Annotated in this window: 49 protein-coding genes and 1 pseudogene (2 of these 50 only partly in view); 28 read left to right on the top strand and 22 right to left on the bottom strand. The window is 71.7% G+C overall.

Features of this window, described 5'->3' with window-relative positions; genetic code table 11:
* Positions 1-630 carry the start of an NAD(P)/FAD-dependent oxidoreductase gene (locus ABZ848_RS09650; RefSeq protein ID WP_360828001.1) on the bottom strand. It extends 1,011 nt beyond the left edge of the window, so the window shows 630 of its 1,641 coding nt (coding positions 1-630); it begins with the start codon at positions 628-630; its stop codon lies beyond the left edge, outside the window.
* 179 nt (positions 631-809) lie between these two features.
* Here ABZ848_RS09650 and ABZ848_RS09645 point away from each other — a divergent pair, with 179 nt between their 5' ends.
* The 6 genes from ABZ848_RS09645 (at position 810) to ABZ848_RS09620 (ending at position 5,822) form a co-directional block, all read left to right on the top strand.
* Entirely contained in the window at positions 810-1,205 is a 396-nt protein-coding gene (locus tag ABZ848_RS09645) for a carboxymuconolactone decarboxylase family protein (RefSeq protein WP_360827999.1), read from the top strand.
* 81 nt (positions 1,206-1,286) lie between these two features.
* On the top strand, positions 1,287-2,027 hold the full coding sequence (locus ABZ848_RS09640; protein ID WP_360827996.1) for an SDR family NAD(P)-dependent oxidoreductase: 741 nt from the start codon (positions 1,287-1,289) through the stop codon (positions 2,025-2,027).
* A gap of 54 nt (positions 2,028-2,081) precedes the next feature.
* The gene (locus ABZ848_RS09635; RefSeq protein ID WP_360827994.1) at positions 2,082-3,287 is read left to right on the top strand and encodes an FAD-dependent oxidoreductase; all 1,206 of its coding nucleotides are present in this window, start codon (positions 2,082-2,084) and stop codon (positions 3,285-3,287) included.
* Positions 3,288-3,306: 19 nt separating this feature from the next.
* Positions 3,307-3,501, top strand: a complete 195-nt coding sequence (locus ABZ848_RS09630; protein ID WP_242767751.1) for a ferredoxin — start codon at positions 3,307-3,309, stop codon at positions 3,499-3,501.
* A 61-nt stretch (positions 3,502-3,562) separates the two neighbouring features.
* A complete protein-coding gene (locus tag ABZ848_RS09625; RefSeq protein ID WP_360827990.1) occupies positions 3,563-4,798 on the top strand; it encodes a cytochrome P450 in 1,236 nt (411 codons plus the stop codon).
* Positions 4,799-4,880: 82 nt separating this feature from the next.
* Positions 4,881-5,822 (top strand): SDR family NAD(P)-dependent oxidoreductase, encoded by a 942-nt coding sequence (locus tag ABZ848_RS09620; RefSeq protein WP_360827987.1) that lies wholly within the window; start codon positions 4,881-4,883, stop codon positions 5,820-5,822.
* Positions 5,823-5,950: 128 nt separating this feature from the next.
* Here ABZ848_RS09620 and ABZ848_RS09615 read toward each other — a convergent pair whose 3' ends face one another.
* The gene (locus ABZ848_RS09615; RefSeq protein WP_360827984.1) at positions 5,951-7,408 is read right to left on the bottom strand and encodes an MFS transporter; all 1,458 of its coding nucleotides are present in this window, start codon (positions 7,406-7,408) and stop codon (positions 5,951-5,953) included.
* 253 nt (positions 7,409-7,661) lie between these two features.
* Between ABZ848_RS09615 and ABZ848_RS09610 the strand changes: the two genes are divergently transcribed.
* From ABZ848_RS09610 to ABZ848_RS09580, 7 genes are all read left to right on the top strand, one after another.
* A complete protein-coding gene (locus ABZ848_RS09610; RefSeq protein ID WP_360827980.1) occupies positions 7,662-8,744 on the top strand; it encodes a substrate-binding domain-containing protein in 1,083 nt (360 codons plus the stop codon).
* Between the two features lie 129 nt (positions 8,745-8,873).
* Positions 8,874-10,202 carry a sugar ABC transporter substrate-binding protein gene (locus ABZ848_RS09605; RefSeq protein ID WP_360827977.1) on the top strand — a complete coding sequence of 443 codons (1,329 nt, stop codon included), beginning with the start codon at positions 8,874-8,876 and terminating at the stop codon, positions 10,200-10,202.
* A gap of 26 nt (positions 10,203-10,228) precedes the next feature.
* Positions 10,229-11,209, top strand: a complete 981-nt coding sequence (locus tag ABZ848_RS09600) for a sugar ABC transporter permease (RefSeq protein ID WP_360827974.1) — start codon at positions 10,229-10,231, stop codon at positions 11,207-11,209.
* Complete coding sequence (locus tag ABZ848_RS09595) at positions 11,206-12,069, top strand: carbohydrate ABC transporter permease (RefSeq protein WP_360827971.1); 864 nt, start codon at positions 11,206-11,208, stop codon at positions 12,067-12,069. Before ABZ848_RS09600 ends, ABZ848_RS09595 begins: the two co-directional genes overlap by 4 nt.
* Positions 12,070-12,098: 29 nt before the next feature.
* On the top strand, positions 12,099-13,118 hold the full coding sequence (locus ABZ848_RS09590; protein ID WP_360827969.1) for a hydroxyacid dehydrogenase: 1,020 nt from the start codon (positions 12,099-12,101) through the stop codon (positions 13,116-13,118).
* Positions 13,115-14,992, top strand: coding sequence for a DUF2264 domain-containing protein (locus ABZ848_RS09585; protein ID WP_360827966.1), 1,878 nt, complete (start codon positions 13,115-13,117; stop codon positions 14,990-14,992). Before ABZ848_RS09590 ends, ABZ848_RS09585 begins: the two co-directional genes overlap by 4 nt.
* Before the next feature lie 49 nt (positions 14,993-15,041).
* A complete protein-coding gene (locus tag ABZ848_RS09580) occupies positions 15,042-15,968 on the top strand; it encodes a GNAT family N-acetyltransferase (protein ID WP_360827963.1) in 927 nt (308 codons plus the stop codon).
* Here ABZ848_RS09580 and ABZ848_RS09575 read toward each other — a convergent pair.
* On the bottom strand, positions 15,955-17,124 hold the full coding sequence (locus tag ABZ848_RS09575; protein ID WP_360827960.1) for a PP2C family protein-serine/threonine phosphatase: 1,170 nt from the start codon (positions 17,122-17,124) through the stop codon (positions 15,955-15,957). The genes ABZ848_RS09580 and ABZ848_RS09575 overlap by 14 nt on opposite strands.
* A gap of 236 nt (positions 17,125-17,360) precedes the next feature.
* On the opposite strand from ABZ848_RS09575, the gene ABZ848_RS09570 reads away from it, so the two are divergent.
* From ABZ848_RS09570 to ABZ848_RS09560, 3 genes are all read left to right on the top strand, one after another.
* Positions 17,361-18,734 (top strand): ABC transporter substrate-binding protein, encoded by a 1,374-nt coding sequence (locus ABZ848_RS09570; protein WP_360827958.1) that lies wholly within the window; start codon positions 17,361-17,363, stop codon positions 18,732-18,734.
* A gap of 215 nt (positions 18,735-18,949) precedes the next feature.
* Entirely contained in the window at positions 18,950-20,227 is a 1,278-nt protein-coding gene (locus ABZ848_RS09565; protein WP_360827955.1) for a methyltransferase domain-containing protein, read from the top strand.
* 35 nt (positions 20,228-20,262) lie between these two features.
* Entirely contained in the window at positions 20,263-20,952 is a 690-nt protein-coding gene (locus ABZ848_RS09560; protein ID WP_360827952.1) for a M24 family metallopeptidase, read from the top strand.
* Between the two features lie 18 nt (positions 20,953-20,970).
* Here the strand turns inward: ABZ848_RS09560 and ABZ848_RS09555 are convergent, their stop codons facing one another.
* The 3 genes from ABZ848_RS09555 to ABZ848_RS09545 form a co-directional block, all read right to left on the bottom strand.
* Positions 20,971-21,990, bottom strand: a complete 1,020-nt coding sequence (locus tag ABZ848_RS09555; protein ID WP_360827950.1) for a dihydrodipicolinate synthase family protein — start codon at positions 21,988-21,990, stop codon at positions 20,971-20,973.
* The gene (locus ABZ848_RS09550) at positions 21,894-22,400 is read right to left on the bottom strand and encodes an aldehyde dehydrogenase family protein (RefSeq protein WP_360828619.1); all 507 of its coding nucleotides are present in this window, start codon (positions 22,398-22,400) and stop codon (positions 21,894-21,896) included. The genes ABZ848_RS09555 and ABZ848_RS09550 overlap by 97 nt, the downstream gene beginning before the upstream one ends.
* A gap of 81 nt (positions 22,401-22,481) precedes the next feature.
* Positions 22,482-23,462 (bottom strand): ornithine cyclodeaminase family protein, encoded by a 981-nt coding sequence (locus ABZ848_RS09545; protein WP_360827947.1) that lies wholly within the window; start codon positions 23,460-23,462, stop codon positions 22,482-22,484.
* 152 nt (positions 23,463-23,614) lie between these two features.
* On the opposite strand from ABZ848_RS09545, the gene ABZ848_RS09540 reads away from it, so the two are divergent.
* Positions 23,615-24,313 carry a GntR family transcriptional regulator gene (locus ABZ848_RS09540; protein ID WP_360827944.1) on the top strand — a complete coding sequence of 233 codons (699 nt, stop codon included), beginning with the start codon at positions 23,615-23,617 and terminating at the stop codon, positions 24,311-24,313.
* Between the two features lie 7 nt (positions 24,314-24,320).
* Here ABZ848_RS09540 and ABZ848_RS09535 read toward each other — a convergent pair whose 3' ends face one another.
* From ABZ848_RS09535 to ABZ848_RS09520, 4 genes are all read right to left on the bottom strand, one after another.
* Positions 24,321-25,856, bottom strand: coding sequence for an AMP-binding protein (locus tag ABZ848_RS09535; RefSeq protein WP_360827941.1), 1,536 nt, complete (start codon positions 25,854-25,856; stop codon positions 24,321-24,323).
* Between the two features lie 124 nt (positions 25,857-25,980).
* The gene (locus ABZ848_RS09530) at positions 25,981-27,858 is read right to left on the bottom strand and encodes an alkaline phosphatase family protein (protein WP_360827938.1); all 1,878 of its coding nucleotides are present in this window, start codon (positions 27,856-27,858) and stop codon (positions 25,981-25,983) included.
* A gap of 211 nt (positions 27,859-28,069) precedes the next feature.
* The gene (gene efeB / locus ABZ848_RS09525; protein WP_360827936.1) at positions 28,070-29,287 is read right to left on the bottom strand and encodes an iron uptake transporter deferrochelatase/peroxidase subunit; all 1,218 of its coding nucleotides are present in this window, start codon (positions 29,285-29,287) and stop codon (positions 28,070-28,072) included.
* The gene (locus ABZ848_RS09520) at positions 29,284-30,522 is read right to left on the bottom strand and encodes an EfeM/EfeO family lipoprotein (RefSeq protein WP_360827933.1); all 1,239 of its coding nucleotides are present in this window, start codon (positions 30,520-30,522) and stop codon (positions 29,284-29,286) included. Before ABZ848_RS09520 ends, efeB begins: the two co-directional genes overlap by 4 nt.
* 177 nt (positions 30,523-30,699) lie before the next feature.
* On the opposite strand from ABZ848_RS09520, the gene ABZ848_RS09515 reads away from it, so the two are divergent.
* A complete protein-coding gene (locus tag ABZ848_RS09515) occupies positions 30,700-31,647 on the top strand; it encodes an MIP/aquaporin family protein (protein ID WP_360827930.1) in 948 nt (315 codons plus the stop codon).
* 6 nt (positions 31,648-31,653) lie between these two features.
* Here ABZ848_RS09515 and meaB read toward each other — a convergent pair whose 3' ends face one another.
* Genes meaB through ABZ848_RS09500 form a run of 3 tightly spaced genes read right to left on the bottom strand, consistent with a single transcriptional unit; the run spans position 31,654 to position 36,637 of the window.
* Entirely contained in the window at positions 31,654-32,640 is a 987-nt protein-coding gene (gene meaB / locus ABZ848_RS09510) for a methylmalonyl Co-A mutase-associated GTPase MeaB (RefSeq protein WP_360827927.1), read from the bottom strand.
* Positions 32,637-34,829 (bottom strand): methylmalonyl-CoA mutase, encoded by a 2,193-nt coding sequence (gene scpA / locus ABZ848_RS09505; RefSeq protein WP_360827924.1) that lies wholly within the window; start codon positions 34,827-34,829, stop codon positions 32,637-32,639. The genes meaB and scpA overlap by 4 nt, the downstream gene beginning before the upstream one ends.
* Complete coding sequence (locus ABZ848_RS09500; protein WP_360827921.1) at positions 34,829-36,637, bottom strand: methylmalonyl-CoA mutase family protein; 1,809 nt, start codon at positions 36,635-36,637, stop codon at positions 34,829-34,831. The genes scpA and ABZ848_RS09500 overlap by 1 nt, the downstream gene beginning before the upstream one ends.
* A 133-nt stretch (positions 36,638-36,770) precedes the next feature.
* Between ABZ848_RS09500 and ABZ848_RS09495 the strand changes: the two genes are divergently transcribed.
* Positions 36,771-37,193: an OsmC family protein gene (locus tag ABZ848_RS09495; RefSeq protein ID WP_360827919.1), complete on the top strand. Its 423-nt coding sequence runs from the start codon at positions 36,771-36,773 to the stop codon at positions 37,191-37,193.
* Positions 37,194-37,210: 17 nt separating this feature from the next.
* Here ABZ848_RS09495 and ABZ848_RS09490 read toward each other — a convergent pair whose 3' ends face one another.
* The 3 genes from ABZ848_RS09490 to ABZ848_RS09480 form a co-directional block, all read right to left on the bottom strand.
* Complete coding sequence (locus ABZ848_RS09490) at positions 37,211-38,062, bottom strand: RNA polymerase sigma-70 factor (RefSeq protein ID WP_360827916.1); 852 nt, start codon at positions 38,060-38,062, stop codon at positions 37,211-37,213.
* Positions 38,059-38,637, bottom strand: a complete 579-nt coding sequence (locus tag ABZ848_RS09485; RefSeq protein WP_360827913.1) for a carboxymuconolactone decarboxylase family protein — start codon at positions 38,635-38,637, stop codon at positions 38,059-38,061. Before ABZ848_RS09485 ends, ABZ848_RS09490 begins: the two co-directional genes overlap by 4 nt.
* Before the next feature lie 95 nt (positions 38,638-38,732).
* Positions 38,733-39,944, bottom strand: coding sequence for a glycosyltransferase (locus ABZ848_RS09480; RefSeq protein ID WP_360827910.1), 1,212 nt, complete (start codon positions 39,942-39,944; stop codon positions 38,733-38,735).
* Positions 39,945-40,128: 184 nt separating this feature from the next.
* Between ABZ848_RS09480 and ABZ848_RS09475 the strand changes: the two genes are divergently transcribed.
* Together ABZ848_RS09475 and ABZ848_RS09470 are read left to right on the top strand one after the other, a co-directional pair.
* A complete protein-coding gene (locus ABZ848_RS09475) occupies positions 40,129-41,601 on the top strand; it encodes an FAD-binding protein (RefSeq protein WP_360827907.1) in 1,473 nt (490 codons plus the stop codon).
* Positions 41,602-41,614: 13 nt separating this feature from the next.
* On the top strand, positions 41,615-42,568 hold the full coding sequence (locus ABZ848_RS09470; RefSeq protein WP_360827905.1) for a hypothetical protein: 954 nt from the start codon (positions 41,615-41,617) through the stop codon (positions 42,566-42,568).
* Position 42,569: 1 nt separating this feature from the next.
* Here ABZ848_RS09470 and ABZ848_RS09465 read toward each other — a convergent pair whose 3' ends face one another.
* On the bottom strand, positions 42,570-44,870 hold the full coding sequence (locus ABZ848_RS09465; protein WP_360827902.1) for an FdhF/YdeP family oxidoreductase: 2,301 nt from the start codon (positions 44,868-44,870) through the stop codon (positions 42,570-42,572).
* 168 nt (positions 44,871-45,038) lie between these two features.
* Here ABZ848_RS09465 and ABZ848_RS09460 point away from each other — a divergent pair, with 168 nt between their 5' ends.
* Together ABZ848_RS09460 and ABZ848_RS09455 are read left to right on the top strand one after the other, a co-directional pair.
* Positions 45,039-45,992 carry a LysR family transcriptional regulator gene (locus tag ABZ848_RS09460; protein WP_360827899.1) on the top strand — a complete coding sequence of 318 codons (954 nt, stop codon included), beginning with the start codon at positions 45,039-45,041 and terminating at the stop codon, positions 45,990-45,992.
* A gap of 97 nt (positions 45,993-46,089) precedes the next feature.
* Complete coding sequence (locus tag ABZ848_RS09455) at positions 46,090-47,268, top strand: FAD-dependent monooxygenase (RefSeq protein WP_360827896.1); 1,179 nt, start codon at positions 46,090-46,092, stop codon at positions 47,266-47,268.
* Positions 47,269-47,284: 16 nt separating this feature from the next.
* Here ABZ848_RS09455 and ABZ848_RS09450 read toward each other — a convergent pair whose 3' ends face one another.
* A complete protein-coding gene (locus tag ABZ848_RS09450; RefSeq protein ID WP_360827894.1) occupies positions 47,285-48,289 on the bottom strand; it encodes a LacI family DNA-binding transcriptional regulator in 1,005 nt (334 codons plus the stop codon).
* A 163-nt stretch (positions 48,290-48,452) separates the two neighbouring features.
* Between ABZ848_RS09450 and ABZ848_RS09445 the strand changes: the two genes are divergently transcribed.
* The 5 genes and pseudogenes from ABZ848_RS09445 (at position 48,453) to ABZ848_RS09425 (ending at position 53,421) form a co-directional block, all read left to right on the top strand.
* Positions 48,453-49,343 carry an amidohydrolase gene (locus ABZ848_RS09445; RefSeq protein WP_360827891.1) on the top strand — a complete coding sequence of 297 codons (891 nt, stop codon included), beginning with the start codon at positions 48,453-48,455 and terminating at the stop codon, positions 49,341-49,343.
* A gap of 41 nt (positions 49,344-49,384) precedes the next feature.
* The gene (locus ABZ848_RS09440; protein WP_360827888.1) at positions 49,385-49,885 is read left to right on the top strand and encodes a cysteine dioxygenase family protein; all 501 of its coding nucleotides are present in this window, start codon (positions 49,385-49,387) and stop codon (positions 49,883-49,885) included.
* Between the two features lie 113 nt (positions 49,886-49,998).
* Positions 49,999-50,766, top strand: a complete 768-nt coding sequence (locus ABZ848_RS09435; RefSeq protein WP_360827885.1) for a sulfite exporter TauE/SafE family protein — start codon at positions 49,999-50,001, stop codon at positions 50,764-50,766.
* A 96-nt stretch (positions 50,767-50,862) separates the two neighbouring features.
* Positions 50,863-52,054 (top strand): annotated as a pseudogene (locus ABZ848_RS09430) (SLC13 family permease).
* Positions 52,055-52,092: 38 nt separating this feature from the next.
* Entirely contained in the window at positions 52,093-53,421 is a 1,329-nt protein-coding gene (locus tag ABZ848_RS09425; RefSeq protein WP_360827883.1) for an enolase C-terminal domain-like protein, read from the top strand.
* Positions 53,422-53,428: 7 nt separating this feature from the next.
* Here the strand turns inward: ABZ848_RS09425 and ABZ848_RS09420 are convergent, their stop codons facing one another.
* The 4 genes in view from ABZ848_RS09420 to ABZ848_RS09405 are tightly spaced (at most 27 nt apart) and all read right to left on the bottom strand, a layout consistent with a single transcriptional unit that may run on beyond the window.
* Positions 53,429-54,097 (bottom strand): response regulator transcription factor, encoded by a 669-nt coding sequence (locus ABZ848_RS09420; RefSeq protein ID WP_360827880.1) that lies wholly within the window; start codon positions 54,095-54,097, stop codon positions 53,429-53,431.
* Positions 54,094-55,422 (bottom strand): histidine kinase, encoded by a 1,329-nt coding sequence (locus ABZ848_RS09415; RefSeq protein WP_360827877.1) that lies wholly within the window; start codon positions 55,420-55,422, stop codon positions 54,094-54,096. The genes ABZ848_RS09420 and ABZ848_RS09415 overlap by 4 nt, the downstream gene beginning before the upstream one ends.
* Positions 55,423-55,449: 27 nt before the next feature.
* Positions 55,450-56,283 carry an ABC transporter permease gene (locus tag ABZ848_RS09410; protein WP_360827874.1) on the bottom strand — a complete coding sequence of 278 codons (834 nt, stop codon included), beginning with the start codon at positions 56,281-56,283 and terminating at the stop codon, positions 55,450-55,452.
* Positions 56,283-56,577 carry the end of an ATP-binding cassette domain-containing protein gene (locus ABZ848_RS09405; RefSeq protein ID WP_360827871.1) on the bottom strand. Its footprint extends 635 nt past the window's final position, so only the last 295 of its 930 coding nucleotides appear in the window; its start codon lies off the right edge, out of view; its stop codon occupies positions 56,283-56,285. Before ABZ848_RS09405 ends, ABZ848_RS09410 begins: the two co-directional genes overlap by 1 nt.

The raw sequence follows: 56,577 nt of genomic DNA, 5'->3' as shown, positions 1-56,577 counted from the left end.
CAGGTGCGCCACGTCGTCGGCGATCGCGGGCACGATCTGCACACCGCTGGAGCCGGTGCCGATCTGGGCCACGCGCTTGCCGGTGAAGTCCACCGGGGTCTTGGGCCAGCGGCCGGTGTGGTGCTGCTCGCCGCGGAAGTCCGCGCGGCCGGGGATCTCCGGGATGAACGGCACGGAGAGGATGCCGGTCGCCGCGACGACGTGGCGGGCGCGGTACTCGGTGCCGGACTCGGTGGTCACGGTCCAGGCGGCGGTCGTCTCGTCCCACACCGCCGAGGACACCTTCGCGCCGAAGTCGATGAGCCGGCGCAGGTCGAAGCGGTCGACGACGTAGTTGAAGTACCGCTCGATCTCCGGCTGGCCGGCGAAGTGCTCCGACCACTCCCACTCCTCCCACAGCTCCTTGGAGAACAGGTAGCCGTAGGTGTAGCTCTCGGAGTCGAAGCGGGCCTGGGGGTAGCGGTTCCAGTACCAGGTGCCGCCCACGCCGCTGCCGGCCTCGAGGAGCTTCGCCGAGAAGCCCTCCTCCTGGGCCCGGTACAGCTGGTAGATGCCGGTGACACCGGCGCCGATGACCAGTATGTCCACGAGGCCCTGGTCCGCCGGGCCCGTCTTCGTCGTTTCGCTCATGTGCTCTCCCGCGTGAGCCTGGTTTGATGTTTCGACCGGTCAGTCGAATAATGAGGCCGAGAGTAGAGGAGGGGTCGGATTCATTCAATGGATGTGAATCTCGCTTGAGAGATTGATTGTACCGACCGTCTGGTCTAACTTTCGCGTAGGGACGCGAAGAAGCGCGACGGGAGTCTGACATGAGCGAGAAGAACGGCGTTGCGGAAACCGCCGATCTGCGGGCCGCCGGCTGGAAGGCGATGCGGGCCCTGATGCCCGGTGTGTTCCCCGAGGGCGATGTCGACCTGAGGGACGGGCGCCTGGGCGAGGATCTCGTCGACATCGGTCTGACCAGCGTCTTCGGTGCGCTGTGGAGCCGCGAGGGGCTCGCCCCGCGCGATCGCAGCCTGGTCACGATCGCGTTGCTCATCGCCCTGGGGGCCGAGACCGAGCTCAAGACGCATGTCCGTATCGGCATCACGAACGGACTGACCCAGGACGAGATCGCCGAAGTCATCTACCACTCCGCCGGTTACGCGGGCTTCCCCCGGGCGGTCGCCGCCCGTACCGCCGCCCGTGAGGCGCTGGAGCCCTAGGCCGGTGGTCCCGAAGTCCCGCCGACGGTGCGCTCAGCCCGTCGCCGGCATCCCCCTCCAGCACGTACACAAGGAGCACGTATGTCACTTCAGGGAAAGGTCGCTGTCGTCACCGGCGGCGCGCGGGGCATCGGACGCGGGATCGCCACCGTCCTGGCCGCCAAGGGCGCCTCCGTGGCGGTCTGGGACCTGAACGCCGAGGGCGCCGAGAAGACCGCCGCCGAGATCCAGGCAGCCGGCGGCACGGCCATCGCGGTGGGCGGTGACGCAGCCGACGCCGAGGCCGTCGCCCGCTCCGCGGCACGCACCCGCGAGGAGCTCGGGCCGGTCACCATCCTGGTCAACAACGCCGGTACGACCGCCTACGAGCCGTTCACCAGCATCAGCGAGGCCTCCTGGGACCGCATGATCGCGATCAACCTCAAGGGCCCGTTCCTGGTCACCCAGCAGCTGATCCCCGACATGGTGGAGGCGGGCTGGGGCCGGATCGTGAACATCTCCTCCTCGTCCGCCCAGACCGGTGCGCCGGCCATGGCGCACTACGCCTCCTCCAAGGGCGGAGTGATCGCCCTGACCCGGGCGCTCGCGGTCGAGTACATCGAGAAGGGGATCACCGTCAACCACGTCCCGCCGGGGTTCATCGACACCCCGCTGGTCCGCCAGGGCCCCATCGACGTGGAGGCGGCCGCGGCGACGATGCCGATGAAGCGGGCCGGCAGCCCCGAGGACGTGGCCCACGCGGTCGCCTACCTCGTCTCGGAGGAGGCGGGTTACGTGACCGGCCAGACCTTCGGGGTCAACGGCGGGCGCTACGTCTACTGACCGTCCCCGCCTCTCGCACCGAACATCGCACGAAACGCCGCACTGGAGCCACGCATGAGTATCGACGACGACGCCGGGACCCCCGCCCGCGTCCTGGTAGTGGGCGCCTCCGCGTCCGGACTGACCACCGTGGAGGCGCTGCGCCGCAAGGGCCACGCGGGCCCGATCACGGTGCTCGGCGACGAACCGCACGCCCCCTACGACCGGCCGCCCCTGTCCAAGCAGGTGCTCTCCGGAGCCTGGGAACCGGAGCGGGCCGCCCTGCGCACCCAGGACGTACTGGCGGCGCTGGACGCGGAGTTCGTGTACGGCGACCCGGCCGTCGCACTGGACACGGCCGCCCGCAGCGTCCGTACCCAGTCCGGCCGGGAGCTGCCCGCGGACGCCGTCGTCATCGCCACCGGGGTGCGCGCCCGGCAGCTGCCCGGACAGCAGGACCTGGCCGGCGTGCACGTGCTGCGCTCGCTGGACGACTGTCTGGCCCTGCGCGAGGACCTGCTGGCCGGCTCACGGCTGGTCGTCGTCGGCGAGGGCGTGCTCGGCTCCGAGATCGCGGCCACCGCCCGCACGCTCGGCCTGGACGTCACCCTGACCGGACCGCTGGCCGCGCCGATGGCGCTGCAGGTGGGCCCGCTGGTCTCCGGCGTCCTGGCCGAACTGCACACCGAGCGCGGCGTCAGGCTCAGGCTCGGCACCGGTGTCGTGGGTCTCACCGGCGAGGGCGGCCGGGTCACCGGCGTCCGGCTGGCCACGGACGAGGTGCTGCCGGCCGACGTGGTGGTCGTGGCGATCGGCGCGGCCCCGGCGACGGAGTGGCTCGCGGACAGCGGACTGGAGCTCGACAACGGCGTGGTGTGCGACTCGCGTTGCCGGGCGGGGGAGGGGATCTACGCCGTCGGCGACGTGGCCCGCTGGCACCACGAGGGCCTCGGCCGGCTGATCCGCCTGGAGAACCGCACCAACGCCACCGAGCAGGCCATGGCGGTCGCCGGGGAGATCCTCGGCGAGGGACGGCCGTACGCGCCGGTGCCGTACTTCTGGACCGACCAGTACGACGCCAAGCTCCAGGTCCACGGATTCCTGCCGGCCGACGCCGAAGTCGACGTCGTGGAAGGCGATCTGACGGCTCGTCGGTTCGTCGCCCGGTACCGCAGCGAGGGCCGGGTCACCGGCGTTCTCGGCTGGAACATGCCCAAGCAGGCCCGCCTGCGCCGACAGGAGATCGTCGACTCCCTCGACGCTCCCGCCCCCACCCACTGAACGATCAGGAGAGATCCCCATGAAGGTTGTCGTCGACGAGGAGAAATGCGTCGCCGCCGGACAGTGCGTGAACGCCGCCATGGACGTGTTCGACCAGCGTGAGGAGGACGGCATCGTCGTCCTGCTCGACGAGAACCCGTCGGACGACCTGGCCGACGACGTGCGGACCGCCGCCGCGGTGTGCCCCGCGCTGGCCATCCGCATCGAGGAATAGCCCCCGAACCCCCTGAACCTTTCGTCGTTTCCCCCCACCCCCCATCACCGGAGGAACCACCATGGCCGAGGCAGTCACCCTCGCCCCCGACGAGCAGGTCTACCACTACCAGGACGACCGGGACGCCAAGTGCCCGTTCGCCCCGCCGCCCAAGCTGCGCGCCCTGAACGAGACGGCCCCGGTGTCCCGGGCCCGGATCTGGGACGGCAGCGAGCACTGGCTGGTCACGGGCCATGCCGCACAGCGTGCGATCCTGTCCGACCCCCGGGTCAGCTCCGACGACAAGCAGCCGGGCTTCCCGTATCCGAACAAGCCCATGGCGGAGACCGCCCATCTCCACCCGCTGACCATCTTCAACGCCGACGGCGCCGATCACACGCGGATCCGCCGCATGATGACCCGGCCCTTCACCCGCCCCCGGATGGAGGCGCTGCGGCCGAAGATCCAGGCGTTCACCGACGAGCTCATCGACAAGATGCTGGCGGGCCCCAACCCCGCCGACCTGGTCACCTCGCTGTCGCTGCCGCTTCCCTCGCTGATGATCTGCGCGCTGCTCGGAGTGCCGTACGAGGACCACGAGTTCTTCCAGGAGCACGCCGGTCTGGCCACTCGGAGCGACAAGACGACCGAGGAGCAGAACGCGGCGAACGAGGCACTGGGCGGCTATCTCGCCAGGCTTCTCCAGAAGAAGATGGAGGAGCCGCAGGAGGACGTGCTCTCGGACTTCGCCGCCCGGATCAAGGACGGCGACCTCACCCTCCCCGAGGCCACCCTGCTGTCCATGATCCTGCTGATCGCCGGTCACGAGACCAGCGCCAGCATGATCACCATGGGCACCGCGCTGCTGCTGGAGCACCCCGGTGAGCTGGCGCGGCTGCGCGAGCTCGACGACACGAAGGGCGCCCAGAACGCGGTCGAGGAGATCCTGCGGTATCTGACCATCGCGCAGTTCGGTCAGCGTCGTATCGCCGCCGAGGACTTCGAGTTCGAGGGCGTGCAGATCAAGGCGGGCGACGGCATCATCGTCCCGCTGCCCGCCGGCAACTGGGACCCGGAGGCGTTCCCGGAGCCGGAGAAGCTCGACCTCACCCGTAAGGCGACCCACCACCACGCCTTCGGCTGGGGCATCCACCAGTGCCTCGGCCAGCAGCTCGCCCGGATCGAGCTGCAGGTCGTCTACGGCACCCTCTACCGGCGCATCCCCACCCTGCGCCTCGCCGTCGACCGGGACGAACTCGAGTTCCGCCCGGCCGACGCGCTCGCCTTCGCCATCCCCGAGCTGCCGGTCACCTGGTAGTCGGGCAAGCACCTCTCCACCGCCGGCCCCGCCCACCAGGGCGGGGCCGGCACCCGCAACCGCAGTACAACAGGAGTCAGGCATGAGCGAGTTCAGCTTCGAAGGACGCGTCGCGGTCGTCACCGGCGCGGGCCGCGGTATCGGCCGGGCCCATGCCCGCCTCCTGGCGGAGCGGGGGGCGAAGGTCGTCGTCAACGACCTGGGCGGATCCATGGAGGGCGACGGCTCGGACGCCGGCCCCGCGCAGAAGGCCGTCGACCAGATCGTCGCGGCGGGCGGTACGGCCGTCGCCGACACCCACGACGTCTCGACCCCGGCCGGCGGCCAGGCCATCGTCGACACCGCGATCGAGAACTTCGGCCGCATCGACATCCTCGTCAACAACGCCGGGATCATCCGGTACGCGGGCCTGCCCGACATCGACGCGGAGAACCTGGAGCGCCACCTCGCGGTGCACCTGCTCGGCTCCTTCAACACGATGCGCGCGGCCTGGCCGCACTTCGTCGAGCAGCGGTACGGGCGGATCGTGCACACCACCTCCAGCGGCATGTTCGGCATGGACAACAACCTGTCGTACGCGGCGGCCAAGGCCGGCACGGTCGGCATGGCGCGCAGCGCGAAGCTGGCCGGTGCCCCGCACAACATCAAGGTCAACCTGATCGCGCCGGCCGCCATGACCCGGATGGGCGGCGGCCCCGAGGAGGAGCCCGCCGAGACCGCCCCCGGCATGCCGTACATGCCCTCCGACGCGGTGGCGCCGATGGTGGCCTACCTCGCCCACGAGAGCTGCCCGGTCAGCGGCGAGATCTACACGGCCGGCGCGGGCCGCTTCGCGCGCCTCTTCATCGCCTCGACCGAGGGTTACGCCCACGAGGGCGGCGCCGCCACCGTCGAGGACGTGGCCGCCAACTGGGACGCCATCAACGACGAGAAGGGCTACTACGTGCCCGCGGACCTGATGGCCTGGTCGGGCGCGTTCCTGCAGCACCAGCTGACCGCGCTCGGCGGTGCCGAGAACGCGTAGGCGGACGGCGGCGACACGCGTAGGGCGTGTGTCGCCGCCGTCGTACCACAGTCGTCGCCCTCGTATCACAGACGACGAGAAGGGCCGGGCGTGATGCCCGGCCCTTCGTGCTGTGCCGGCCCCCGCGGTCAGACTGCCTGGCCGACCTCCGCCTCCGCGAGGCGCTTGGGCCGGGGAATCAGCGGGACGAGCAGCGCGCCGAACGCGACGCAACCGACCACCAGCCACAGGCCGTTGGTGAAGCCCTGGTCGAGGTAGAACTGGGTGCCCTTCAGGATCGCGCCGTGCTGTGCCATCACCACGAAGGCCAGCTGGGACACGATGATCTGGGCGACGCCCTGGCCCAGGGTCTGGGCGCCGTTGGCCAGTGCCTGCTCCTCGGGGGTGACCACCTCGATGATCATGATGGGGGCGATCGCGACGACCATGCCCGTGCCGAGACCGGCGATCAGACCCATCTCGACGATCTGGGCCGCGCTGTGGTGCAGATGGGTGCCGATCGCGTAACCGATGACGGCGCAAGCGGCGCCGATGCCCAGCAGGATCCGGGCGTCGATACGGCGGGCGAGCCAGCCGGTGCCGATCGCGCCGACGATGATCATGGCGCTGATCGGGCTGGTGACGATGGCGTTGTGCTCGCCGGACCAGCCGAGGCCGTCGGAGATGGTGGGGATGGCCGGCATCAGCACCAGCAACTGGACGACCACACCGACCGCGTTGAGCGAGCCGGCCGCCACGGAGGTGGCCAGCAGCACGGTCCACACCGGCCGGCGCCGGGTCATGGAGGGCGGGAACAGCGGCTCGGCGACTCTGCGCTGGACGAGGACGAAGACGACCAGGGCGATCGCCGAGGCGACGATGTAGGCCAGGAACTTGCCGCTGCTCCAGCCCCACTGCGATCCCTCGCCGACCGCGTAGACGACGGCGGTGACGCCGCCGCCGAGCAGCAGGCCGCCGATCCAGTCCATGCGCCCGCCGCCCCCGGTGACCGGGCTCTCGGGCACGCAGAGGGCCACCAGGACGAAGCTCACGCAGGTGCTGATGGCCATGAACCAGAGCACACCGCGGAAGCCGTAGTCGTCCAGCAGCCAGCCGGCCAGGAACGGCCCGCCGAAGGCGACGAGTCCGACGCCGCCGGCCATGATGCCGCTGGCGAGGCCGACCCAGCGGCGCGGGAAGATGTCACGGGTGATGGCGTAGGCGATCGGCGCGGTGGCCGCGTAGATGCCCGCGATGCCGCGGCCGATCAGCAGCGTCCGGTAGTCGGTGGCGAGGGCGGCCACCAGGTCGCCGACGAAGCCGAGCCCGGTGGCGACGAGCAGGACCTTCTTCTTGCCGAACAGCGCCGCGGCCTTGACCGCGAACGGCAGGAAGAAGGTGCCGGTCAGCAGGGTCATCAGGGTGAACCACGCGATCTGCGTGGTCCGGAAGTGGATGGCGACCTCGGCCTGCGAGATGCCGGACAGCGCGGCCACCAGAGCGACCAGCTGGACGGTCCACAGCAGCGCGACGACCACGAGGACGTTGCGCGAGGTGGACAGGGAGGACTCTTCAGCCGGTGGGGCGGCGGTACGGGTCTGGGACATCACGGGCCTTCCATGGGTGAGCGGAACCGGAGAGCGGCTCTGGTCCGGGATGAGATGCGGGAAAGATAGACCCAACGGTCGGTACAATCAATGAGATGGGCAGAAATGCGGATGGATCCCGCTCAGCGGGACGTCCGCGCACGTCGACGGCGTGTCTGTGCCTCGCCGAAGCCCTGGGGATGTCCGCCGGGAGCGGGCGATCGTATGATGGCGGCCCGATCGCTCAAACGAACATTCCGGGGGCGGTGGCCACATGCGGGAGCCGGTCGATCTCAGACGGCGGCGGATCCTTGCCGCGGTGCAGGCACGTGGCACGGCACGCGTGCGCGACCTCGCCGCCGAGCTCCAGGTGTCCGTGGTGACGGTGCGCCGGGACGTCGAGGAGCTGATGCGGGAGGGCAAGCTGCGCCGTGGGCACGGGGTCGTGCGCTCGACCCTGCCCGCACAGGAGCTGCCCGAGCACGCCACCGGCGAGGGGGACCCGGTGGCCGTGGTGGTGCCCGAGCGGCACTCGTATCTCTACGAGGCCCTGCACGGCGCCCGCACGGTCCTCGACGCGGCCGGCCTGCGCGTCGCCCTGCACATCGCACCCCAGGTGCCGGGCGCCGAACGCCCGCAGGTGGAGCGGGCGTTGGCCGACGGCGCCAGAGGCGTACTGCTCGCGCCGCGCTGGCGTGACCCCGCCGCCGAGGAGGCCGACTACCGCTGGCTCGCCGAGCTGGACGTGCCGACCGTGCTGATGGAGCGCCGGCCGCCGAAGGGCAGCGCGCTGCACGCCATGGACTCGGTCTGCTCCGACCACTGGTACGGCGCCCATCTCGCCGTCGAGCACCTGGTCGGCCTCGGCCACCGGCGGCTGGTGTTCGCGACCCGCGACGACAGCCCCACCGCCCGCACCCTGCGCGCCGCCTTCACCGAGATCGCCGGCGCCCATCCGCTCGTCGAGGAGTGGACCTGGGCGCTCAGCTCGTCGCGCGGCGGCCTCGACCACGAGCCCACCGACGTGCCGGACCTCGCCGCGCTGCTGCGCAAGGTGGGCGCCACCGCCGCCGTCCTGCACGGCGACGTGGACGCGCTGATGCTGGTGCAGCAGCTCGCCGAGCAGGGGGTGCGGGTGCCCGAGGACTGCTCGGTGGTCGCCTACGACGACGTGGTGGCCGGGCTCGCCAGTCCGCCGCTGACCGCCGTCTCGCCGCCCAAGGGCGAGGTCGGCCGGGTGGCCGCGGAGCTGATGCTGCGCCGGCTCGACGGGACGCGGGGCGAGGGGACGGCTTCGGTGCAGCGCGTGGAGCTGCTGCCGACGCTGAAGGTGCGCGGCTCGACCAAGCCCCTGTAGCGCGATGAGCGTTTGACCGCTTTATTTTCTTCTGATCGCTCTATTGACCGTTTCTTGTCGGCCACGGAGGATTCCCGTGACTCGAACAGGTCGTGCCCAACCGGGCACGCGGGAGCCTCGGGAGGCGCCATGCCTGGTCGACAGAGCCGTCGATCCGTGCTCGCCGCGATGGCCGCCCTGCCGCTCGCGGGCGCCGTGAGCGCCTGCAGCAAGGGCGCGTCCACCGCGAGCAGCACCAGTGGAACCACGCGCATCACCTTCTGGTCCGCCCTGCGCGGCAGCCAGGAAGTGGTGGACGAGTTCAACCGCACACACGACCGCATCCAGGTCGACTTCCAGCAGATCCCGTCCGGCAACCAGGGCGGCTACGCCAAACTCAGCAACGCGGCCCGGGCCGGCAACGCACCCGACGTCGCGACCATCGAGTACCCGCAGGTACCGGGCTTCGCCATCGACGGCGTCGCCCGCGACATCACCGACATGGTCAGCGACACCCTCAAGGCCAAGACCCTGCCCCAGGCCCTCGGCCTGACCACCTTCCAGGGCCGCACCTACAGCGTCCCGCTCGACGTCGAACCGATGGTCATGCACTACCGCACCGACCTGTTCGACCAGTACGGCCTCCAAGTGCCGCGCACCTGGGACGAGTTCGCCGAACTCGCGCACACGGTCCGGCGCAAGGCGCCCGAGCGACGGCTGGTGCTGTTCCCCACGGACGGCGCCACGCAGTTCGCCGCCTACAGCTGGCAGGCCGGCGCCCAGTGGTTCGACACCTCCAAGGGCGCCTGGAACGTGTCCCTCGCGGACGCGCCGACCCGGCGCGTGGCGGCGTACTGGCAGAAACTCGTCGACGCCGACGTGGTGTTCATGAACGGCGTCGAGAGCCGCCAGTCCGACGCGCAGATCGCCAACGGGCTTGTGCTGACCCGGCTCAGCGGTGCCTGGGACGCCGGGGCGCAGATGCGGGCGCAGCCCGGGCTGAAGGGCAAGTGGCGGATCGCGCCGCTGCCGCAGTGGGACGAGTCGAGCCCGCACGTCGGCACGCACGGCGGCTCCACCTTCGCCGTCACCAAGGACAGCAAGCACCCCGAGGCCGCCATGGAGTTCATCGAGTGGCAGGTCTCCCACCCGGACGCGCTGCGTGCCCGTCTCTCCAGCGGCGCCAGCAGCCAGTACCCGGCGGTCCCCGGGCTTGTCCCCGTCGACCGCAAGGCCTTCGACGCCTCCTACTACGGCGGCCAGGACATCTACACCCTCTTCGACGAGGAGGCCCACAAGATCCGCGACGGCTGGGTGTGGGGCCCGCGGATGACCGCCACCGGAAAGGTGATGCAGGACGGCTTCGCCCGGGTGAGCGGCGGCCAGGGCACCCTCATCGGATCCGTGCGCGCGGCCCAGGACGGCACCATGCCCGACCTGAAGGCCCTCGGTCTGTCCACCACGCAGCACAGCAGCTGAGCCGCCCGAAAGGCAGGTGAACCCTCATGACCGCGACCACCCAGCACGCCCCGCCCGCAGCCCTCCCCGCCACCGCCCCGGCCTCCGCCCGCCGCACCCGCAAGGCGGCCCGGCGCCGCCAACTCGGCGCCTGCGGCGCCCTGATGGCACCCTTCTTCGCGCTCCTCGTCACCGTCTTCCTGATCCCGGTCGGCACCGCCGTCTACCTCAGCTTCCACAGCGACGACCACCCCGGCCTCGGCTTCGGCAACGCCCGCACGGTCTTCGTCGGACTGCGCAGCTACACGGCCGTCCTGACCGACCCGACCTTCCTGTCCGGGCTCGGCACGGTCGCCCTGTACTGCCTGATCTACATCCCGCTGATGGTGCTGGGTTCGCTCGCCCTGGCCCTGCTGCTGGACTCGGGCGTCGTACGGCTGCGGGCCTCGGCGCAGCTCGGCCTGTTCCTGCCGCACGCCGTGCCGGGCATCATCGCCGCCCTGATCTGGCTCTACCTCTACACCCCCGGCATCAGCCCGGTCATCGAGCTGTTCGCCAAGGCCGACATCACCATCGACTTCCTCGGGCTGCACACCGTGCTCCCGTCGATCGTGAACATCGCCCTGTGGAGCAACCTCGGCTACAACATGGTGGTCTTCTACGCCGCCCTCCAGGCCGTGCCCCGCGAGGTGATCGAGGCCGCGGTCGTCGACGGCGCCGGACCCGTGCGCACGGCCCTCCAGGTCAAGACCCCGCTGGTGCGGGCCTCGATCGTCACGGTCGCCATGTTCACCCTGGTCTGGGGCCTGCAGTTGTTCACCGAGCCGATGCTGCTCAGCCAGTCCTCCCCGATGATCAACTCCCGCTTCTCGCCCAGCATGTACATCTACGACGCCGCGTTCACCCGCAACAACTACAGCCTGGCGGCGGCGGCTTCGGTCGTCCTGCTCCTGTTCACCATCGCCCTGTCCTACGGCGTCACCCGCTGGACCAGTCGGCTCGACCGCGCCGAGGAGGCTTCCCGATGAGCACCGCCGACAGCACCCTCCTGCGCCCCCGGCTGCTCGGCCGGGCCACCGTCAACGTCGTGGTCGCCCTCTCCGTGCTCTACACCCTGCTGCCCGTGCTGTGGCTGGTCCTGGCCGCGGGCAAGACCCGCGACGCCCTGTTCAGCAGCGACATCCTGTCCTTCAAGGACTTCGCCTTCGGGCAGAACCTGCACGACCTGTTCGCGATGGACGACGGCCAGTACGGCCGCTGGTACCTCAACAGCCTGCTGTACGCCGTCCTCGGCGCCGCGATCGGCGCGCTGGTCAGCGTGGCCTGCGGGTACGCCTTCGACAAGTACCGCTTCCGGCACAAGGAGAAGCTCTTCGGGCTGGTCCTGGCCGCGGTCATGGTCCCGCAGACCGTGCTCGCCCTGCCGCTGTACCTGATGGCCTCCGGCACCGGCCTGGTGAACACCTTCTGGGCGGTGTTCATCCCGGTCCTGTTCAACCCCTTCGGCGTCTACCTCGGCCGGATCTTCAGCCAGGGCTACGTCCCCGACGAGGTCCTGGAGGCCGCCCGCATCGACGGCGCCGGTGAGCTGACCACGTACGCCAGGGTGGCGCTGCGCATGCTCGGTCCCGGCCTGGTCACCGTGTTCCTGTTCCAACTGACCGCGATCTGGAACAACTTCTTCCTGCCGATGGTGATGCTCTCCAACCAGGACCTGTATCCCGTCAGCCTCGGCCTGTACACGTGGAACAGCTCGGCCACCGTCACCCCCGACTACTACCCGGTGGTGATCATGGGCTCGCTGCTGGCCGTCCTCCCGCTCATCCTCGCCTTCGCCCTGCTGCAGCGCTTCTGGCGCAGCGGACTGACCGCGGGTTCCGTCAAGTAGCCCGGCCTGTTGAGGAGTTCACGCACCAGATGACCGACGCGACGCACCGCCCCCGAGCCGCCCTCGCCATGTCCCAGGACGCGGCCGCGGCCGTCCTCGACCCCGAGTCCCTCGAAGCCCTCGCCGCCATCTGCCACCTCACCCCGCCACCGGTCCTCGACGACCTCACCACACCCCGCGGCCGCCAAGTCCTCACCGACGTCGATCTGTTGGTCACCGGCTGGGGCTGCCCGCCCCTGGACGCGGCCGTACTGGCTGCGGCACCGCGCCTGCGTGCGGTCGTGCACACCGCGGGCAGCGTGCGCGCGCACATCACCGAGGCCTGCTGGGAGCGCGGCATCGAGGTCTCCTCGGCCGCCGCCGCGAACGCCCTCCCGGTCGCCGAGTACACCGTCGCGATGATCCTGCTCACCGGCAAGCAAGTCCTGGAACGCGCCCGCGAGTTCAAGGCCACCCGCACCCGCGCCCCCTGGCTGCGCACCCCGCGCACCGTAGGCAACCACCACCGCACGATCGGCATCCTCTCGGCCTCCCTCACCGGCCGCCGCGTCATGGAACTCCTGCGCCCCCACGACGTCGAGATCCTCCTGTACGACCCCTACGTCACTGACGCCGAAGCCGCCGAACTCGGCGCCAGCCGCGTCGAGTTGAGGGAACTGTTCACCCGCAGCGACACCGTCAGCGTGCACACCCCGCTGCTGCCCGCCACCCGAGGACTGGTCAGCCGCACCCTGATCCGGGCGATGCGCCCCGACGCCGTGCTCATCAACACCGCGCGCGGCGCGGTCGTCGACCAGAACGCGATCGCCGACGCCGCCCGCGCCGGCCGGATCCGCGCCGTCCTCGACGTCACCGACCCCGAAGTCCTGCCGCCCGAGCACCCGTTGTGGGACTGCGACAACGTGCTCCTCACCCCGCACCTCGCCGGGTCGCAGGGCAACGAGTGGCGCCGGCTCGCCGAACTCGCCGTCGCCGAGACCGCCCGCTGGGCCTCCGGCGTCGGCTTCCTGCACCCCGTCCGACGCGAAAGGCTGGCGTACACGGCATGACCGTACCCTCCCAACTGCCCCCGGAGGACCGGGAGTCGAGCCCGTACACCGGCTACACCCGGGCCCACTGGGAAGCCGCGGCCGACGGACTGCTCGCCGCCGCCTGGCGCTGGTCCACCCCCGAGTGCGCCCTGCTCGACCTGCCGGGCCGCCCCTCCCGCTCGGGCGTGCGCTCCGACGGCCTGGAGGGATACGCCCGTACGTTCCTCGCCGCGGCCTTCCGCGTCGCGGGCGCCGGCGGCGCCGACCCGCACGGCTGGCTCGACCGCTACGCCCGCGGTCTCACCGCCGGCACCCGCACCCCCGGCCGCGACGACACCGAGTCCTGGCCGCTCATCCTCGACCACCACGTCCAGGGCCAGCCCATGGTCGAGTCGGCGTCCGTCGCCCTCGGCCTGCGCATGACCGCGCCCTGGCTGTGGAAGAACCTCGACGCCGACGTCCAGGACCGCGCCGAGCAATGGCTGCGCGGCGCCCTCCGCCACACCCCGGCCCCCAACAACTGGTACCTCTTCCCCTACACCGTCGCCGGTTTCCTGGAGTCGGTGGGCCGCGGCGACGCCGAGACGGCCGCCGTACGGCAGCGCGCCCGCGCCCTGCTGGAGGGCTGGTACGTCGGCGACGGCTGGTACACCGACGGCGACGGACGCGCCTTCGACCACTACAACGGCTGGGCCCTGCACCTGTATCCGGTCCTGGACGCCCATCTCGCCGGGACGGACCGGGAACCCTATGGCTCCCGGCTGCGCCAACACCTCGACGGCTTCTCCCTGTTGTTCGGCGGCGACGGCGCGCCCCTGCACTTCGGCCGCTCGCTGACGTACCGGTTCGCCGCCTCCTCGGCCGTCGGCCTGGGTGCCGTCACCGGCCACACCCCGCTGACGCCGGGCACCTCCCGACGGCTGATCAGCGGCAGTCTGCGGCATTTCCTGGACCGCGGCGCCCTGACCGAGGACGGCCTGCTGAGCCTGGGCTGGCACGGCCCGCACGAGGCGACCCTGCAGACCTACTCCGGCCCGTCCTCCCCGTACTGGGCGTCGAAGGCCTTCGTCGCCCTCCTCGCCCCGCCCGACCACCCGCTCTGGACGGCCCCCGAGGAGCCCGCGCCGGCCGAACGGGCCGACCGTGTCCTCGCGTTGCCCGCGCCGGGCCTGCTCGTCCAGACGACGAGCGCGGACGGGATCGTACGACTGCACAACCACGGCAGCGACCATGTGCGGCCGCACGAGGGCGAGTCGGCGGCCGCGAAGGATCCGCACTACGCGCGGCAGGCGTACTCGACGCACACGGGACCCACGGCGAAGGCGAACGTCGCGGACAACCACCTGTCGGTCGAGGTGGGCGGCCGGGGGAGTGCGCGGTGCCGGGTCCATCCCCTGGGCGCGGGCCAGGGGGACGGCTGGGGATGGGCCGCCTCCTGGCACCGGCCGGTCTTCGCCGCGGGCCCGCCGATGGTGCCCGGGCTGCGGGTGGAGAGCGTGACGGTGGCCCGGGGGCCGTACGAACTGCGCGTCCACCGGGTGATCGGCGCGCCCGCCGACTCCCGTGTCACACAGACGGGTTGGGCGACCGGGCCCGAGCAGCCGCTGGTCTCCGCCCTGCACGGTCTGCTCGGCTGGGACGAGGACGCCCTGATCCGCGCGCCCCAGGGAACGGCGTACACGCGCTGGGCCCAGGTCCCGCGACTCGCCGGGCCCGCGGGTGGCACGACCACCCACGTGTGCCTGGCCGCCCTCGGCGCCGAACCGGTCGCACTGGACGCGGCGGTCTCGGGCGTGGAGGTCAACGACCGAGGCATCGAGGTGACTTGGGCGTCGGACGGGGCGCGGACGCGGGTCGAGTGGGCGCCACTGGCGGTGTCGCTCGTCCCCTAGCGCGGGTAAATCCGTTGCGACCCGTCGGCGGGGTGCGGACCCTGAGGCCATGCCTCCTCGTCTGCGCCCCGCGACCCTCGGCGACGCACCCGCGCTCACGGCTCTGCTCAACGAGATCGACACGATCGAGATCGGCCGCCCGGAGACCGATCTGCACACGGTCGAGGCCGACTTGAAGAACCCCGAGTTCGATCTCGGGCGCGATTCGTGGCTGGCGTTCGAGGGGGACCGGCTGGTGGCCTACGGGCTGCTGTGGGACGACTCCGGGGACGAGCGCATCGACGTCGACCTCTATGTGCTGCCCGACCAGCAGGCGGCGGCCGAGCACGTCGTCGGCGCGCTGGAGGCCCGGGCGCTGGAGAAGGCCCGGGAGAACGGCGCCGAGCGGGCCGTCGTCCATCTCCATCTCAACGTCCGACCCACCCTCGACACCGGGCTGATCCAGGCGCGCGGATGGGAGGTCGTACGGCGCTATCACGTACTGCGTCGGCCGCTGGATCCCGCGAGCGACAGCGTGCCGCAGGTGCCGGCCGGGGTGCGGGTGCGGGCGTGTGCGACGGAGGCGGACCGGGAGACGGTGCACGCCCTGTACCAGGCCAGTTTCGCCGACCACTTCGACTTCCAGCCGCGCGGCTACGGGCAGTGGCTCAACGACATCGACGCCGACGGGCTCGACTGGTCGACGGTGTGGATCGCGGGGACGGGGGACCTGGGCGACGCCGGGTTCCTGCTGGCCCGCGACGACCGCGAGGCCATGGGGTGGATCCGCAGCCTCGGCGTGCTGCGCGAGGCCCGCGGCCGGGGCCTGGGCGGATTCCTGCTGCGGCACGCCTTCGCGGCCTTCGCCGCCCGCGGTCGCACCGAGGTGGGCCTCGGCGTGGACACCGCGAACACCACGGGAGCGCCCCGGCTGTACGGCCGTAACGGAATGACCGTGCACTACGCCGTCGACACCTGGGAGATCACCCTGAGCTGACCCGCGACGGGCGGTCGGCTTCGAGCGTGGTCGGGTTCCGGTCCCCGGTGACGCCCTCGCGGCGGAGCACGACGATCGCGGCGTCGTCGTCGAAGGTGCCCTTGCAGAAGCCGTTGAGGTCCCTGCGCACATGGGCGAGGAGCTCTTCGGGGCTCTCCGCGTCCGTCCAGGCCGTGAGGCGGTCGGCGAGGGGATAGAAACGGCCCGCCGGGTCGCGGGCCTCGGTGACGCCGTCCGTGTAGAGCACCAGGGTGTCGCCGGGGGCGAAGGGGAAGGTGTCCACGTCTCCGTTCGGGGCCTGGGGCAGGCCCATGCCGATGGGGGTGGCGTACTGCCGGGGTGACAGGGCGGTGACCCGGCCGGCGTGGACCAGGAGCGGGGGCGGGTGCCCGCAGTTGAGGACCTCGATCGCGGAACCGTCGTCCGCGATGTCGACCAGCACGGCCGTGATGAACGACTCGTCGGCGGCGGTCGGGTCCGCCGGGGGCTGCAGCAGGTTCCAGCAGACCGTGTCCTCCAGTTCCGTGCGCAGCTCCGGCAGCGTGGGCTCGCGGTGGGCCGCGCTGCGGAACGCGCCGAGGACCAGCGCCGCCTCCTCGATCGCGGGCAGCCCCTTGCCGCGTACGTCCCCGATCAGCAGCCGGGTGCCGCGCGGATTGCGCAGGGCCGCGTACAGGTCGCCGCCGATACGGGCCTGGTCCGTGGCCGCCCGGTAGGCGCTGGCGATGCGCACGTCGCCGATCAGCTCGGGCAGCGGACGCAGCAGGACCCGCTGAGCCGCCTCGGCCACCGAGCGCACCTGGGCCAGCTCCGCGAGATGCCGTTCGCGCAGGCGGCAGAAGAGCACGGTGAAGGCGGAGACGATCAGCAGCGCGGCGACCTGGCTCTCGTGGTTCAGGGTCAGGACGCTGTTGCGGATCACGGAGATCGCCAACAGCGCCGCCACGGCGAGGCCGCCTACCAGCGCGGTGAGCCTGGAGCTGCCGAAGGAGGCGGTGAGGGCCGGCGCCACCACGAGCAGCGGCCCGAGGTGCACGCTCTCGGGCGACAGGATGTCGGCGACCGTGATCGCGACGATCAGCGCGACGGGGATGGCCACGAGCCCCCGGCTCGGCCACCGCCACCGGCCGAAGCCCGCGCGAGCCGCACTAGGCATATCCCAGGCATACACCCGCGCGACGGTCCGCGCGCGCCCGGTCGGCCCACCGAAGCCGAGCGCGCGCTCATGACCGACCGGCGTACGACCCGGCCCCCCGAAGCGGATGAGTATCCTGTTCTCTTGCGCGAGGGCTTGCTTCGCCGATTCGGAGAATGTACTTTCCGCCCGACGAGCAGAGCCCTTCCCTCCCACCTCCCTCGGACGACGACGTCCGACCTTCCCGAGGAGGCACCGTGCGCAAGCTGCTGATGGGAGCGGTCACCGCGATCGCTCTGCTGCTGGCCGGGTGCTCCGGTCATTCCGATACCGAGGGCGAGGCGAAGGCGACCGACCCCTCCTCCTCGGGCGCCGCCGCGCAGTCGGCGGACTTCGGCACACTCAAGAACGTCTGCGGCCCCGGGACCGCCAAGTCCTCCGAGGTCCAGGGAGTCACCGACAAGTCCGTCCAGGTCGGCGTGCTGTCCGACATCGGGTTCACCAAGAACTCCGAATTCCCGGACGCCGCCAAGGTGTTCACGGCCTGGTGCAACGCGGCCGGCGGCATCAACGGCCGCAAGCTCGCCCCCGTCACCCACGACACCAAGCTGCTCCAGGCCCGCGAGGGCGTCCTGGCCGCCTGCAAGTCCGACTTCGCACTGGTCGGCGGCGGCGCCGCACTCGACGGCCTCGGCGTGGCCGACCGGCTGAAGTGCCTGCTGCCCGACTTCCCGGCCCAGTCCACCCAGGCCGTCGGCTCCGACCTCCAGGTCCTGGCCACCGGCGCGGGGGTCGGCTACTTCCCCTACGCCGGGTACTACAACTGGCTGCTCAAGGAGAAGTACCCGGACTCCGCGCGCAAGGTCGGCATCATCGCCGGCGACAGCCCGGTCAGCAAGACCTTCGCCGCGCAGTACAAGGAGGGCATCGGCGGCCTGGGCGGCAAGGTCGCCTACAACGACCTCTACCCGGCCGTCGGCGTCTCCGACTGGACGCCGTACGCCCAGTCGATCAAGAACAAGGGCGTCAAGGGCCTGGTCTTCCTCGGCGACTTCGCGAGCCTCGCCAAGCTGGAGCAGGCGCTCACCAACCTCGGTTACGCCCCCGACTGGATCGACGCCAACAGCAACGCCTACGGCCCGGCGTTCGTCCAGCTCGCGGGCCCCGCCCTGGCGAAGCAGCACAACTACGCCGAACTCTCCGCCACCGCCCCGCTGGAGAGCGCCTCCGCCAACCCGGCCACCCAGCAGGTCATCGACCTCTTCAAGAAGTACGCCCCCGACGCGGCCGTCACCTACCCGGTGCTGCGCGCCTTCTCCGCCTGGCTGCTGTTCGCCACGTCGGCCCGCGACTGCGCCACCCTCACCCGCAAGTGCGTCTACGAGAACGCGGTCAAGCAGACCGACTGGACCGGCGGCGGACTGCAGGCCCCCACCGACCTGAGCCGCAACAACATCCCGCCCAAGTGCTACTCCATCGTCGAGACGACCGCGGACGGCTGGAAGGCGGCCGACTTCGGCGCCGACCAGGGCCCCTACCGCTGCGACGCCCCGACGTACAAGTACAAGGGCGACTACGGCAAACCCCTCACCCTCAAGGCGGTCGGAAAGTCGATTTCCGACGTCACCTGAGGCCGTCGGGCCGGGCGTCGTGCTGCCGCCGGTCGTCCTTGCCGCGATCCTGGGCTTGGGCGCCCGACGCGCCGAGGTCCGACCCGAGGTGATCGCATGTGCGAGCTTGAAGGAGATGAGGATTGGCAGATGCGGCACGAGCGGCGATGCTCATGCCGCATCTGCGTTTCCCATGCACCGCTGTCCGGGTACGGTCGTCCGGGAGGTGGTCGTCGGTGATCCAGATCGTGGAGCACGCGCCGCAGGAGGGGGCCTACGCCATCGGCACCGCGCTGGCGGCGGCCGGGCTGCCGACGCGGGTGTGCCGGACCTGGGCGGGCGACCCGGTGCCGGAGACGGCCGACGACATCGTGGCCCTCGTGGTGATGGGCGGGGCGATGGCCGCCTACGAGGACTTTCCCAGCCGTACGGCGGAACTGGCACTCCTCGTGGCCGCACTGGAGGCCGAGGTCCCGGTGCTCGGCATCTGTCTGGGCGCGCAGCTGCTGGCGATCGCCGCGGGCGGTGCGGCCAAGCCCGGCACCGGAGCGCAGGTCGGCTGGGGTGACGTACGGATGACGGAGGCCGCGCACGACGACCCCGTCTTCGGCGCCGTGCCCGAGACGCTGCGGGTGCTGCACTGGCACAGCGACACCATGGATCTGCCGGCCGGGGCGACGCTACTCGTCTCCTGCGACCGCTACCCGGTGCAGGCGTTCCGGGTCGGGGGCTCGGCCTGGGGCATCCAGTTCCATCTGGAGGCTGTCGAGAAGACGGTCGAGGCGTTCGCCCGTGCCTTCCCGGAGGAGGCGGCCACCGCGCCCGGACTGCTGGAGTCCGCGCCCGCGGAGCTCGCCGCGCTCGCCCGGCACCGCGACGGCGTGTTCAAGCGCTTCGCCGCCTTCGTCGCGACCCGCGCCGAACAGACCGCGACCCGCGCCTTCTTCACGCGGCGGGCGGCCACCTGGGAGGAGCGGTTCGCCGGCGACGGACCCCGGTACGCGGAGGCGGTCGGGCGGATGGGCCTGCGCCCCGGGCAGCGCGTCCTCGACCTGGGCTGCGGCACCGGCCGCGCGCTTCCCGCACTGCGCGCGCAGGTCGGCGCCGAGGGCGTCGTCGCCGGCGTCGACCTGACGCCCGCGATGCTCACGGCGGCGCTGCGCGAAGGCCGGGCCGGGGACGGGCAGCTGCTGCTCGCCGACGCCTGCCGGCTGCCGCTGCCGACCGGCGCGGTCCACGGCATCTTCAGCGCGGGCCTGATCAACCACGTCCCCGACCCCGCGACGGCCCTGCGCGAATGGGCCCGGGTGACCGCCCCCGACGGCGTCCTGCTCCTCTACCACCCCTCCGGCCGCGCCGAACGCGCCGCCCGCCACGGCCGCCCCCTCGACCCCGCCGACCCGCTGGCCGAGGAGAACCTGCGACCCGCACTGGAGGCGGCCGGCTGGGACCTGGCCCGCTACGAGGACGCCCCGCACCACTTCCTGGCCCGCGCGATCCGCGTCGGCCGATGAGTTTGCCGCGCCACCAGAGTTGATAGGACTCGGCCATGACCGACGACGAACCCACCCGCGCCGCGTGCCTGTTGGACGCCCAGGCCAAGGCCGCCCGGCTCTTCACCGAGATCGAACAGCGCGGACTCGTGGCGCCCGGCGAGGGCGAGCGCGCGGTGAGCGACCGCATCCGCGACCTGGCGAACGAGCTGTTCGGCACGACCCGGCACTGGCACAAGCGGATCGTGCGCTCCGGCCCCAACACCCTTGCGCCGTACCGGGAGAACCCGCCGGACCGGGTCATCGGCGCGGACGACATCGTCTTCGCCGACTTCGGTCCCATCTTCGAGGAGTACGAGGCCGACTTCGGCCGCACCTTCGTCCTCGGCGACGACCCGGTCAAGCACCGGCTGCGCGCCGACCTGCCCGAGGTGTTCGCGGCGGGCCGCAGCTTCTTCGACAGCGACCCGGACATCACGGGCAAGCGGCTGTACGCCGAGGTCGAGCGGCTTGCCGCCGACGCGGGCTGGGAGCTGGGCGGATGGCATGCCGGGCACCTGGTGGGGGAGTTCCCGCACGAGTGGATCGACGGCGCGGACGTCGAGTCGTACATCACGCCCGCCAACGAGACCCCGCTGCGGCGCACCGACAAGGCCGGGCGGCGCTGCCACTGGATCCTGGAGATCCATCTCGTGGACAGGGAGCGGCAGTTCGGAGGCTTCCACGAGGAACTGCTCACCCTCTGACCGGCGTTCCCGACCGCCTCAGACCGGGTTGCGTCCGACGAAGAACTCGCGGAACGGGTCCATGCTCGGCTCCAGGCCCGCGTCGACAAGTCCCTTGCGCAGGGCGGTCATCTGGGCGTCGTGGATGCGCTGGGTGGGCTGGCGCAGCGGGCCGCCGTTGTAGCCCTGCAGCCAGCCCTGGAACTTCCACGCCTGGCGGTTGATGAACGCGCCGCCGTGCAGCGCCGGGGCGAGCCCCGCCTTGATCTTCCGGGCGGGGTGCAGCTGCCAGTAGACGTCGGCCGCGTCGTCGTACTTGCCCTCGCGCAGGAGCTGGAAGACGCGCGGGATCACCGGGCCGTAGTACTCGTGGTCGCTGGTGGCCGAGAACTGAAGGGGCATGATCTGCGACAGCGGGATCAACTCGCCCTCGATCGGCATGGAGATGACCACCTCGTCGCCGAAGTGCCGGTGACACTCGACGACGCTCTGGATGCTCGGGAACCCGCCCTCCGCCTTGATCGCCGCGATGTTGGGGCAGTCGTCGATCAGGCGCCGGAGCAGACTTACGGGGATGTCGGAGGGGTGGATGCGCGGGCTGAAGCCCCACAGGTACATGGGGAAGAGCATGACCGCGAGGTTCGTCGCGTCGCACACGGCCTTGGTGTAGTCGTAGATGTCCTGCTCGGACTCCGGGTAGAAGTTAGGCGGGTAGGACAGGAGGACGAGTTCGGCACCGGCCTCCTCGGCGCCTCGTACCGCCTCGATGTTCTGCTCCAGGGTGCTCCAACTCGCGTGGTGGGTCAGCAGCAGCCGGTCGCCGGCCTCGTCCTTGATGATCCTCAGGAAGTCGACGTACTCGGGGAGTTGGATGGCGACCTCGGAGACACTGAGGGTGCCCATGAAGCCGTGCTCGATCGCGAGGCGGGTGTCGTGGCGTATCGCCTTCTCGTTGATGGCCTTCAGGTCACTCGTGAACGACGGGATGGTGCAGTTGACGACGCCGACGAGGTTCTCACGGGCCCAGTCACGGGCCTCGGCGCGGGTGTAGCGGGCCATGAGCCCTTCCTTTCAGACAGTGGTGGGGGTTCCCGCGCCTTCCCAGGCGAGGTACTTGAGTTCCAGGAATTCGTCGATGCTGTGCACCGAGCCCTCACGTCCGATGCCGGCGCGAGCGCGGTCAGCGGGGGCTGTTCGGCCGGTTTGAGGATCATCGTGCAGTCGGCGGCGAGGGCCGGGCCCGCCTTGCGGGTGATCATCGCGGCGGGGAACTTCCACGACGTGATCGCCGCGCACACCCCGACGGGTTCCTTGAGCACGACGATCCGCCGGGACACCTCGGGCGCCACCGCCTCCGCGTACGGCTTGCCCTCCTCCAGCACGATCAGCCGTGCCAGAGCCCCGGCATACTCCGTCACTCGCAGCACACGCGACCGCTCCTTGGCCGCCCGCCCCCGCCAGCCCGGCAGCGCCCGATGCGCCGCGTCGACGTAGGCGGCGGCCTTGCGGGAGGAGGGACGGGTCGTCGAGTTCGCGCTGCATGGACGGGCTCACTTCGCTACGGGGGAGAGGGTGACCGGCAGTTCGGTGCCGAGGGACAGCTCGGCGGCCCGGCGTACGCACATCGCGGCGACCGCGAGATCCTGCGCGGCCGAGCCGACGGACTTGTAGACCACCACGGCGTCCGGGTCGTGAGCCGGACGACCTGGGGCCCGCCCTGCGACGACGTCGGCCAGCGCGACCAGCTTCCCGGCGAAGTCCACGCCCGCCTCCTTCGCGGCGAGCAGGTCGCCCGTGTCGTGCGCGACCTCGTCCGGCACGTCGGCGACGATCGACGAGGCCCGCTCGATCACCTCCACGCCGAGCTCGCGCTGCTCGGGAAGCGTGGAGCCGACGGAGATCACCGTGGCCCCGGGCGGGGCCTGGCGCAGGGTCGGCCGCTCGTCCCGGGAGCGGGCCGCGCACAGCACCACATCGGCGCCCTCGACCGCGGCCGGCGCGCTGTCCGCCGTCTCCAACCGCACGTCCAGATCGCTGAGTTGCCCAGTGAAGCGGGTGCGGCTGGCCGGGTTGGGGCTGAAGACCGTCACCGACACCAGGGGACGTATCGCCGCCAGAGCACGGACGTGCATCCGCGCCTCGAAACCGGAACCGATCACCCCAACCCGCAACGGGCCCTCCTGCGCGAGCAGGTCGGCGGCGAGCGCCGAGGTCGCCGCCGTGCGGAAGCCGGTGATCGAGTGCCCGTCCAGCAGCGCCAGCAGCTCGGTCGTCTCCTGGTCGAAGAGGGGGATCAGATACGACGCCCGTCGGTGTCGGAGCGACGCGGCGATCAGCTTGGCGCCCATCGGAGCACCGTCGGCCGGCACCCCGCTCAGCGTCCGCAGCCAGAGCCCCTCGCCGCGCGCCATGCCACGGGGAGGGAAGCGGGACTCATCGGGCGGCGCGGCGTGCGCGGTGCGCAGGGCGGCGATGGCATCGGCCCAGGTGAAGGCCGATCGGACGTCGGCATCGGTGAGGAACGTGGTCACGAGGCCTCCGGGAGCAGGCTGCACGAGCGAGGTGGCGCATCCAATGTGCTGGACATTGAACATTGGATATTCTGTACAGACAAGCCCGAGCGGCTAGGTTGTGCGGGATCGATCAGGTAGACCGATCAGGAAGAACGAAGGAGCGGGTGGGTATGCCCAGCATCCAGCGGCGCGCGGCCGACCTGGTGTTCGAGCACCTCCAGGAGCGCATCGTGTCCGGCGAACTGGCCCCGGGGGACCGGCTCGACCCGACCGAGATCGCCACCAGCCTGGGCCTGAGCCGCACCCCGGTCCGCGAGGCGATCCTCCAGCTGGACAGCGCCGGCCTGGTACGGCGGCTGCCCTACCGCGGGGTCGTGGTCGCCGAGCTCGACCGGCGGCTGGCCGAGGAGGTCGCCGCGCTCCGGATCCACCTGGAGACGCTGGCCGCCCGGGTCGCCGTACCGAGACTGGCGGACGCGGACATCGCCGAGATGCGTGCCGCGCACGAGCAGCTCCAGCGGGCCCTCGCGGGCGAGCACCCCGAGCGGGAGTTCAACGAGCTCAACCGCCGCTTCCACATGGCGCTCTACCAGCGGGCGGACTCGGCGGTGCTGCTGCGCACGATCGAGAGCCTCGCGGGCCAGGCCGAGCGCATCCGGATGCACTTCGACCTCCGGCACAGCCCGGCCGGCCGGCACCACGAGGCGATCCTGGCCGCCTGCGAGCGACGCGACGCGGACGCCGTGGTCGCCGCGACACGGGACCACATCCTCGCGGCGCACCGGCTGATGATGGGGGAGGACTACCGCATCGAGCCCGACTCCGCGCTGGCGGCGGTGCTCGCCGGCACGGGCGTCGTGTCTGACTGACGTACCGTCAATTCACTTTGCGCTCATGCCCCTTCCAATAGGGCTCGCGCAGCTTGTACTTCTGGAGTTTGCCGGTGGCCGTGCGCTCCAGGGCGGTGCGGAACTCGACCGAGGTCGGAGCCTTGAAGCCGGCGAGACGCTCCTTGCAGTACGTGATGAGCTCGGGCTCGGTGACCTCGGCACCCGGGGCGAGGACGACCAGGGCCTTGATCGTCTCGCCCCACTTCTCGTCCGGGACGCCGATCACGGCGACCTCGGCGACCCCGGGGTGGCTGAACAGCACGTCCTCGACCTCGATCGAGGAGACGTTCTCGCCGCCGGTGATGATGACGTCCTTCTTGCGGTCGCTGATCGTGAGATAGCCGTCGTCGGCGATCGTCCCGCCGTCCCCGGTGTGGAACCAGCCGTCCTCCAGCGCCTCGGCCGACTCCTCGGGCTGCTGCCAGTAGCCCTCCATCACGACGTTGGAGCGGGCGAGCACCTCGCCGGAGTCGGAGACCCGCAGGGTGGCCCCGAAGGCGGGCGCACCGGCCCGGCCGAGCTTCTCCGCGCGCTCCCAGGTGTCCAGGCCGTCCCACTCCTCGCGGCCGCGGTTGATCGTGAGCAGCGGTGACGTCTCGGTGAGGCCGTAGATCTGGATGAACTCCCAGCCGAGCTCCTCCTCCACACGTGCGATGGTCCGGGTCGGCGGGGGCGCTCCCGCGCAGATGATCCGCACCCGGTCCCGGCCGGGGATCTCGCCCTGCCAGGTCTCAGCGGCGGCGAGCACGGCGTTGACGACCGCGGGAGCCGCGCACATCACGGTGACGCCGTGCTCGGCGACCCGGCGCAGGATCTCCGCGCCGTCCACCTTGCGCAGGACGATGTGCCGCACGCCGAGCGCGGTCATCGCGAAGGGCATGCCCCAGCCGTTGGCGTGGAACATCGGCAGGGTGTGCAGATAGACGTCCCGGTCGGTGACGCCGGCGTGCAGCGCGAAGGTCACCGCGTTCACCCAGATGTTGCGGTGCGTGATCTGCACGCCCTTGGGGCGCGCGGTCGTGCCGCTGGTGTAGTTGATGGTGGCGGTGGCGTCCTCCGCGGCCTTCCACGGCACCGGCTCGGCGTCGAAGGCGTACAGCCGCTCGTCGGACTCCGGTCCCATGACGAAGGTGTGCTCGCAGTCGATCCCCGAAAGCCGGTCGGCGAGTTCCGGGTCGATCAGGAGCGCACTGCACCCGGAGTGGCCGACGATGTACTCCACCTCGGCGGGCGACAGCCGGAAGTTCACCGGCACCAGCACCCGCCCGTACCCGGACACGCCGAAGAACGAGGTCAGCAGCCGTGCGCTGTTGTGCGAGACCACCCCGACCCGCGCCCCGTGCGGCACACCGAGCGCGTCGAGCCCCGCGGCCTGGGCGCGGGCGAGCTCGGCCACGCGGCGGTAGGTCAGCCCCTGCCAGGGGGCGGCCGGCTGGTCCGGCTCGTCGACGACGCCGACGCGGTCCGGGTAGACGATGGCGGCCCGGTCCAGGAAATCGCGGGCTCCGAAAGGAACGAACATCGATGCCTCCCTGCGTCACGAGGTGGCGCTGCTCGGTGGGTCGTACCCCCATCCTGGCCGAGACAGTCGACGGCCCCGGCCTTCACCAGGCCGGGGCCGACGATGTTCTTCGGTCGGGCGGTCGTCAGCCGGCCGTGGTGTGCGCCTTGCGGCGGCGCAGGGTGAAGGCCGTGGCGACCGCCCCCGCGGTGACCACACCGGCGGTCAGGGCGATCGGCAGGGCCGGGGAGGTGGAGGTGCTCGCGGCGACGTTCTGGGCCTTGAGGTCCTGGACGTACGCCGGGTACGGGGCGTGGGTGGAGGCCGACGACGCCGTCTGCGCGTAGTGGTGCGGGATCGGCTTCACGGACTTGACCGAGCCGTCCGAGTTCAGCAGCACCTGCTTGTTGTTGGGGTGCTTGAAGTCGAACATGCCGGTCAGGCTGCCCGCCCGCTGGTCGAAGGAGGCGTCGCCGACGCGGCCGGTGCGCCAGTTGTTCTCGATGAACCGGGTGATCGACGCCTGCTCGGTCGCGGTGTGGTCGACCGAATTCACCTTGCTGTAGGGGGAGATGACCAGCAGCGGCTGCCGGGTGCCGGGGCCGCAGCGGTCCGCGTAGCCGCCCGCGGGAGCCGGACCCGACTGGCAGGCCGGGCCGTCGAGGGCCTTGTTGTTGGAGCCGAGCGTCGAGTCCTTCGAGCCGTTGAGCACGTTCGAGGTGACGTGGTCGTACCAGCCGTCGGAGTCGTCGTAGGCGACCACGACCGCGGTGGACTTCCACTGCGGCGACCGCTGCAGCGCGTTGATCTCCTTGACCAGGAAGTGCTGCTCGTCGGTCGGGTCGGAGTAACCGGCGTGACCGTCCTGGTACTCGGCGGCCTTGAGGAAGCTGACCGCGGGGAGGTTCCCGGCCTTGAGAGCGGCGTCGAAGTCGGTCAGGTCGTAGTTGTGGTTGGCGCGCCCGTTGTGACCGATCTCGGCGACGTTCTTCGGCGCCAGGTGGTGCGGGTTGGACGTCGACTTGTAGTACTCGAACGGCGAGTGGTGCGGGCTGTAGTCGACCGCCGACGCGCCGCCGATGTTGGTGTGCGCGGTGTCGCACTTCGCGTAGTCGCCGCTCTTGCCGTCCCACGCGGTGGAGGGCCGGAAGCCGCCCTGGAACCAACCCCAGCTCACACCCTTGGAGTTGAGCAGGTCACCGATGTTCTTGCCCTGCATCACCGCGAGCGCGCTGGTGGCGGTGTGGTCCTTGTCCGAGCAGTCGTCGAAGGCCGGGTCAGGGTCGTTGACGACCGTGCCGACGCCCTTGGCGTTCGGGGACAGGACGGTGTACGAGTCCGGCGTCGACGTCTGCTTCGGGTTCTCGGTGCCGGAGGCCGGGTCCACCGAGACGACGCCGTGCGTCTGACCCGAGATCAGGTTGAGCGCGCCGGGCGTGGAGGGGCCGTAGACCGAGCTGAACGAGTGGTCGTTGAGCGCGTACTGCTGGGCGTAGTTCCACAGGCCGGTGACGGTGTTGCCGTCGTAGTAGTCCATCACCAGGCCGGGCTCGCCGAACAGCCCGCCGCTGCACTTGCTGACCTCGGTGTTCTCGACGTACTTGTCGGCCTTGCCGCCGTCGGCCGCGTACTGCTCGGGCCCGTACGAGTGGTTCTGGTCGCAGGTCATCGCCTGCGAACCGGCCAGCCGCTTGGGCGTGTACAGGTTCGGGTTCCTGGTCAGCAGCCCGGCGTTGAGGAGGTTGTCGGCCTTCGGGGTGCGGGCCGCCGCCTTGAACTTGGTGCCGTCGGTGTTGGCGGCCTGGGGGTAGGTGGCGAAGTAGTGGTCGAACGAGACGTTCTCGTCGTAGATCACCACCAGGTGCTTGATCGGAGTGGTGGTACGGGTGCCGGGGTGGCCGTGCGCCGGGGCCGCCGACGCGGGGACCGCGCCGCCCGCCGCGGCCAGCGCGGTCGCGCCGAGCAGCGCGCCCACACGACTCAGACCGCGCCGCACACTGGGGGTTCTTCCTGTGCCGATCATGCTGTCTCGCCTTCCGAGAACACTGCGAACTCTGCGTTCCGCCGCCCCGGCTCGCCGGCCGGGGCAGCCACGTCGGATCCTCCGCGATGCTCGCGGCGGGGCGTGGGAATGGCAGTGACCGGTGTGCGAATGTTCGGTCAGGACATCCTCAGGTTGGGTCAGGAGATTCTCATGGACCTTTGAGGCGCCTTTGACCGAAGCCTGTCGGCACTCAGGTCAGCAGCGTGCGGCCGAGCCAGTCGGAGCCGTCCCGCACGCCGGGCAGCGCGAAGAAGTAGCCGCCGCCGAACGGGGAGATGTAGTCGACGAGCGGTTCCCCGGCGAGCCGCTTCTGCACGGTCTCGAACTGCCGGGCCAGATCCTGCTGGTAGCAGCAGAACAGCAGCCCCATGTCGAGGTTGCCGTTGGCGTCCGTGCCCCGGTCGTAGTTGTAGCCGCGGCGCAGGATGCGCTGCTCCGCGGTGGCCGACGTACGCGGGTTGGCCAGCCGGATATGGCTGTCCAGCGGGATGACGTCGCCCTTGGGGTCCTGCGTGTACTGCGGGGTGTCCTTCTCGTGCCGCCCGTCCAGCGGTGCGCCGGTGTCCCGGGCCCGCCCGAACATCCGCTCCTGCTCGGTGATGGAGACCCGGTCCCAGAACTCCACCAACATCCGTATCAGGCGTACGACTTGATAGCTGCCGCCGGTCGCCCACTCGGGCTCGCCGGTGTCCGCGCCCACCCACACCAGCTGGTCCATCTCACGCCCGCTGGTGACGTCCGGGTTGGCGATGCCGTCCTTGAATCCCATGTGGTTGCGCGGAGTTCCGGAGGGGCGCGGCGGGCTGATGAAGCCGTCCATCCGCCAGCGCACCTGCATCCCGCCCCGGGTGTGCCGGGCGATGTCCCGTACGGCGTGCAGCACGGTGTCCGAGGTCCCGGCGCAGAACTGCACGCTGAGGTCGCCGTGGCACCAGGCGGCGTCCAGGTCGTCGTCGGGGAAGGAAGGCATCGCGGTGAGCCGACGCGGCTTGCGTGCGGCGAGTCCGTAGCGGTCGTCGAAGAGGGAGGCGCCCGCCCCGACCGTGACGGTCAGCCGGTCGGCGGGCAGGTCCGGGCCGAGGGTGCCGGAGTCGGCGGGCGGTGCGGTGATGCCGAGCTCGTCCGGGCTGCCACCGGTGGTGAGGAACCGGGCCCGGTCGGTGAGCGTGCGCAGCAGCTCGGTCAGCTCGGCGCGGTTCTCCGCGGTCGTGTCGCAGGAGAGGAAGGCGGTGGCCCGCGGCGCCGGTGTGACGATCCCGGCCTGGTGAGCGCCGTGGAAGGAGACCCGGGTGCTCTCCTCGGCGGGCGCGGCGGAGGCGGCGCCGTGATCGGCGGCCACCAGGCCCGCCCCGGCGACCGCGGCCGCACCCGTGAGGAACCCCCGGCGGCCGACTCCTGCGGACTTCACGCGGTCCTCCGTACGTCGGTCAGGGCGGCCACGTCGGCCAGCCGCTCCACCAGCTCGCCGAGGTCGGAGTCCACCTTCTCCCGCTGCGTGCGCGAGAGTTGGGCCAGCGGCGTCCATTTGTCGCCGTGGTGGAAGGAGTCGAGGGTGTGCTGCGCGCGGTCCAGCCAGGAGTCGAGTCCGGTCAGACCGGCGTCGCGGGTCTTCAGCAGCGGGTGCAGACAACCGAGGAGCACCCGGGTGCCGTCCAGGTTGGCGCGGGCGGTGGCCAGGTTGGTGCCGCTGCCGTAGTCGGTGCGGCCGGTCAGCTCGAACTGCACGGTGTTCTCCAGGATCTCGTGCGCGCGCAGACCGACGTCGGCCGGGTCCATCCGCTCATCGGGCCAGCTGTCGCGCAGATCTTGTACGGCCTTGTCGAGCCGGTCGGCGGGCCCGCGCAGACCACTCGCCGACTCGCCGTGCCACAGGCCGTACTCGACGCGGTGGAACCCGGCGAAGTCCGGGTCGTGGACGCCGCCGGAGAGCCCGGCGGTCGTCCCGTTGATGGCCGAGTCGGCGTCCCCGAAGGTGCCGTAGGCGGCGCCCATCCGCTCGTACACGAGATGCGCCGGCAGCCAGGCCTCGCGCGCGGCGGCCAGGTCCCCGCGGTCGACGGCGGCGCGCAGCACGTCGGTCTTCCGCACGAGCTCGACCGTGCGGGCCTGGATCCACTTCTGGTACGCGAGGGTCGGCGGGATGAGGTCCTGCTGGGTCGCCGGCACGGCGGCCGGACCGCTCTTCACCTTCGCGCCGGTGATGCGGACGGTCGGGCCGGTGACGGCGTCCGCGTCGTCGGGCAGGCACTTGAAGGCGTACGTGCCGTTGCCGAGCGTCACGCGCAGCGGGCGGACGGTGCCCGGCGCGAGCCCCTCGACCTCGCCGTAGACCGCGCCCGTCCTCGGGTCGGTCAGATACACCTCGGCGGGCGCGCCGGAGGTGTTGCGCAGGTCGAAGACCTGTTGGCCCGGTTCGGGCCGGGTCCAGCCGCGTCCGCAGTCGGCGGACGTGACGCCGACGGTGGTGTGCCGCAGCCCGTCGGCGGCTGCCGTGCGGTGGGCGCTTCCGCTGGAGCCGTTGGTCACCAGCACCCCGGTGACTGTCGCGGCCACCACCGCGAGGGCGGCGCCGACGATCAGTGCGGTGCGCCTGCGGTGCGGGGACGGCGGGGGTGGTATGTGGCCGACCGCGGCTTCGGGCACGCCGGGCCTCCTGAAAGGTCGTACGAACGAGGCGGCGCAGCCGATCCTAAGCAGCTCCGGGAGCCGCACCGGGCTTTCTGACCTGCTCCTGACCAGAGGAAAAGCCAGAGTTCGTCAGCAGTTCACCGACGAGGGACGATGGGGGTGCTGATCGGACTCACTCTCTAGGGGGCCGTCATGGCCGTGGAAATACCTCCCCTGGTGAAACCGTCCCGGCTCCGGCGCCGAGGCGGGCTGTGGGGCGAATGCCTGTCCGAGTTCCTGGGGACCTTCGTCCTCATCTCCTTCGGTTGCGGTGTGGTGGCCATGGCGGTCGCGGCACTGCCCGGATCCGGCCGCACCGCCGGGCCCACGACGTTCTTCCTCGGCGCCGGCGACTGGCTGCTGATCACCTGGGGCTGGGCGATGGCCGTGGTCTTCGGCGTGTACGTGGCCGGCGGGGTCAGCGGCGCCCACCTCAACCCGGCGGTGACGCTGGCGTTCGCCGTGCGCCGCAAGTTCGCCTGGGCCAAGGTCGTCCCGTACTGGATCTCCCAGCTGCTCGGCGCGTTCGCCGGGGCCGCGCTGGTGTACGCCGTCTACCACGACGCCATCAACACCTTCGACGACGCGATGAAGGGCCCGAAGACCAACGGCCACACGCTCGCCACGTTCTCCATCTTCGCCACCTTCCCCGCGCCGTACTTCCACGGCGGGATCTGGGGGCCGCTGATCGACCAGATCGTCGGCACCGCCTTCCTGGTGATGCTGGTCGCCGCCCTGATCGACCTGCGCAACACCGCGGTGAAGGCGAACCTCGGCCCGCTGCTCGTCGGCTTCGCGGTCGCCGCCATCGGCATGTCCTTCGGGGCCAACGCCGGATACGCCATCAACCCCGCGCGCGACCTCGGTCCGCGCCTGTTCACCTGGGCGGCGGGGTGGCAGGACCTTGCGATGCCGGGCACCCTGGCGGGTGCCTTCAGCAACTACTTCTGGATTCCGATCGTCGGGCCGCTGGTCGGCGGGGTGATCGGGGTGCTGGTGTACGACCTGTTCATCGGCGACGTGCTGCACATCCGGGCGCAGCAGGGCGAGCCGCCGGAGCCCGGCCGGACCCGCCCGGTGACCACCGCGGACGAGGAGTAGCCGGCCTCAGTCCGCCGAGGAGCTCCCGAGGGCGCCCAGGATCCGCTCGGCCGCCAGCGTGGCCGTCAGCCGGCCCTCCCTGACCTCCTGCTCCAGGCCCGGCGCCAGGGCCCGTACGGCCGGATCCGCGTGCAGCCGGCCCAGCAGCTCGTCGCGGACCATCGCCCAGGTCCAGTCGACCTGCTGGTCGCGGCGCTTCGCGGTGAGGCGGCCGGTGGAGTCGAGGAGCGCGCGATGCTGTTCGAGGCGCTCCCAGACGGTGTCCAGGCCGGCCGACTCTCGGCCGCTGCAGCTGAGCACCGGCGGGGTCCAGACCGGGTCCTTGCCGTGCATCAGCCGCAGGGCGCCCGCCAGTTCGCGCGCGGCCGCCTGGGCGTCCCGCTGGTGCGGACCGTCCGCCTTGTTGACGGCGATCACGTCGGCCAGCTCCAGGACACCCTTCTTGATGCCCTGGAGCTGGTCGCCGGTGCGGGCGAGGGTGAGCAGCAGGAAGGAGTCGACCATGTTGGCGACCGTGGTCTCGGACTGGCCGACGCCGACCGTCTCGACCAGGACCACGTCGTAGCCGGCCGCTTCCATCACCACCATCGACTCACGGGTCGCCTTGGCGACCCCGCCGAGCGTGCCGGAGGTGGGGGAGGGGCGGACGAAGGCCGCCGGGTCCACCGCCAGGCGCTCCATGCGGGTCTTGTCGCCGAGGATCGACCCGCCGGTCCGGCTGGACGACGGGTCCACGGCGAGCACCGCCACCCGGTGCCCCAGCGAGGTCAGCATGGTGCCGAACGCGTCGATGAACGTCGACTTGCCCACGCCCGGCACCCCGCTGACGCCGATCCGCCGGGCCCGCCCGCTGTGCGGCAGCAGCTCGGTGAGCAACTCCTGTGCCAGCGCGCGGTGTTGAGGGCGGGTGGACTCGACGAGGGTGATCGCGCGGGCGATCACCGACCGCTTCCCGTCGAGTACGCCCTTCACATACGCGTCGACATCGATCACAGGTCGTGCCCGAGGTCGGCCGCCAGCCGCTGGACCAGGTCGTACGCCGCGTCCGGGATCACCGTCCCGGGCGGGAACACGGCCGCGGCGCCCATCTCCAGGAGCGTGGGCACGTCCTGCGGCGGGATGACCCCGCCGACCACGATCATGATGTCCGCGCGGTCCTCATCGGCCAGCGCCTCCTTGAGCGCCGGTACGAGGGTGAGGTGCCCGGCGGCCAGCGACGACACCCCGACGATGTGCACGTCCGCCTCGACCGCCTGCCGGGCCACCTCGGCGGGGGTCTGGAACAGCGGGCCGACGTCCACGTCGAAACCGAGGTCGGCGAAGGCGGTCGCGATCACCTTCTGGCCGCGGTCGTGGCCGTCCTGGCCCATCTTGGCGACCAGGATGCGCGGCCGCCGGCCCTCGGCCTCGTCGAAGGCGTCCACCAGGGCACGGGTGCGGTCCACGGTCGGGGACTCGCCTGCTTCGTTGCGGTACACGCCGGAGATCGTACGGATCTGGCTCGCGTGCCGTCCGTACACCTTCTCCAGGGCGTCGGAGATCTCACCGACGGTGGCCTTGGCGCGGGCCGCGTCGACCGCCAGCTCCAGCAGGTTGCCCTCGCCGCCGGCCGCCCGGGTCAGCGCGTCGAGCGCGTCCCGGCAGGCGGTCTCGTCCCGCTCCGCGCGCAGCCGCCGCAGCTTCTCGATCTGCTGGGCGCGCACGGAGGAGTTGTCGACCTTGAGGACGTCGATCGCCTCGTCGTTCTCCACGCGGTACTTGTTCACGCCGATCACCGGCTGTCGCCCGGAGTCGATACGGGCCTGGGTGCGGGCGGCGGCCTCCTCGATGCGCAGCTTGGGGATGCCGGCGTCGATCGCCTTGGCCATGCCGCCCGCCGCCTCCACCTCCTGGATGTGCTGCCAGGCCTTGCGGGCGAGGTCGTACGTCAGCTTCTCCACATACGCGCTGCCGCCCCACGGGTCGATGACCCGGGTGGTGCCGGACTCCTGCTGGAGGAGGAGCTGGGTGTTGCGGGCGATGCGCGCGGAGAAGTCGGTGGGCAGCGCGAGCGCCTCGTCGAGGGCGTTGGTGTGCAGCGACTGGGTGTGGCCCTGGGTCGCCGCCATCGCCTCGACACACGTCCGCGTGACGTTGTTGAAGACGTCCTGCGCGGTCAGCGACCAGCCCGAGGTCTGCGAATGGGTGCGCAGGGAAAGGGACTTGGTGTTCTGCGGGTCGAACTGCTTGACCAGCTTCGCCCACAGCAGCCGCGCCGCCCGGAGCTTGGCGATCTCCATGAAGAAGTTCATGCCGATCGCCCAGAAGAAGGAGAGCCGGGGCGCGAACGCGTCGACGTCCAGGCCCGCTTCACGTCCGGCCCGGATGTACTCCACGCCGTCGGCGAGGGTGTACGCCAGCTCCAAGTCGGCCGTCGCGCCCGCCTCTTGGATGTGGTAGCCGGAGATCGAGATGGAGTTGTAGCGGGGCATCCGCTGCGAGGTGAAGGCGAAGATGTCGGAGATGATCCGCATCGACGGCTTCGGCGGATAGATGTACGTGTTGCGGACCATGAACTCCTTGAGGATGTCGTTCTGGATGGTCCCGGCCAGCTTCTCGGGCGGTACGCCCTGTTCCTCGGCGGCGACGATGTAGAGCGCGAGCACCGGCAGCACGGCGCCGTTCATCGTCATCGACACGGTCATCTTGTCGAGGGGGATGCCGTCGAACAGCTGCCGCATGTCGTAGATCGAGTCGATGGCCACGCCCGCCATGCCGACGTCACCGGTCACGCGCGGATGGTCGCTGTCGTAACCGCGGTGCGTGGGCAGGTCGAAGGCGACCGACAGGCCCTTCTGGCCGGCCGCGAGGTTGCGGCGGTAGAACGCGTTGGACTCCTCGGCGGTCGAGAAGCCGGCGTACTGCCGGATCGTCCACGGCTGGTTGACGTACATCGTCGGGTACGGGCCGCGCAGGTACGGCGCCGCGCCCGGGCGGGTGTCCAGGAAGTCGAGGCCCTCCAGGTCCTGCCCGGTGTACAGCGGCTTGACCGGGATGCCCTCCGGGGTCTCCCAGAGCAGGTCGTCCCCGCCGGCGGCCCGCTTGACGGCCGTACGCCACTCGTCGGCGTTTCCGGCCGCGGCCGGGGTCCCCAGCTCGATCCCGGAGAAGTCGGGGATGGAGGGGCCGGAAGGGGCGGTCATCAGGACACTCCCATGCGGTCGAGGGCGGCGGACAGGACGGCCACGGCGTCGCAGCCCGCGAAGACGTACGAGTCGACACCGGCATGCTCGGCGGGGCGCCCGGCGAGGTGCACGTGCGCGGCGCCGGCGGCCTTGAGCTGTGCGGCCACCGACTCGGCCTGCTCCTCGTACAGGGCGTCGCTGGAGCACAGCACAGCCTCGGTGGCGCCGCTCTCCTCGAAGGTGCCCTCGGTGACGGGCTCGATGCCGCCCGCCTGGAAGAGGTTCGAGGCGAAGGTCAGCCGGGCGGTGTGCGCGGCGGCCGGGCCGAGCGCGGCCAGGAAGACGCGCGGCCGGGAGCCGGTCGCGGCCAGATGGGCGTCGGAGCGGGCGCGCAGCTCCTCGAACGCCTCGTCGCGGCGCACCCGCGGCAGACCGCCGGAGCGCGGCTCGGGCGCGCTCTCGCGGACCACGGGCTTCTCCGCGAGGAACGGGAACTCGCTGACGCCGGTGATGGGTTCGCGCCGCTTGGCGAGCTTCTTGGAGCGCTCCGCCCAGGTGTCGGCCAGGATCCGGCCGAGCTCGCCCGAGCGCAACGCGGCCGCCTGGCCGCCCAGTCGCTCGATCCGCCGGAAGAACTCCCAAGCCGCGTGGGCGAGTTCGTCGGTGAGCCGCTCCACGTACCAGGAGCCTCCCGCCGGGTCGATCACCCGGGCCAGGTGCGACTCCTCGATGAGGATCGTCGAGGTGTTGCGGGCGATGCGCCGGGCGAACGCGTCCGGCAGGCCCAGGGCGTCGTCGAAGGGCAGCACGGTGACCGCGTCGGCGCCGCCCGCTCCGGCCGCCAGCGTGGCGATCGTCGTGCGGAGCATGTTCACCCACGGGTCGCGGCGCGACATCATCACCGGCGAGGTGACCGCGTGCTGCACCTGCGCCCCCGCGTCCGGGGCCCCCGAGGCCTCGGCGACCCGCGCCCACAGGCGGCGTGCGGCCCGCAGCTTGGCGATGGTCAGGAACTGGTCGGCGGTGGCCGCGTACCGGAAGTCCAGCAGGCCACAGGCCTGTTCGACACTCAGCCCACCCTCGGTGAGCTCCCGCAGATACGCCACACCGGTCGCGAGCGAGGCTCCCAGCTCCTGCGCGGCCGAACCGCCGGCCTCGTGGTACGGCAGCGCGTCCACCGTCAGCGCGCGCAGCCCCGGGTACTCCTCGGCGCACCGCCGGGCGAGCCCGAGCACGGGTGCGAAGGCGTACGACTGTCCGGTGCGGGCCTCGTGCCCGAGCGGGTCGGCGCCGAGGCTGCCGCGGGCCGCCTCCTTGGCGACGCCGCGCTCCTCGTACAGCCGCAGCAACTCCTCGGCGGCGGGCTCGAAGTCGGCGCCCGCGTCGAGCGCGACGGGCGCGAGGTCGAGGTAGACGCCGTCGAGGGCGCGGGCGAGCGAGGAGACGGGGATGCCGCCCTCGCCGACGACCAGCCACAGCGAGGTGACGCCGTTCTCCAGGTCGGCGAGGACCGAGCCGCCCTCCGCGGTCGCGTGCCGCTGCCGTACGTCCCAGCCGCCGGTGGTGTTCCCCGCGGGGCGGCTGCCGCGCACGAAGGGCGCGAACCCCGGGAAGCCCGGCTCGGGCGCGGCATCGCGCGCGGTGTACAGGGGACGGGTGCGCAACCCGTCCTCCAACGCGGTGGACAGGGCTTCCTCGGCCGCGGCCCCCTCGACGTCCTTGCCCGACTTGCGCAGGACACCCGCCACGAGGCGCTGCCACTGCTCGTGGGACACGTCAGGGAACTCGCCGGCCAACTCGAGCCCGTCGTCAGGCAGGACCGTCATGCTCGGATGTTAGGTCAGAGACGCAAAGGAGCAGCAGGGGGAGGGGTTGTGACCTTGCCCTCTCCGCGGCTGTGACCTCGGCCTCCTTGCCGCCCGGGAGGCGTGCGGCGGCACCCGACACTACTGTCGGGGCATGACAGACGACACGCTGCGCTCGGTCACCGTCCGGCGGACCGCCACCGGCCACTTCACCGCGAAGAACGCCCGCGGCGGCACGATCGAATTCGGCACCGGCGACGGGAGCGACTTCACACCGGTCGAGCTGCTGCTCGCCGCGCTCGGCGGCTGCTCCGCGGCCGACGTGGACGTCGCCACCGCCCGGCACGTGGAGCCCACGGAGTTCACCGTGACGGTGACCGGCAACAAGGTCGCCGACGAGGCCGGCAACCGCATGACCGGCCTCGCCGTCACCTTCACCGTCTCCTTCCCCGACGGCCCCGAAGGAGACCGCTCCCGCGCGATCCTGCCCCGGGCGGTCAAGACCTCCCACGACCGCCTGTGCACGGTCAGCCGCACGGTCGAGGCGGGTACGCCGGTCACCGTGACGGTGGCCTGATACCCGAACGGCCATACCTACCGGGCGAGTTGGACCGGTTCGTCGAGCCGCGTCAGCTTCTCGGGGTTCGCCACCGCATGGATCCGGGTGACCTTCCCGTCCGCCACCACGAGGCTCACCGCGGCCACCTGCCCGTTCAGCTCGATCCGGCCCGCAAGCTCCCCGTTGAGCCACACGGGCGACACCAGCCGGTCCGGGCGGGCGAGCAGCGCCGCCACCACGTCCGCCCCGTGGACCGGGGCCGGCGCGGCGCCCGCGAGTCCGCCGCCGTCGGCGATCAGGACCACGTCCGGTGCCAGCACGTCCAGCAGCTCCTGCAGCCGTCCGGTGCGCAGCGCGGCCAGGAACCGTTCCACCACGGCCTGCTGCTCCGCCCGGCTCACCGCCACGCGGGGCCGCCGGGCCGCCACGTGCTCGCGGGCCCGCCGCGCGATCTGCCGCACCGCCGCCGCCGACTTCCCGACCGCCTCGGCGATCTCCTCGTACGGCACCTCGAAGACCTCGCGGAGTACGAACACCGCGCGCTCGGTCGGCCCGAGCGTCTCCAGCACGGTCAGCATCGCGAACGAGACGCTCTCCGCGAGCTCGACGTCCTCGGCGACGTCGGGGCTGGTCAGCAGGGGTTCCGGCAGCCACTCGCCGACGTACTCCTCGCGGCGGCGGGCCATCGTGCGCAGCCGGTTGAGGGCCTGCCGGGTGACGGTGCGGACGAGGTAGCCCCGCGGGTCGCGCACCTGGGTACGGTCGACGCCGGCCCACCGCAGCCAGGACTCCTGGAGCACGTCCTCCGCGTCGGCCGCCGAGCCGAGCATCTCGTAGGCGACCGTGAACAGCAGGCCGCGGTGGGCGACGAAAGGGTCCTCGCTCATGCCGGTGACGCCGCGCCGGACGGCTCGGGGCGCGTCGCGAGGGGGATCTCGCAGGCGTCGGAGTAGCCCTGCGAGGTGATGCCCTGCGCGGTGTTGCACCTGGCCGCGAAGTTGGCGAAGCCGATGTACACGGTCAGCTCGACCATCGCGGCCGGGCCGAGCGCGTCGAGCAGCCGCCGCGACAGCTCGTCGGTGACGGTCGTCGGCGTGTCCGTCATCGCCTCCGCGTACTCCAGGACGTCCCGCTCCAACGGCGTGAACACCTCCGACTCCCGCCACCGCGGCACCTGACTCGCCTTCGCCAGGTCGAGGTTCTGGTTCAGCGCGAGGAAGTAGTTGACGTCCAGGCACCAGCTGCACCCGACCCGGGCGGCGACGGCCATGTGCGCGAACGTCTTCAGCCCCGCGTCGGCCTTGTCCCACTGCCCCACCTTCGCCGAGAACTCCTGGTTGGCGAGGGCGAGTTCGGGATGGTTCCACAGCACTTCGACGGGCTCGGGCACCGCGCCGAGCTGCCGGACCAGGTTGTCACGGAGCTCGGCGTCGAGCTCGGCCTTGGGAACGCGCAGGGTCATGGCGATCTCCTTACACACGCAGTAGTCGTACGTCGGCCTGTCCGGCCGTCCGGCATGAAGACACCGGCGGACGCGCGCGTGTGACAGGGGGGGCGCTACGCCCGGTCGAGCAGCAGCTTCGCCGCCACCGACGCCCCGTCGCCGCGGACGGTGTCGGCCACGGCCTTCGCCCGGACGCCGGTCTCGGGCGCCAGCGCCTTGTCCAGTGCCGCCGACAGGGAGTCGAAGGTGGGCGTCGGCCCGTCGTGGGCCGCGCCGATGCCCAGGTCGGCGACCCGGCCCGCCCAGTACGGCTGGTCCGCCAGCTGCGGCACCACCACCTGCGGCGCGCCGGCCCGGGCCGCCGTCGTCGTGGTGCCCGCGCCGCCGTGGTGCACGACGGCGGCCACCCGGCGGAACAGGGCCTGGTGGTTGGCCTCGCCGACGGCGAAACAGTCGTCCTGCTCGTCGATCAGGCCCAGGTCGGCCCAGCCACGGGCGACCAGCACCCGGCGCCCGTGCGCGCGGGCCGCCTCGACGGCCACTCGGCCCGCGTCCCGCGACTCGTGCAGCGGCATGCTGCCGAAGCCCACGTACACGGGCGGCTCACCGGCCTCCAGGAAGGCCGACAGGTCGTCCGGCAGGGGGCGTTCGTCCGGCCGGATCCACGCCCCGGTCTGTACGACGTCCAGGCCCGGCGTCCCCAGCCACGGGTCCAGCACCGGATCGGTCGCCAGCCACGGCCGGCCGCCGATCACGTAGTCGCGGACGCTCTCCACCGGAGGCAGTCCGACCGACGCACGGTTGGCGTTGAGGGCCTCACCGAACAGCGCGTCGATGTTCCGCGCGTCCAGGTCCCACAGCACCTCGTTGTCGGTCTCCTCGGCGGGCAGCGGCCGGCCCGGGTACTCCAGCGGCCGGCGCCGCGGCGACGGCAGGGTGACCTGCTGGAAGGCGACCGACACGGCCGGGATGCCAAGCTTCTCGGCCACCGACAGCGCACCGGCCGCGGCCGGCAGCAGACCGGCCGCCGCCACCAGCACGTCGCATCCCTCGGCCGCCTCCGTGACCACTTCCAGGTGACCGGCGATCAGCTGGGCCGCGCGCTGCGGCAGCGAAGCCGCCGGCAGCGCGGCCTTGGTCAGCGCGCGGGCCGACGGACCGACCGGCACCAGCGGCACACCGACCCCGCCGAGCAGCCGCGCGAAATCCTCGTCCGGCGGCGCGCACACCCGTACCTCCGCGCCGAGCTCCCGCAGCCGCACGGCGAGTCCCACCATCGGCTCGACGTCCCCGCGCGATCCGTACGTCGACAGCAGCACACGCATCAAGTAACTCCCGTTTCCCCAGGTGACGGCCTCGGCGGGTGATTCTGCGGCACCACCCGGGCCTTGTGGCAAGCCCCCCGGTGGGCTATACGTTGAGGGTGGGAAGGAGCGGCTCCTCGGAGTGCAACTCCCTTACAGTTGCCTGAACTTGGTCATTCCAGGCACTTGTGAGGTGGACGCTCGCATGCCCCGCACCCCGTCACGACGTACCGTCCTGCGCGGACTGACCGTCACCGGAGCGGCCGTGACCGCCTTTGACCCTGCTGCCCGCGGCTGGGCCGCGTCCGGCACCGGGACCGGCCCGGATCTCGCGCGCGTTCCCCCGCTGGACGGCACGCTCGTCATGGACGACCCGTCGCTCACGGCCGCCGCCGAGGACTACGGCCACATCGTGCACCGGCGCCCCGTCGCCGTGCTGCGCCCCGGATCGGTGCGGGACGTCGTCGTCATGGTGCGGTTCTGCAACGAGCACCGGGTGCGGGTCGCGCCGCGCGGCCAGGGACACGCCACCTCCGGCCAGGCACAGGTCCAGGGCGGCCTCGTCATCGAGACGGCCACCCTCGCCGACATCGGCCCCGTGTCCCCGGATGCCACCACCATCACCGTCGGCGCGGGCGCCCGCTGGAGCGAGGTCGCCAAGGCCGCGCTCGCCCACGGCCGCACCCCGCCCGTCTTCACCGACTACCTCGAACTCTCCGTCGGCGGAACCCTGTCCGTCGGCGGCCTCGGCGGCCAGACCCACCGGCACGGCGCCCAGGTCGACAACATCACCGAACTCCAGGTCGTCACCGGAACCGGCGAGCTCGTCCGCTGCTCTCCGACCCGGCACCCCGACCTCTTCCACGCCGTCCTGGCCGGCCTCGGCCAGTGCGCGGTCGTCGTCGGCGCCACGGTCCGCCTGGTGCGCGCGCCGGAGACCGTACGCCACTACCTCCTGCCCTACGACGACCTGGAGACCTTCCTCGCCGACCAGCGCACTCTCGTCGAGGAGGGCCGCTTCGACTACGTCGAGGGCGTGGTCTCGGCGGACACCGGCGGAGCGTTCCGCGTCTTCACCCTGGAGGCGGTGGCCTACGGTCCACCGGTTGGCCCCGCCCCGGACGACACGGTCCTGCTGCGCGGCCTGCGCCACGATCCGTCGGGCGTCGAGAAGACCGACCTCGCCTACTACGACTTCCTGGACCGACTGGCGCCCACGGTCGCCGAGTTGAAGGAGGCCGGCTTCTGGACGTACGCCCATCCCTGGCTCAACCTGCTGCTCCCCGGCGACTCCGCCGCCGCCCTCACGGCCCGCATGCTGGCCGACCTCACCCCGGCCGACCTGGGCCCCGGCGTCGTCCTCGTCTACCCGATCCTGCGCGAGCGCCTCACCGCACCGCTCTTCCGCGCCCCCGACGACCCCGTCCCGTACCTCTTCGCGATCCTGCGCGCCACCCCGCCCGAGGACACCGCCACGGTCGACCGTCTCCTGGCCGCCAACCGCGAGGCCTACGAGGCGGCAGCGGCAGTGGGCGGCACCCAGTATCCGGTCGGCAGCATCCCCTTCACCCGCGCCGACTGGCGCACCTACTTCGGTGCCGAGTGGCCGCGGCTGGAGGCGGCGAAACGGACGTACGACCCCCGACGCATCCTGGTCCCCGGCCAGGGCATCTTCTGAGGCGGGCCGGCCGATGCGAAGAACCGCCTTACTGGTCGCCACCGGTGTCCTCGTCCTCGCGGGCTGCGGACAGCAGGACGACCCGCCCACCGCCGACCCGAGCCCCCTCTCCTCGGACGACCCGAAGTTCCAGCCGCTGGCCGCCTACGACATGTCCGAGGCGGACGGCCGTATCGCGGGCGAGGCCCGCTGGACGCTCGCCAAGAAGTGCATGATCCGCCTCGGGTTCGACAGCCTGAAGGACCTCGACGTCGACCCGGCGCCGGCCTGGCCCGAACGGCCCGCCGACACAGGGGTGGTGACGTCGGTGCTGTACTCCGACGACGACTACCGCTACGGCATCGATGACCCCGGGGAGGCCGCGCGGTACGGCTATCACGCGGCGCAGGCCGCCTACGAGCGCCGCTACCCCGAGAAGAAGTGGACCCTCTCCGAATACCTTGCGCTCACCGGCCAGTTCGTCCGCGACGACGACCCGAGGACCGTGCACGGCCACGCCATTCCGAAACGCGGCTGCCTCGGCGAGGCGGCCCGCGCGATCTACGGCGAGGACCCGCAGGACCGCAAGGACCCGATCCTGGACCTGAAGTCCCGGAGCCTAAAGCAGGGCAAGCGGGACCCCGTCTGGAAACAGGCGGACAAGGAGTGGTCGGTCTGCATGCGGAAAGCGGGTTACCGGTACGACACCCCTGGCGACGCGGAGCTCGGCGAGGACCGCCGACACCAGGAGCTGGAGGACTCGTTGACCGGAGCGCCGTACGACCCGACGAAGCCGTCCGCGCTGGAGAAGAAGACCGCCACCGCCGACGCCCGCTGCAAGCGGCAGACCGGTTACGTCCGCACCGTGCACGCCATCGACGTACGCGTCCAGAACCAGCTCATCGCCGCGAACCGCACCAAGCTGGAGAAGGAGCGGCGCTGGAACGAGGACGCCGCGGAGAAGGCCCGCGACGTCCTCAAGGGGTGACTCACGCCGGGGTTCGGTCGGCCGCCCGCTCCAGGCGTACGACCACGCTCTTCGACGTCGGTGTGTTGCTGATGTCGGCGACGCTGTCGAGCGGGACCAGGACGTTGGTCTCCGGGTAGTAGGCGGCGGCCGAACCCCGGGGCGTCGGGTAGGAGACGAGGCGGAAGTCGTCGGCGCGGCGCTCGGTGCCGTCGGTCCAGATGCTGATGAGGTCGACCAACTCGCCGTCCTCCAGGCCGAGTTCGTCCAGGTCGGCGCGGTTGACGAGGACGACGCGGCGGCCTCCCTTGATGCCCCGGTAGCGGTCGTCCATCGCGTACGGGATGGTGTTCCACTGGTCGTGCGAGCGCAGGGTCTGCAGGATCAGGTGGCCCTTGGGCGCCTGGAGCATCGTGAAGTCGTTGGCGGTGAAGACCGCCTTGCCGGACGCCGTGCGGAACACCTTGCTGTTGACCGGGTTGGGGAGGCGGAAGCCGCCGGGCTTGCGGACCCGCTCGTTGAAGTCGTTGAAGCCGTCGACGACTTGGGCGATCCGGTCGCGGACGCGGTCGTAGTCGGCCTCGAACTCCGCCCAGGGGATGGCGGGTTGGGGGCCCAGCACCTTGCGAGCCAGGCGGCTGATGATGGACACCTCGCTCAGCAGGTGCTCGGAGGCCGGGGCGAGGCGGCCGCGGGTGGCGTGGACCTCGCTCATCGAGTCCTCGACCGTCATGAACTGCTCGCCGCCCGCCTGCACGTCACGGTCGCTGCGGCCGAGCGTCGGCAGGATCAGTGCCCTGCGGCCGCACACCGCGTGCGAGCGGTTCAGCTTGGTCGAAATGTGCACTGTCAGACGGCAGTTGCGCAGGGCCCGCTCGGTGACGTCGCTGTCCGGAGTGGCCCGTACGAAGTTGCCCGCGACGCCGACGAAGACCTTGGCGCGTCCGTCGCGCATGGCGCGGATCGAGTCGACCGAGTCCAGGCCGTGGGCCGAGGGCGGGGTGAAGCCGAACTCGGCGCCGAGCCGGTCCAGGAAGGACTGCGGCATACGCTCGAAGATGCCCATCGTGCGGTCGCCCTGCACGTTGCTGTGTCCCCGCACCGGGCAGACGCCCGCGCCCGGACGGCCGATGTTCCCGCGCAGCAGAAGGAAGTTGACGACCTCCCTGATCGTCGGCACGCCGTGCTTGTGCTGGGTCAGGCCCATCGCCCAGCACACGATGACGCTGCGGCTGGCCAGCACGCGCGCGTGCACCTGCTCGATCTCGTCCCGGGTGAGCCCGGTGGCCTCCAGGACCTCGTCCCAGGACGTCTTGCGGATGTGCTCGGCGAAGGCCTCGTACCCCGTGGTGTGAGCCTCGATGAACTCCCGGTCCAGGACCGTGCCCGGCTCCTTGTCCTCCGCCTCCAGGAGCAGCAGGTTCAGCGCCTGGAACAGGGCGAGGTCGCCGCCGGGGCGGATCTGCAGGAACTGGTCGGCGATCTCGGTGCCGCGGCCGACGATCCCGCGGGCCTTCTGCGGATGCTTGAAGCGCAGCAGCCCCGCCTCGGGGAGCGGGTTGACGGCGACGACATGGCCGCCGCGGCGCTTGGTCTCCTCCAGCGCGGAGAGCATGCGCGGGTGGTTGGTGCCGGGGTTCTGGCCCACGACGAAGACCAGGTCGGAGTCGTAGAGGTCGTCGAGGCTGACGCTGCCCTTGCCGATGCCCAAGGTCTCGTTCAGGGCCGAACCGCTGGACTCGTGGCACATGTTGGAGCAGTCCGGCAGGTTGTTGGTACCGAAGGCCCGCGCGAACAGCTGGAGCAGGAAGGCGGGTTCGTTCGCCAGCCGCCCGGAAGTGTAGAACAGCGCCTCGTCCGGGTGGTCGAGGGCGCGCAGCTCCTCGGCCAGCAGGTCCAGGGCCTCGTCCCAGCCGATCGGCTCGTAGTGCTCGGCGCCCTCGCGCAGCACCATCGGCTCGGTCAGCCGGCCCTGCTGGTTGAGCCAGTAGTCCGACTTCCGGTTCAGCTCGTCGACCGAGTGACGGCGGAAGAAGTCCGCGGTCACCCGCCGGGACGTGGCCTCGTCGGCGATGTGCTTGGCGCCGTTCTCGCAGTACTCGTTGCGGTGCCGCTTGCCCGGCGCGGGCTCGGGCCAGGCACAGCCGGGGCAGTCGAAGCCCTTGGTCTGGTTGATGTTGAGCAGCGTCAGGGCCGTGCGCTTCGGCGAGGTCTGCCCGAGGGCGTACTGGAGCGCGTGCACGACCGCGGGGGCGCCGGTGGCCCATGTCTTGGGCGCCGTCACGGACAGCTCGGCCTCGTCCGGCTCTTCCAGGTCCCGCATCGAGTGCCCCGCCCTCTCCGTCCGCTCGTAACAGGCCCACTCTTCGGCAGTGCGTCGGGGCAGGTCAAAGCGGAGTTTCCGATCGTTTGAGAAGCAGCACCGATCAGTGCCGGACAGCCGGGGTGGGCCGTCGGTGCCGGGCGGGCGGATCCGGGGGATCATGGGAGCGTGCTGCTGCGCCAACTCGAGTACCTCGTCGCCCTCGCCCGCGCCCGCCACTTCGCTAAGGCGGCGCAGGCCTGCTACGTCTCCCAGCCGGCCCTGTCCGAGGGCATCCGCAAGCTGGAGGAGGAGCTCGGCATCCCACTGGTCCAGCGGGGCCGCAGGTTCGACGGGCTCACCCCGGAGGGCGAGCGGGTCGTCGTCTGGGCGCAGCGCATCCTCGCCGACCGGGACGCGATGGAGAGCGAGATCCAGGCACTGCGGGCAGGCCTGACCGGCCGCCTGCGCATCGGCACCGTCCCGACCGCCTCCACCGCGGTCGCCCTCCTCACCCAGCCCTTCTGTGCCGCAAACCCACTCGCCACGGTCCAGGTCTTCGCCGACCTGCAGGCCGAGGACATCGTGGGCAGGCTCCGGACGTACGAACTCGACGCCGCCGTCACCTACCACAGCTCCGTCGCGGCGCACGACTTCAGGTTCGTGCCGCTGTACCAGGAGCGGTACGTCCTGCTGACCCAGCGCACCGCCCCCGACGCGGACCCCGCCGAGATCTCCTGGGAGGACGCGGCCCAGTACCCCCTGTGCCTGCTGCACCCGATGATGCAGGGCCGCCAGGTGCTCGACGCGGTGTTCGAGGCCGTGGGCGTCTCGGTGACCCCGCGTGTGGAGACCGACTCGATCGCCTCACTGTTCGCGCAGGTCAGGGCCGGGCAATGGGCGAGCGTCGTACCGTACGCCTGGCTGCACGTCTTCGGTGTCCCCGCGGGCATGCACGCCGTCCCACTGGTCCGCCCGGTCCGCTCGGAACGCATCGGCCTGGTCCTCCCGGCCCGCGAGCCCGTCCCCGTGATCGGCCAGGCACTGATCGATGTCGTCGACCGGGCGGGGATCGCGGCGACGTTGGAGCGGCTGCCGCATGAGGCGCCGGGCGGCGACACGGCATTCGGGAAACAGCGGTAGCGGCCACTCGACGCCTACGGGCATTGTGGCCCAAACACCCTGTGGAGTCCCGGACTTGCCTTCGCTAACCTCGCGCGTGGACGAATGGGGGCCGTTCATGCGGGCGATCGTCGTGGGGGCGGGTATCGGGGGACTGGCCGCGACGCTGAGTCTGCGCCGGGGCGGGCACGAGGTCACGCTGGTCGAGCAGAGCCCGAGGTTCACCGAGACCGGCGCCGGGATCCAGCTCGCGCCCAACGCCACGCGCGAACTGCGCCGCCTCGACCGGCTCGACGCGGTGGCCGCACAGTCCACCCGGCCCACCGGCATCAGCTTCCGCACGTGGTCCGACGGGACCGAGATCTGCAACTACGCGCTCGGGCGTGAGGCCGAGGACGCCTTCGGGGCGCCGTACCTCCAGGTCCACCGTGCCGATCTGCAAGGGGCGTTGGCCGCCGGCGTGCCGTCCGCGGTCGTGCGGCTGGGCGCGCAGGTCGTGGGCATCGGGCAGGACGACGAGTCCGCCTGGGTGACGACGGCTAACGGCGAGCGACTGGGCGCGGACCTGGTGGTGGCCGCGGACGGGATACGTTCCGCCGCCCGCCAGTGGCTCTTCGGCACGGACGCGGTGATCTTCTCGAGGACGGCCGCGTACCGGGCACTGCTCCCGGCCGAAGAGGTCGCCGACCTGGACCTCCCCGATACCGGCATCTGGCTCGGACCGGGCCGGCACTTCGTCCACTACTGGGTGCGCCGGGGCGAACTGCTCAACGTCGTCGCGGTGTTCAGCACCGAGGCCCCGATGCAGGAGTCATGGACGGCGCGGGCCGAACCGGGGGAGCAGTTGCGCGAGTTCGAGGGCTGGGCCACCCCCGTGCTGACCGTCCTGGAACGCGCCGGCCAGGTCTTCAGCTACGGCATCCACACCCGCGCCCCGCTCGCCCGCTGGAACACCGGCCGGGTCACCCTGCTCGGCGACAGCGCCCACGCGATGGTCCCGTTCCAGGCCCAGGGCGCCGCCCAGGCGATCATGGACGCGGCGGTGCTCGGCGACTGCCTCACCGACGTGACCCCGGACGCCGTACCCGAGGCGCTGGAACGCTATGTACGCCGACGGCTCGACGCCGCCACCGGCATGCAGGCCCGCTCCGCCCAGGCCGGCGAGGAGTTCCACCTGCCGGACGGCCCGGAGGCCGAGGCCCGCAACGCGCGGATGGCGGCGTACGCGGCCGAGCACAGGTTCCTGCCGGTGGCGACGGCATGGGCGGTCGACGTGCTGGACGAGAAGGAACCGTAAGCGGCCCGGGCGCCCCTCACACCCGCACCGCCGACCCCCGCTCACTCATCCGCGGCGCACACAACACCCTCTTCTTCCGCACCCGTTTCCCCTCGATCGCCGCGACCGTCAATCGCGCCGCCTCCGCCGCGATCTCCGTCAGCCCCCAGTCCACCGTGGTCAGCGGCGGCGTGAGCACCCGAGACACCGGATGGTCGTCGAAGCCGACCACCGACACGTCCCGGCCCACCCTCAACGAGGACTCCGCCGCGGCCGCGTACACCCCGTAGGCGAGGGAGTCCGAGAAGCAGAACACGGCCGTCGCCGGACGCGAACTGTCCAGTACCCGCCGCGCCACCGCCGTCGCCTCGCCCAACTCCTGCGGACACGGCACCAGTTCGGCCAGCAGCCCGAGCCGGTCGGCCGCCTCGCGGACGTACACGTCGGCCGGCCGGTCCGGCGTGCTCGGCCGCGTCGGCGTCAGCACGGTCACCCGGCGGTGGCCGAGCGCGTGCAGATACTCCAGTACGGCGTCGATTCCGGCCCGGTTGTCGAAGATGACCTGCCCCGCCGTGCGGGCCCGGCTCAGCGAGTCGCCGACGGCCACCACCGGCAGCGCCTCGGCGATCGCCGCCCAGCCCTTCGCCGCCGGGTTCACCGGGGACACCAGCAGCGCGTCCACCCGCTGGTCGCGCAGCTGCTTGGCGAGGACCAGCTCGCGGTCGGGGTCGCCGCCCGCGTCCAGGATCAGCGCGTAGCGGTCACCGGCCAGCAGCTCCCGGCCGATGGCGGCCATCAGCTGCTGCTGCCACAGGTCCTGGAGGTCGCCGGCGAGGACACCGACCATGCTGGTGCGGCCGCTGGCGAGGGCGCGGGCGATCGGATCGGCCTCGTAGCCGAGTTCGGCCGCGGCCTTGCGCACCCGCTTCTCGGTCTCCTTCGAGACGTGTTTGCCGCGCAGGGCGTACGACACGGCGGCGGTGGAGAGGCCCGTGGCCTCGGCCACCTCCCGAAGGGTGGTGCGCTTGTTGGGCCTGGCCATGCCGGGAAGCCTACCGGGACGGCGCCGCGCCGGGGGTGCACGGCCCGCCGACACCCCCGTATCCCGTCGTGTCCCGTGAGGGTCGGTCTTGACACCCTGCCTTGTTAAGCGCTTAAGTTAACCGCATAAGTGAACCGCTTAACCCCGCTAGAGGAACGCCCGCGTGCTCACCGACGTCCACCAGCACATCTGGCCGCCCGCCTTCACCGAGCTGCTGCGCTCCCGCACGTCACCGCCGTACCTGGACGGCTGGACCCTGCACCTGAACGGTGAGCCGCCCTACGACGTCGACCCCGCCGACCACGACCTCGCCGCCCGCACCCGGCTCGCCGCCGTCGACGGACTCGACCTCGCCCTGGTCTCCCTCTCCAGCCCCCTCGGCATCGAGTACCTCCCGCCCGCCGAGGCCGCCCCGCTCCTCGATGCCTTCCACGACGGCGCCCTCGCCCTCCCGGCACCGTTCGGCGTCTGGGCCTCGCCCTGCCTCTCCGCACCGGACCCCGAAGCCGTCGACCGCGAGCTCCGCCGCGGCTGCGTCGGCCTCCAACTCCCCGCCACAGCAGTCGTGGACGCCGGGGGATGGGAGCGCTGCGCGCCTCTCCTCGACGTCCTCACCCACCACGACAAGCCCCTCTTCGTCCACCCGGGACCGGCGTCGGCGACTCCGGGCGCCCCGCCGTGGTGGCCCGCCCTGGTCCCGTACGTGCAGCAACTGCACGCGTCCTGGTTCGCCTTCCGCGCCCACGGCCGCCCCCGCCACCCGCGCCTGCGCGTCTGCTTCGCAGCCCTGGCCGGGCTCGCGCCGCTGCACGGCGAGCGGCTCACCGCCCGTGGCGGCGGTCGCGGGGAGATCGACTTCGACGTGTTCTACGAGACCTCCTCCTACGGCACCAAGGCCGCCGACGGGCTGGTCCGCGCCGTCGGCATCGATGTGGTCGTCAGCGGCAGCGACCGCCCGTACGCACCCCTCGTCGTCCCGGACCTCGGCGCGCCCGCCGCCGTGCACGCCCTGCGCACCGCGAACCCGGCGCGGCTGCTCAACGGCCGTACCTGAGCCGTGCCTTGTCGGATCCCAGCCCCCGAAAGGAGCCACCCATGACCTACGAGTCCCTGCCCGAGCGCATCCTCGACAAGCGTGAACTCCAGGCGCTCGTCGCCGACCTCGCCGCCCGTCCCGAGGTCTGGCGCGAACATGTGGCCTTCTCCGACGGGGAGCGGCACTACGCGTCCCTGTACCGCGACGAGTACGTCGACGTCTGGCTGCTGTGCTGGACCCGGCGCAACGACACCGGCTGGCACGACCACGACCTGTCCGCCGGTGCCGTCACCGTCGTCCAGGGCGCGATCGACGAGTCCGCCCTGCGCATCGGCGGCACCCATCTCTCCCACACCTTCGAGACCGGCGAGTCCTTCTGCTTCGGCCCGGAGCACATCCACCGGCTCACCGGCGCGACCGACGACGCGGTCTCCATCCACGCCTACTCGCCGCCGCTGTGGCGGCTCGGCCAGTACGACATCACCGGGGACGGGCTGATGCGCCGTATCTCCGTCTCGTACGCGGACGAACTCCGGCCCCTGGACAGCCCGGCCGCCTGACCGGCTCCCGGGAGGGTGTCTCCCTATGTAGACACCGTCTTACGTGTGGGACGCCTGCCGTGCAGGATGGGTCCTTCGTGCACACAACCGTGCGCAGAACGAAGGGGGTCCGCGTGGCAGGCGAGTCCGTGCCTCTGCTCGTCCTGGCCGGTGTCGCCTCCGGGCTCGCGGGGTCGATCGCCGGACTGGCCTCGCTGTTCAGCTATCCGGCGCTGCTGGCCGCGGGGCTGCCGCCGGTGGCCGCCAACGTCACCAACACCGTGGCGCTGTTCGCCAACGCCGCCGGAACCGCGGCCGGTTCGCGCGAGGAGCTGAGAGGGCAGGGGCGTCGCCTGGGCCGACTGGCGGTGCTCGCCGCCGCCGGCGGTTCGGTCGGCGCGGCCCTGCTGCTCGGCACGCCCTCGTCGACGTTCGAGCGTGTCGTGCCCTGGCTGATCGCCCTGGGCTCGGTGCTGATCCTCGTACGTGAACCGCTGCGGCGGCTGACCGACCGGTGGGCCCCGCACGACGACCGGGGGCCGCGCCTTACCCTCCCGCTGATCTGCGCGGTCCTTCTCGTGGGGCTCTACGGCGGCTACTTCGGCGCCGCGGCGGGCGTACTGATGGTCGCGGTGCTGTCCCTGTCCGCCGACGAGCCCCTGCGTGTGACCAACGCCGTGAAGAACGTCGTCACCGGAGCGGCCAACGTCACCGCCGCGATCGCGTACGCCTTCCTGGCCCCGGTCGACTGGCGGGCCGCGGCGGCGCTCGGCGTGGGATGCCTGGCCGGCAGCCGGGTGGGGCCGGTCGTCGTGCGGCGGCTGCCCGAGAAGCCGCTGCGGATCGCCATCGCGCTGGCCGGCCTGGGGCTGGCGGTCTCGCTGTGGCTGCGACGCGGCTGACCGCCACTCTAACCTGGGTCCTCATATATGGACGGCGTCCTCATGCGGGGGCGGTGACTCGAGAGTGTGAACGGCGGCGCGAAGGAGAACTGACACATGCCGCTCGTGGTCGTGGAGATGAGCGTGCTGGCCCTGATCCTGTTGATGACGAGCTTCCGGCGTTGCCGTCGTCCGGGGCGTACGCGACGGCATCGGCGGCCAGATCGGCGACACGATGCTCACCATCGGCCTCGGGGCCATGGTCGGCCGGGTGATGGGGGACTCCGGCGCCGCCCAGCGGATAGCCACCCGGCTGCTCGACATCTGCGGTCCGCGCTGGGTGCAGGTCGCGATGGTGCTGACCGCGATGCTGATCGGCGTGACCATGTTCTACGAGGTCGCCTTCGTCATCATCGTGCCGGTCGCGTTCACCCTGGTCCGGGTCACCCGCTCCAACCTGCTGTGGGTGGGCCTGTCCATGTCCATCGCCCTGTCCACCATGCACAGCTTCCTGCCGCCGCACCCCGGCCCGACCGCGGTGGCCGCCACCTTCCACGCCTCCACCGGGCTCACCCTGTTCTACGGCCTGTTCATCGCCGTCCCGGCCGGCGCCCTCATCGCCCCGACCTGGCCGCGACTGCCCTTCGTGCGCGCGATGAACCCCGAGATACCCAGGGGCCTGGTCAGCGAGCGCGTCTTCGAGGACGACGAGCTGCCCGGCATGGGCTGGTCCCTGGCCGTCGCCCTGCTGCCCGTGGTGCTGATCGCGGGCGCGGCCGTCACCGCCCTGGCGACCTCCTCGTCCACCCCCTTCCTGCACTTCGTGGCCTTCGTCGGCTCCGCCCCGATCGCCCTGCTGCTCACCCTGCTCCTCGCGATCTGGGCGCTCGGCCCGCGCATCGGCCGCAGCCTCGCCGAGGTCGCCACCTCGTGCCGCGAGGCCGCCCAGGCGATGGCGATGATCCTGCTCGTCATCGGCGCCGGCGGAGCCTTCAAGAACGTCCTCGTCGAGGGCGGCATCTCCGACTACATCAAGGCGACCGTCGCCGTCGTCACCGCCTCCGGCGTCGCGCTCCCGCTGCTCGCCGGCAGCGGAGCTCACCCCGGGGTGATGGTGCTCGCCGTCTCCTGCGGCTCCATCGCGTTCTCCCATGTGAACGACCCGGGCTTCTGGATGTTCAAGGAGTACTTCAACCTGTCCGTCATCGACGCCATCAAGGCCCGTACGACCTACACCACCGTCCTCGCCGTCCTGGGCCTGGGCGGAGTACTGGTCATGGAACAGGTACTGGACGCCCTGAAGGTCTGACCGCCTCAACCCCCCTCACAGGAACGGCACTTACCGCCATGAGCCAGCCCGTCGTCACCAAGTTCTCGGTCTACCCGGTCGCCGGCCGCGACTCCATGCTCCTGAACCTCTCCGGCGCGCACGCCCCGTACTTCACCCGGAACGTCGTCGTCATCGAGGACTCCGAGGGACGCACCGGCCTCGGTGAGGTGCCCGGCGGCGAGAAGATCACGCGGACGCTGCGCGAGGCCGGACCCCTCGTCCTCGGCGCCCGCTTGGGCGACTACAGGCGCGTACTACGCACTCTCCAGGCGGAGTTCGCCGACCGTGACACCGGCGGCCGCGGCGCCCAGACCTTCGACCTGCGCACCACCGTGCACGCCGTCACCGCCGTCGAGTCGGCCCTCCTCGACCTGCTCGGCCAGCACCTGGAGCTCCCGGTCGCGGCCCTGCTCGGCGACGGCCAACAGCGCGACTCCGTACGGGTCCTGGGCTACCTCTTCTACGTCGGCGACCCGGACCGCACCGACCTCGACTACGTCCGCGAACCGGACTCGGACGTGCCCTGGTACCGCGTCCGGCGCGAGGAGGCGCTGACCCCGGAGGCGATCGTCCGCCAGGCCGAGGCCGCCCACGACCTGTACGGCTTCCGGGACTTCAAGCTCAAGGGCGGAGTCCTCGCGGGCGCCGAGGAGGTCAAGGCCGTACGGGCGCTCAAGGACCGCTTCCCCGAGGCCCGCATCACGCTCGACCCCAACGGCGCCTGGTCCCTGCGCGAGGCCGTCGAACTGTGCCGGCCCCTCCTCGGCACCCTCGCCTACGCCGAGGACCCCTGCGGTGCCGAGGACGGCTACTCGGGCCGCGAGATCCTCGCGGAGTTCCGCCGGGCCACCGGACTGCCCACGGCGACCAACATGATCGCCACCGACTGGCGGCAGCTCACTCACGCCCTGGCCCTGCAGTCCGTCTCCATCCCCCTCGCCGACCCGCACTTCTGGACCATGCAGGGCTCGGTGAGGGTGGCCCAGCTGTGCAACTCCCTGGGCCTGACCTGGGGTTGCCACTCCAACAACCACTTCGACATCTCCCTCGCGATGATGGCGCACTGCGGGGCCGCGGCCCCCGGCGAGTACAACGCCCTCGACACCCACTGGATCTGGCAGGAGGGCGCGGAACGCCTCACCGTCGACCCGCCCCGCATCACCGGCGGCGAGGTCGCCGTGCCGGACGCGCCCGGCCTGGGCGTCCGCCTCGACCGGGACCGGCTGCTCGCGGCGCACGAGCTGTACCGTTCGAAGGCGCTGTCCGGCCGCGACGACGCGACCGGCATGCGCTACCTGATCGAGGACTGGACCTTCGACGCCAAGCGTCCCTGCCTCGTCCGCTGAAGCCGCTTCAGGGTCGCGCTTTCACCAGCCCGGCGTCGTACGCCATGATCACGGCCTGGATGCGGTCCCGGGCGCCGATCTTGGCGAGGACGCGTCCGACGTGCTTCTTGACGGTGGATTCGGTGAGGACGAGCCGTTCGGCGATCTCGGTGTTGGTCCAGCCGCGGCCGATGGCGACCAGGACCTCGCGCTCGCGGTCGCTGAGCGTCTGCAGCCGGGGGTCCTCGGGCGCGGGCGCTCCGGACGGTGCGAGCACCTGGTGGGCGTAGGCGTCCAGCAGCCGACGGGTCAGGCTCGGCGCGACGACGGCGTCGCCGGTGGCAACCGCGTGGATGCCCGCGACGAGCTCCTCGGGCCGCGCGTCCTTCAGCAGGAAGCCGCTGGCACCGGCCCGCAGCCCCTCGTACGCGTACTCGTCGAGATCGAAGGTCGTCACGATCAGCACGCGCGTACGGCCGCCGCCCGCGACGATCCGCCGGGTCGCCTCCAGGCCGTCCATGCCGGGCATGCGCACGTCCATCAGGACCACGTCGGGCCGCAGCTCCGCGGCCAGCCGCACCGCCTCGGCCCCGTGCGCGGCCTCGCCGACCGGGGTCACACCGGGAGTGCCCTCCAGGAGCATGCGGAAGCCGAGCCGCTGCAGGGGCTGGTCGTCGGCGATCAGGACGGTGGTCACGGCAGCTGTTCTCCCTCGGCGGGCAGGGACGGTACGTCGAGCACGACGTCCACGATCCAGCCGGCCCCGCCCGCGCGGGGGCCGACGGTGACGTCTCCGCCGTACATGGCGGCCCGCTGCCGGATCCCGACCAGACCGTGCCCGGTCTCGTCCGCCCGGCCGGCCTCCGGCCGTGCTCCAGGGGGTACGCCGGTGTCGGTGACCCGGATGCGCAGCGTGCCGGTGTCGGCGGCGACCGAGACCTCGGCGGTGGCGCCCGGGCCCGCGTGCTTGAGCGTGTTGGTCAGGGCTTCCTGCACGATGCGGTAGACGGTGAGCTGCACACCGCTGCCGAGCGCGTCGAGGTCGCCCACCGTCCGGTAGGTCACCGCCAGTCCGGCCGCGCGCACCCGGGCGAGGAGCGGGTCGAGGTCGCGGATGGCCGGCTGGGGGCTCAACAGCCGTTCGTTCTCCTGCTCCTCGCGCAGGACGCCGAGCACGCGGCGCAGTTCGCCCATGGCCTGGCGGCCGGTGTCGCCCAGGATGCGCAGGGCCTCGGCGGACCGCTCGCCCCGGTTGGCGGCGAGGGCGGCTGCGCCGTCGGCGACACCGACCATGACGGAGAGGTTGTGGCCGACGATGTCGTGCATCTCGCGGGCGACACGGGCCCGTTCGGCGGCCGCGGTGAGCCGGACCCGCTGGTCCCGCTCGACCTCAAGGCGGGTGGCTCGGTCCTCCAGGGCCGCCAGGTACAGGCGCCGGATACGCAGCGTCAGGCCGGTGGCGATGGCCGCCGTCGCGGTGCACAGCATGAAGAAGAGGCCGATGAGGGGGTGATCGACGGGAACAAGGAAACAGACCGCCGCCGTGAGCGCGGCTGCCGTCAACGCGGCGGCCCAGCCCAGAGCCCGCAGGGAGCCGCGCAGCGCGAGGGAGTACAGGGCCACCAGGGCACTGACGCCGGCCTGCTGCCAGACGCCCAGCGTCCACTGGACGAGGGACACCGCCAGGATGACGAAGCAGACGGCGGCCGGGGCCCGGCGGCGCCACCACAGCGGCGCGATCAGCGCGACGGCGAGGAGCCACAGCACCGGGGTGGTCACCTCACCGCGGTTGCCGGTCTCCCCGAACGGGCCGTGATTGTCGGGGGAGATCAGGTCGGGCAGGCTCAGCAGGGCGACGACCAGCACCAGCACGGTGTCGAACAGCCACGGATACCGGCTGTCCATCCGCCGTCGGTGGCTCTGGCCGCGCAGCAGCCGGCCGAGCACCGGATGCGCCCAGGCCGCGTCGAGCCCGGGGGACGGCGCGGCAGCCGTCCCCCGGGTGCTGTCCTCCCGGCTCATGGTGTCCATTGTGCTCGTACGGGCAGGTCAGGCGTCGGTCCGCAGCAGCCGTACGGCCGCCCCGGCGAGCGCCAGCGCCACCCAGCCGGCGAAGACCGCGAGCCCCGCCCCGGGCGAGAGCGAGTCCGAGGACTGGTGCAGGGCGTAGACCGCCGACCCGGCGTTGCTGGGGAAGTACGGGTTGATGTCGTCGTACAGGGAGTCGGGCAGCAGCTGGGCCAGACCGGGCAGGATCAGCAGGACGCCGACCAGGACGGCGATGGCTCCGGCGGAGGAGCGCAGCAGCATGCCGAGCGCCACGCCGAACACCGCGACCAGACCCAGGTAGACGCCGGCGCCGGCCAGGCTGCGCAGCACACCGTCGTCGCCCAGCGAGAGCGCGATCTTCTCGCCGTGCAGGCCCAGCGTGCCCAGTTGGAACGCGGCCAGCGCGGCCGGCGTGGTGAGGACCAGTGCGATCGGGCCGATCACGGCCGCCTTGGACCACAGCACCGGCAGCCGGCGCGGGACCGCGGCGAGCGTGGAGCGGATCATGCCGGTGGTGTACTCGCCCGCGGACAGCAGCACGCCGAGGACTCCCACGGCCAGCGAGGCGAAGGTCGCCCCGAGCAGGGCCAGACTCACGGCGTCCTGGTCGCCGGAGCCCGGGCCGGGCCCGCCGCCGTTCCCGGTGGTGTCGGGGCTGTAGGTGGCGGCGGCGATCGCGCCGAAGGCGACCAGCAGCACCACGGCGACCGCGAGGGTGATCCAACTGGAGCGCAGCGACCAGAACTTGGCCCACTCCGAGCGCAGCACCCGGGGGCCGGTCACCTTGTACGCCGTCCTGGGCGCGGGTACCGCGGTGAGGTCGGTGGCGGTCATCAGGCGGCCTTTCGGGACGTGTCGGCGGGGCCGCTCTGGTACTCCACGGCGTCGTGCGTGAGTTGCATGAAGGCCTCCTCCAAGGAGACGGACTGCGAGGTGAGTTCGTACAGCGCCACCCCGTGCCGGGCGGCGATCGAGCCGATCTCCCGGGCGTCCCGCCCCAGCACCAGCAGCTCCTCGGCGGACGAGGAGGCGATCGTGACGTCGGGCCCGGCGAGCAGCGAACGAAGCCGTACGGCCTCGGCGGTGGCGACCTTCACGCCACCGCCGCCGGCCTCCCGCACGAAGTCG

This window comes from Streptomyces sp. NPDC047081, assembly GCF_040643775.1.
Classification (GTDB): domain Bacteria; phylum Actinomycetota; class Actinomycetes; order Streptomycetales; family Streptomycetaceae; genus Streptomyces.
Note: the sequence above shows the minus strand (reverse complement) of the source record. Positions and strands in the feature narration are given on the sequence as shown.

Coding starts and splice junctions, on each gene's coding strand:
- ABZ848_RS09645 (WP_360827999.1), top strand. CDS start 810: ATGAGCGAGAAGAACGGCGTTGCGGAAACCGCCGATCTGCGGGCCGCC.
- ABZ848_RS09640 (WP_360827996.1), top strand. CDS start 1,287: ATGTCACTTCAGGGAAAGGTCGCTGTCGTCACCGGCGGCGCGCGGGGC.
- ABZ848_RS09635 (WP_360827994.1), top strand. CDS start 2,082: ATGAGTATCGACGACGACGCCGGGACCCCCGCCCGCGTCCTGGTAGTG.
- ABZ848_RS09630 (WP_242767751.1), top strand. CDS start 3,307: ATGAAGGTTGTCGTCGACGAGGAGAAATGCGTCGCCGCCGGACAGTGC.
- ABZ848_RS09625 (WP_360827990.1), top strand. CDS start 3,563: ATGGCCGAGGCAGTCACCCTCGCCCCCGACGAGCAGGTCTACCACTAC.
- ABZ848_RS09620 (WP_360827987.1), top strand. CDS start 4,881: ATGAGCGAGTTCAGCTTCGAAGGACGCGTCGCGGTCGTCACCGGCGCG.
- ABZ848_RS09615 (WP_360827984.1), bottom strand. CDS start 7,408: ATGTCCCAGACCCGTACCGCCGCCCCACCGGCTGAAGAGTCCTCCCTG.
- ABZ848_RS09610 (WP_360827980.1), top strand. CDS start 7,662: ATGCGGGAGCCGGTCGATCTCAGACGGCGGCGGATCCTTGCCGCGGTG.
- ABZ848_RS09605 (WP_360827977.1), top strand. CDS start 8,874: ATGCCTGGTCGACAGAGCCGTCGATCCGTGCTCGCCGCGATGGCCGCC.
- ABZ848_RS09600 (WP_360827974.1), top strand. CDS start 10,229: ATGACCGCGACCACCCAGCACGCCCCGCCCGCAGCCCTCCCCGCCACC.
- ABZ848_RS09595 (WP_360827971.1), top strand. CDS start 11,206: ATGAGCACCGCCGACAGCACCCTCCTGCGCCCCCGGCTGCTCGGCCGG.
- ABZ848_RS09590 (WP_360827969.1), top strand. CDS start 12,099: ATGACCGACGCGACGCACCGCCCCCGAGCCGCCCTCGCCATGTCCCAG.
- ABZ848_RS09585 (WP_360827966.1), top strand. CDS start 13,115: ATGACCGTACCCTCCCAACTGCCCCCGGAGGACCGGGAGTCGAGCCCG.
- ABZ848_RS09580 (WP_360827963.1), top strand. CDS start 15,042: ATGCCTCCTCGTCTGCGCCCCGCGACCCTCGGCGACGCACCCGCGCTC.
- ABZ848_RS09575 (WP_360827960.1), bottom strand. CDS start 17,124: ATGCCTAGTGCGGCTCGCGCGGGCTTCGGCCGGTGGCGGTGGCCGAGC.
- ABZ848_RS09560 (WP_360827952.1), top strand. CDS start 20,263: ATGACCGACGACGAACCCACCCGCGCCGCGTGCCTGTTGGACGCCCAG.
- ABZ848_RS09555 (WP_360827950.1), bottom strand. CDS start 21,990: ATGGCCCGCTACACCCGCGCCGAGGCCCGTGACTGGGCCCGTGAGAAC.
- ABZ848_RS09540 (WP_360827944.1), top strand. CDS start 23,615: ATGCCCAGCATCCAGCGGCGCGCGGCCGACCTGGTGTTCGAGCACCTC.
- ABZ848_RS09535 (WP_360827941.1), bottom strand. CDS start 25,856: ATGTTCGTTCCTTTCGGAGCCCGCGATTTCCTGGACCGGGCCGCCATC.
- ABZ848_RS09530 (WP_360827938.1), bottom strand. CDS start 27,858: ATGATCGGCACAGGAAGAACCCCCAGTGTGCGGCGCGGTCTGAGTCGT.
- ABZ848_RS09515 (WP_360827930.1), top strand. CDS start 30,700: ATGGCCGTGGAAATACCTCCCCTGGTGAAACCGTCCCGGCTCCGGCGC.
- scpA (WP_360827924.1), bottom strand. CDS start 34,829: ATGACCGCCCCTTCCGGCCCCTCCATCCCCGACTTCTCCGGGATCGAG.
- ABZ848_RS09500 (WP_360827921.1), bottom strand. CDS start 36,637: ATGACGGTCCTGCCTGACGACGGGCTCGAGTTGGCCGGCGAGTTCCCT.
- ABZ848_RS09495 (WP_360827919.1), top strand. CDS start 36,771: ATGACAGACGACACGCTGCGCTCGGTCACCGTCCGGCGGACCGCCACC.
- ABZ848_RS09490 (WP_360827916.1), bottom strand. CDS start 38,062: ATGAGCGAGGACCCTTTCGTCGCCCACCGCGGCCTGCTGTTCACGGTC.
- ABZ848_RS09485 (WP_360827913.1), bottom strand. CDS start 38,637: ATGACCCTGCGCGTTCCCAAGGCCGAGCTCGACGCCGAGCTCCGTGAC.
- ABZ848_RS09480 (WP_360827910.1), bottom strand. CDS start 39,944: ATGCGTGTGCTGCTGTCGACGTACGGATCGCGCGGGGACGTCGAGCCG.
- ABZ848_RS09475 (WP_360827907.1), top strand. CDS start 40,129: ATGCCCCGCACCCCGTCACGACGTACCGTCCTGCGCGGACTGACCGTC.
- ABZ848_RS09470 (WP_360827905.1), top strand. CDS start 41,615: ATGCGAAGAACCGCCTTACTGGTCGCCACCGGTGTCCTCGTCCTCGCG.
- ABZ848_RS09465 (WP_360827902.1), bottom strand. CDS start 44,870: ATGCGGGACCTGGAAGAGCCGGACGAGGCCGAGCTGTCCGTGACGGCG.
- ABZ848_RS09455 (WP_360827896.1), top strand. CDS start 46,090: ATGCGGGCGATCGTCGTGGGGGCGGGTATCGGGGGACTGGCCGCGACG.
- ABZ848_RS09450 (WP_360827894.1), bottom strand. CDS start 48,289: ATGGCCAGGCCCAACAAGCGCACCACCCTTCGGGAGGTGGCCGAGGCC.
- ABZ848_RS09440 (WP_360827888.1), top strand. CDS start 49,385: ATGACCTACGAGTCCCTGCCCGAGCGCATCCTCGACAAGCGTGAACTC.
- ABZ848_RS09425 (WP_360827883.1), top strand. CDS start 52,093: ATGAGCCAGCCCGTCGTCACCAAGTTCTCGGTCTACCCGGTCGCCGGC.
- ABZ848_RS09415 (WP_360827877.1), bottom strand. CDS start 55,422: ATGAGCCGGGAGGACAGCACCCGGGGGACGGCTGCCGCGCCGTCCCCC.
- ABZ848_RS09410 (WP_360827874.1), bottom strand. CDS start 56,283: ATGACCGCCACCGACCTCACCGCGGTACCCGCGCCCAGGACGGCGTAC.